General features: G+C 75.0%; 52 protein-coding genes, 1 tRNA gene and 1 pseudogene (1 of these 54 only partly in view). 36 read left to right on the top strand and 18 right to left on the bottom strand.

The window, feature by feature from the left end:
• Positions 1-290: 290 nt before the first annotated feature.
• Positions 291-1,637, bottom strand: coding sequence for an IS110 family transposase (locus HJG43_11835; protein UER55113.1), 1,347 nt, complete (start codon positions 1,635-1,637; stop codon positions 291-293).
• A 333-nt stretch (positions 1,638-1,970) separates the two neighbouring features.
• On the opposite strand from HJG43_11835, the gene HJG43_11830 reads away from it, so the two are divergent.
• From HJG43_11830 to HJG43_11810, 5 genes are all read left to right on the top strand, one after another.
• Positions 1,971-2,636, top strand: a complete 666-nt coding sequence (locus HJG43_11830) for a 50S ribosomal protein L25/general stress protein Ctc (GenBank protein UER55112.1) — start codon at positions 1,971-1,973, stop codon at positions 2,634-2,636.
• A 76-nt stretch (positions 2,637-2,712) separates the two neighbouring features.
• Positions 2,713-3,309 (top strand): aminoacyl-tRNA hydrolase, encoded by a 597-nt coding sequence (locus HJG43_11825; protein ID UER55111.1) that lies wholly within the window; start codon positions 2,713-2,715, stop codon positions 3,307-3,309.
• A gap of 132 nt (positions 3,310-3,441) precedes the next feature.
• Positions 3,442-4,974, top strand: coding sequence for a sugar transferase (locus HJG43_11820; protein ID UER55110.1), 1,533 nt, complete (start codon positions 3,442-3,444; stop codon positions 4,972-4,974).
• Positions 4,967-6,457, top strand: coding sequence for an oligosaccharide flippase family protein (locus HJG43_11815; GenBank protein ID UER55109.1), 1,491 nt, complete (start codon positions 4,967-4,969; stop codon positions 6,455-6,457). The genes HJG43_11820 and HJG43_11815 overlap by 8 nt, the downstream gene beginning before the upstream one ends.
• Positions 6,454-7,692 carry a hypothetical protein gene (locus HJG43_11810; protein UER55108.1) on the top strand — a complete coding sequence of 413 codons (1,239 nt, stop codon included), beginning with the start codon at positions 6,454-6,456 and terminating at the stop codon, positions 7,690-7,692. The genes HJG43_11815 and HJG43_11810 overlap by 4 nt, the downstream gene beginning before the upstream one ends.
• Here HJG43_11810 and HJG43_11805 read toward each other — a convergent pair.
• Positions 7,664-8,905: a hypothetical protein gene (locus HJG43_11805; GenBank protein UER55107.1), complete on the bottom strand. Its 1,242-nt coding sequence runs from the start codon at positions 8,903-8,905 to the stop codon at positions 7,664-7,666. The genes HJG43_11810 and HJG43_11805 overlap by 29 nt on opposite strands.
• Before the next feature lie 10 nt (positions 8,906-8,915).
• Positions 8,916-9,647, bottom strand: coding sequence for an RraA family protein (locus HJG43_11800; protein UER55106.1), 732 nt, complete (start codon positions 9,645-9,647; stop codon positions 8,916-8,918).
• A gap of 80 nt (positions 9,648-9,727) precedes the next feature.
• Between HJG43_11800 and HJG43_11795 the strand changes: the two genes are divergently transcribed.
• Positions 9,728-10,813 carry an isocitrate/isopropylmalate dehydrogenase family protein gene (locus HJG43_11795; protein UER55105.1) on the top strand — a complete coding sequence of 362 codons (1,086 nt, stop codon included), beginning with the start codon at positions 9,728-9,730 and terminating at the stop codon, positions 10,811-10,813.
• Here HJG43_11795 and HJG43_11790 read toward each other — a convergent pair.
• The 3 genes from HJG43_11790 to HJG43_11780 are packed head-to-tail and all read right to left on the bottom strand — an operon-like array spanning position 10,728 to position 14,702.
• Positions 10,728-12,728 (bottom strand): O-antigen ligase family protein, encoded by a 2,001-nt coding sequence (locus HJG43_11790; protein ID UER55104.1) that lies wholly within the window; start codon positions 12,726-12,728, stop codon positions 10,728-10,730. The two genes, HJG43_11795 and HJG43_11790, sit on opposite strands and share 86 nt — an antisense overlap.
• The gene (locus HJG43_11785) at positions 12,721-13,401 is read right to left on the bottom strand and encodes a hypothetical protein (GenBank protein ID UER55103.1); all 681 of its coding nucleotides are present in this window, start codon (positions 13,399-13,401) and stop codon (positions 12,721-12,723) included. The genes HJG43_11790 and HJG43_11785 overlap by 8 nt, the downstream gene beginning before the upstream one ends.
• On the bottom strand, positions 13,401-14,702 hold the full coding sequence (locus HJG43_11780) for a glycosyltransferase (GenBank protein UER55102.1): 1,302 nt from the start codon (positions 14,700-14,702) through the stop codon (positions 13,401-13,403). The genes HJG43_11785 and HJG43_11780 overlap by 1 nt, the downstream gene beginning before the upstream one ends.
• A gap of 53 nt (positions 14,703-14,755) precedes the next feature.
• On the opposite strand from HJG43_11780, the gene HJG43_11775 reads away from it, so the two are divergent.
• Positions 14,756-15,958 carry a glycosyltransferase family 4 protein gene (locus HJG43_11775; protein ID UER55101.1) on the top strand — a complete coding sequence of 401 codons (1,203 nt, stop codon included), beginning with the start codon at positions 14,756-14,758 and terminating at the stop codon, positions 15,956-15,958.
• On the top strand, positions 15,955-17,151 hold the full coding sequence (locus HJG43_11770; GenBank protein ID UER55100.1) for a glycosyltransferase: 1,197 nt from the start codon (positions 15,955-15,957) through the stop codon (positions 17,149-17,151). Before HJG43_11775 ends, HJG43_11770 begins: the two co-directional genes overlap by 4 nt.
• Here the strand turns inward: HJG43_11770 and HJG43_11765 are convergent.
• Positions 17,064-18,101 (bottom strand): hypothetical protein, encoded by a 1,038-nt coding sequence (locus HJG43_11765; protein UER55099.1) that lies wholly within the window; start codon positions 18,099-18,101, stop codon positions 17,064-17,066. The two genes, HJG43_11770 and HJG43_11765, sit on opposite strands and share 88 nt — an antisense overlap.
• Positions 18,102-18,211: 110 nt before the next feature.
• Between HJG43_11765 and HJG43_11760 the strand changes: the two genes are divergently transcribed.
• Both HJG43_11760 and HJG43_11755 read left to right on the top strand, forming a co-directional pair.
• Entirely contained in the window at positions 18,212-19,135 is a 924-nt protein-coding gene (locus HJG43_11760; protein ID UER55098.1) for a polysaccharide deacetylase family protein, read from the top strand.
• Positions 19,132-20,250, top strand: a complete 1,119-nt coding sequence (locus HJG43_11755) for a glycosyltransferase family 4 protein (protein UER55097.1) — start codon at positions 19,132-19,134, stop codon at positions 20,248-20,250. The genes HJG43_11760 and HJG43_11755 overlap by 4 nt, the downstream gene beginning before the upstream one ends.
• A gap of 9 nt (positions 20,251-20,259) precedes the next feature.
• Here HJG43_11755 and HJG43_11750 read toward each other — a convergent pair whose 3' ends face one another.
• Positions 20,260-21,852 (bottom strand): S-layer homology domain-containing protein, encoded by a 1,593-nt coding sequence (locus HJG43_11750; protein ID UER55096.1) that lies wholly within the window; start codon positions 21,850-21,852, stop codon positions 20,260-20,262.
• 440 nt (positions 21,853-22,292) lie between these two features.
• Here HJG43_11750 and mfd point away from each other — a divergent pair, with 440 nt between their 5' ends.
• Both mfd and HJG43_11740 read left to right on the top strand, forming a co-directional pair.
• Positions 22,293-25,895 (top strand): transcription-repair coupling factor, encoded by a 3,603-nt coding sequence (gene mfd, locus HJG43_11745; GenBank protein ID UER55095.1) that lies wholly within the window; start codon positions 22,293-22,295, stop codon positions 25,893-25,895.
• On the top strand, positions 25,820-26,833 hold the full coding sequence (locus HJG43_11740; protein UER55935.1) for a MazG family protein: 1,014 nt from the start codon (positions 25,820-25,822) through the stop codon (positions 26,831-26,833). Before mfd ends, HJG43_11740 begins: the two co-directional genes overlap by 76 nt.
• Before the next feature lie 71 nt (positions 26,834-26,904).
• Here HJG43_11740 and HJG43_11735 read toward each other — a convergent pair whose 3' ends face one another.
• Positions 26,905-27,108 carry a cold-shock protein gene (locus HJG43_11735; GenBank protein UER55094.1) on the bottom strand — a complete coding sequence of 68 codons (204 nt, stop codon included), beginning with the start codon at positions 27,106-27,108 and terminating at the stop codon, positions 26,905-26,907.
• Between the two features lie 363 nt (positions 27,109-27,471).
• On the opposite strand from HJG43_11735, the gene HJG43_11730 reads away from it, so the two are divergent.
• The 4 genes from HJG43_11730 (at position 27,472) to HJG43_11715 (ending at position 30,619) form a co-directional block, all read left to right on the top strand.
• Positions 27,472-27,684, top strand: a complete 213-nt coding sequence (locus tag HJG43_11730; protein ID UER55093.1) for a DUF2905 domain-containing protein — start codon at positions 27,472-27,474, stop codon at positions 27,682-27,684.
• A gap of 386 nt (positions 27,685-28,070) precedes the next feature.
• Positions 28,071-29,354, top strand: a complete 1,284-nt coding sequence (gene eno / locus HJG43_11725; GenBank protein ID UER55092.1) for a phosphopyruvate hydratase — start codon at positions 28,071-28,073, stop codon at positions 29,352-29,354.
• 171 nt (positions 29,355-29,525) lie between these two features.
• Positions 29,526-29,996, top strand: coding sequence for a septum formation initiator family protein (locus HJG43_11720; protein UER55091.1), 471 nt, complete (start codon positions 29,526-29,528; stop codon positions 29,994-29,996).
• Positions 29,993-30,619, top strand: a complete 627-nt coding sequence (locus tag HJG43_11715) for a DUF501 domain-containing protein (GenBank protein UER55090.1) — start codon at positions 29,993-29,995, stop codon at positions 30,617-30,619. Before HJG43_11720 ends, HJG43_11715 begins: the two co-directional genes overlap by 4 nt.
• On the opposite strand, the gene HJG43_11710 is transcribed toward HJG43_11715, so the two are convergent.
• A complete protein-coding gene (locus HJG43_11710) occupies positions 30,597-32,066 on the bottom strand; it encodes an NAD(P)/FAD-dependent oxidoreductase (GenBank protein UER55933.1) in 1,470 nt (489 codons plus the stop codon). The two genes, HJG43_11715 and HJG43_11710, sit on opposite strands and share 23 nt — an antisense overlap.
• 48 nt (positions 32,067-32,114) lie before the next feature.
• Between HJG43_11710 and HJG43_11705 the strand changes: the two genes are divergently transcribed.
• The 6 genes from HJG43_11705 (at position 32,115) to HJG43_11680 (ending at position 36,051) form a co-directional block, all read left to right on the top strand.
• Positions 32,115-33,059: a Ppx/GppA family phosphatase gene (locus HJG43_11705; protein UER55089.1), complete on the top strand. Its 945-nt coding sequence runs from the start codon at positions 32,115-32,117 to the stop codon at positions 33,057-33,059.
• A gap of 32 nt (positions 33,060-33,091) precedes the next feature.
• Entirely contained in the window at positions 33,092-33,919 is an 828-nt protein-coding gene (locus HJG43_11700) for a uracil-DNA glycosylase (GenBank protein ID UER55934.1), read from the top strand.
• Positions 33,920-33,934: 15 nt separating this feature from the next.
• Positions 33,935-34,007, top strand: a tRNA-Leu gene (locus HJG43_11695).
• A gap of 8 nt (positions 34,008-34,015) precedes the next feature.
• Complete coding sequence (locus HJG43_11690) at positions 34,016-34,456, top strand: hypothetical protein (protein ID UER55088.1); 441 nt, start codon at positions 34,016-34,018, stop codon at positions 34,454-34,456.
• Positions 34,457-34,879: 423 nt separating this feature from the next.
• On the top strand, positions 34,880-35,710 hold the full coding sequence (locus HJG43_11685) for a Bax inhibitor-1/YccA family protein (protein UER55087.1): 831 nt from the start codon (positions 34,880-34,882) through the stop codon (positions 35,708-35,710).
• Between the two features lie 119 nt (positions 35,711-35,829).
• Positions 35,830-36,051, top strand: coding sequence for a hypothetical protein (locus HJG43_11680; protein UER55086.1), 222 nt, complete (start codon positions 35,830-35,832; stop codon positions 36,049-36,051).
• 28 nt (positions 36,052-36,079) lie between these two features.
• Here the strand turns inward: HJG43_11680 and HJG43_11675 are convergent, their stop codons facing one another.
• Both HJG43_11675 and HJG43_11670 read right to left on the bottom strand, forming a co-directional pair.
• Positions 36,080-37,303: an acetyl-CoA C-acetyltransferase gene (locus HJG43_11675; GenBank protein UER55085.1), complete on the bottom strand. Its 1,224-nt coding sequence runs from the start codon at positions 37,301-37,303 to the stop codon at positions 36,080-36,082.
• Positions 37,304-37,351: 48 nt separating this feature from the next.
• The gene (locus tag HJG43_11670) at positions 37,352-38,350 is read right to left on the bottom strand and encodes an SGNH/GDSL hydrolase family protein (protein ID UER55084.1); all 999 of its coding nucleotides are present in this window, start codon (positions 38,348-38,350) and stop codon (positions 37,352-37,354) included.
• 125 nt (positions 38,351-38,475) lie between these two features.
• Here HJG43_11670 and HJG43_11665 point away from each other — a divergent pair, with 125 nt between their 5' ends.
• Positions 38,476-39,849 (top strand): cystathionine beta-synthase, encoded by a 1,374-nt coding sequence (locus HJG43_11665; GenBank protein UER55083.1) that lies wholly within the window; start codon positions 38,476-38,478, stop codon positions 39,847-39,849.
• 15 nt (positions 39,850-39,864) lie between these two features.
• Here the strand turns inward: HJG43_11665 and HJG43_11660 are convergent, their stop codons facing one another.
• From HJG43_11660 to msrA, 4 genes are all read right to left on the bottom strand, one after another.
• Positions 39,865-41,415: a methyltransferase domain-containing protein gene (locus tag HJG43_11660; GenBank protein ID UER55082.1), complete on the bottom strand. Its 1,551-nt coding sequence runs from the start codon at positions 41,413-41,415 to the stop codon at positions 39,865-39,867.
• Complete coding sequence (locus HJG43_11655) at positions 41,412-42,650, bottom strand: cupin (GenBank protein ID UER55932.1); 1,239 nt, start codon at positions 42,648-42,650, stop codon at positions 41,412-41,414. The genes HJG43_11660 and HJG43_11655 overlap by 4 nt, the downstream gene beginning before the upstream one ends.
• Before the next feature lie 49 nt (positions 42,651-42,699).
• Positions 42,700-42,945: a hypothetical protein gene (locus HJG43_11650; protein UER55931.1), complete on the bottom strand. Its 246-nt coding sequence runs from the start codon at positions 42,943-42,945 to the stop codon at positions 42,700-42,702.
• Between the two features lie 120 nt (positions 42,946-43,065).
• The gene (msrA, locus tag HJG43_11645; protein ID UER55081.1) at positions 43,066-43,731 is read right to left on the bottom strand and encodes a peptide-methionine (S)-S-oxide reductase MsrA; all 666 of its coding nucleotides are present in this window, start codon (positions 43,729-43,731) and stop codon (positions 43,066-43,068) included.
• A gap of 140 nt (positions 43,732-43,871) precedes the next feature.
• On the opposite strand from msrA, the gene HJG43_11640 reads away from it, so the two are divergent.
• From HJG43_11640 to HJG43_11605, 8 genes and pseudogenes are all read left to right on the top strand, one after another.
• The gene (locus HJG43_11640; protein UER55930.1) at positions 43,872-45,047 is read left to right on the top strand and encodes a cystathionine gamma-synthase; all 1,176 of its coding nucleotides are present in this window, start codon (positions 43,872-43,874) and stop codon (positions 45,045-45,047) included.
• A gap of 142 nt (positions 45,048-45,189) precedes the next feature.
• Positions 45,190-45,864, top strand: coding sequence for a hypothetical protein (locus tag HJG43_11635; GenBank protein UER55080.1), 675 nt, complete (start codon positions 45,190-45,192; stop codon positions 45,862-45,864).
• 31 nt (positions 45,865-45,895) lie between these two features.
• Positions 45,896-46,312: pseudogene (locus tag HJG43_11630) on the top strand (copper resistance protein CopC).
• 182 nt (positions 46,313-46,494) lie between these two features.
• Positions 46,495-47,058, top strand: coding sequence for a copper chaperone PCu(A)C (locus tag HJG43_11625; GenBank protein UER55079.1), 564 nt, complete (start codon positions 46,495-46,497; stop codon positions 47,056-47,058).
• Positions 47,058-48,317 (top strand): Dyp-type peroxidase, encoded by a 1,260-nt coding sequence (locus HJG43_11620; GenBank protein ID UER55078.1) that lies wholly within the window; start codon positions 47,058-47,060, stop codon positions 48,315-48,317. Before HJG43_11625 ends, HJG43_11620 begins: the two co-directional genes overlap by 1 nt.
• A 78-nt stretch (positions 48,318-48,395) precedes the next feature.
• Positions 48,396-49,772, top strand: coding sequence for a glutamate mutase (locus HJG43_11615; protein ID UER55929.1), 1,377 nt, complete (start codon positions 48,396-48,398; stop codon positions 49,770-49,772).
• The gene (locus HJG43_11610) at positions 49,769-51,091 is read left to right on the top strand and encodes an AI-2E family transporter (GenBank protein UER55077.1); all 1,323 of its coding nucleotides are present in this window, start codon (positions 49,769-49,771) and stop codon (positions 51,089-51,091) included. Before HJG43_11615 ends, HJG43_11610 begins: the two co-directional genes overlap by 4 nt.
• An 18-nt stretch (positions 51,092-51,109) precedes the next feature.
• On the top strand, positions 51,110-52,315 hold the full coding sequence (locus HJG43_11605) for a threonine ammonia-lyase (protein UER55928.1): 1,206 nt from the start codon (positions 51,110-51,112) through the stop codon (positions 52,313-52,315).
• A gap of 6 nt (positions 52,316-52,321) precedes the next feature.
• Here the strand turns inward: HJG43_11605 and greA are convergent, their stop codons facing one another.
• A complete protein-coding gene (greA, locus tag HJG43_11600; protein UER55076.1) occupies positions 52,322-52,828 on the bottom strand; it encodes a transcription elongation factor GreA in 507 nt (168 codons plus the stop codon).
• A gap of 180 nt (positions 52,829-53,008) precedes the next feature.
• A complete protein-coding gene (locus HJG43_11595) occupies positions 53,009-53,401 on the bottom strand; it encodes a DUF4307 domain-containing protein (GenBank protein UER55075.1) in 393 nt (130 codons plus the stop codon).
• A 132-nt stretch (positions 53,402-53,533) separates the two neighbouring features.
• Here HJG43_11595 and mca point away from each other — a divergent pair, with 132 nt between their 5' ends.
• The 5 genes in view from mca to HJG43_11570 are tightly spaced (at most 44 nt apart) and all read left to right on the top strand, a layout consistent with a single transcriptional unit that may run on beyond the window.
• Complete coding sequence (gene mca / locus HJG43_11590) at positions 53,534-54,394, top strand: mycothiol conjugate amidase Mca (GenBank protein UER55927.1); 861 nt, start codon at positions 53,534-53,536, stop codon at positions 54,392-54,394.
• Positions 54,391-54,753: a hypothetical protein gene (locus HJG43_11585; protein ID UER55074.1), complete on the top strand. Its 363-nt coding sequence runs from the start codon at positions 54,391-54,393 to the stop codon at positions 54,751-54,753. The genes mca and HJG43_11585 overlap by 4 nt, the downstream gene beginning before the upstream one ends.
• Positions 54,754-54,768: 15 nt before the next feature.
• On the top strand, positions 54,769-55,215 hold the full coding sequence (locus HJG43_11580) for a rhodanese-like domain-containing protein (protein UER55073.1): 447 nt from the start codon (positions 54,769-54,771) through the stop codon (positions 55,213-55,215).
• A 44-nt stretch (positions 55,216-55,259) separates the two neighbouring features.
• Complete coding sequence (locus HJG43_11575) at positions 55,260-57,344, top strand: thioredoxin domain-containing protein (protein ID UER55072.1); 2,085 nt, start codon at positions 55,260-55,262, stop codon at positions 57,342-57,344.
• Between the two features lie 29 nt (positions 57,345-57,373).
• On the top strand, positions 57,374-57,397 hold the 5' portion of the coding sequence (locus tag HJG43_11570; protein ID UER55071.1) for a universal stress protein. It continues 444 nt past the right edge of the window; the window shows 24 of its 468 coding nt (coding positions 1-24); it begins with the start codon at positions 57,374-57,376; its stop codon lies beyond the right edge, outside the window.

The following is a 57,397-nucleotide window of genomic DNA, read 5'->3' as shown; positions in this document are numbered from 1 at the left end:
CGGTGGGTGGCGGGACTGCATGATCACCAGCGTAAGAGGTTTCACGTCAAGGTCTTGGGTCGTGTTGATCTTGTTGGTGGTGTGTGGGGTCCCCGCCGGGGGGGTGGCCGGGGTCGGGTTCCTCGTCTCTACGTAGCTGGCAAGTGGGCTTGGGGTCCCAACAGCGTTCAAGCGAGCTTGTGAGGTTCCCTGGCGGCCTGGCGGGGCTGCTCATGGTGATCATCGAGGTGGAAGGGTTTCCCCTCTACGAAGGTGCGAGCTCGCCCCGCCGGGGTCGGCGGGTGTGCTGGTCAGGCGGCCATGGGGGCCTCGGTGGTGGGGCCGGCGGCGATCCGGGGGTCCCAGCGCTGCCCGGTGGTGGTGACGGCGTAGATCCAGCGCAGCAGGGTCGTGGCGCAGGCCACGTGGGCCTGTGCGCGGGTGAGCCGGTTGTGCTGGCGGCTGGTCAGGTGGGCGTGGCGGGCGGCCAGGACCGGGTTGTGCCGGATCACCGTCCAGGTGGCACGCCAGGCGGCCAGCCGCAGCCCGGGGCGGCCGCGTTTGGAGGTGCGGGTGCGGCCGCGGAAGGTGGCCGAGGTGTTCTCCACCGGGTTCAGCCCGGCGTGCTTGACCAGGGACCGTGCGCTGTCGAAGCGGGTCGGGTCACCGGCCTCGGCGAGGATCTGCGCGGCAGCCGGCAGGGACAGCCCGGGGATCGAGGCCAGCGGGTCACTCAGGCCCAGGGCGTCCACGGCGGTGAGCATCTCCTGCTCGACGGTCTGCTGCTGGGCGCGGGCGGCGCGCAGGTCATCCACCGCCCAGGCGGCGCGTTTGAGCGCCCCGGCGCGCTGGCGGGCCACCGCGCCGGTGGTGTCGTTGAGGGCGGCGAACACGCCCTCGACGATCCGGCGGCGGATCTTGCGCCCACCCCAACGAGGCAGCTCACGGCGCACCGCGTCGGTGAACCGGGCCAGGCCCATCCGCCGCAGCCGGGCCGGGTCACCGTTGCAGCGGTCCAGCACCACCGCCACCGACGCCTGCCAGGTCATCGACTCGAACGGCTTGCTCGCCGCCGTCAGGACCGTGGGCCAGCCCACCGCGAGCAGGTCACGCAGCTGCAGCACCGCCCGGGTCGACCGGGTGATCAGCTCACCACGACGGCGACCGAGGTGCCGCAGCACCGCCCACTGCTCCTCCACACGTTCGGGGACGTAGCAGCGCAGCTCACCGGCCAACCGGGCGATCAGCACCGCATCCTTGTAGTCGGACTTGTCCCGGGTGTAGTCCTCCTCCTCCCGGGCCCGGGCCGCGGCCAGCGGCTGCACACACACCACCAGCAGGTCCCGCTCGAAGGCGGCGTCCTGCACCGCCATCCACCGTGACCCGGTCGGCTCACACGCCAACGTCACCGCCGTGAACCCGGCCCGCGCAGCCTGCTGCACCGCCCAGTCCAGGACCGGCCCCAGCTCCCACGCCTTGCCCTTGAACACCCGCCGGGCCAGCACCCGGCAGTCCCGGTCAGTGACCACCACCATCTGGGTGTCCTCCCCCAGATCAACCCCCACCACCGCAGCCGACGCCGGCACCGCCGCACGCAGCCGGGCCCGCCGCTCGTTACGCCGCCGATCACCCCGAGTCAAACCCGTACCATTACCCATGGACGTCCTCCTGTTCATCGCGTTGGGACACCAAGCCCGAGACGTGTACACAGGAGGACGTTCTATGCGAACCCCCTCCCAGAACGCCATTACTACGAAGAGGGGCTCGGCTGGTCGCGGGGGAGGGTGGGGCGAGTTGGGCGAGTTGGGCCAGCGGAGGGGCGCTGGCTAGACTCGCCCGGTTGCCTCGGCGAGGGACGCCGCACGGCTGGCCAGCCGTCCGTCCGTGATCGACGCGGTGGTCCTGCGACCGTGCCGCGCCCCGCGTCGAGGCCACCGCCCGAACGACACCGTCCCAGCCCAGACACCATCCCAGCCCAGGAGCGATGCGCCGTGTCCGAGAACAAGATCACCGCCGAGGTCCGCACCCAGTTCGGCAAGGGTGCCGCCCGCCGCATCCGCCGCGCGGACAAGATCCCCGCCGTCGTCTACGGCCACGGTGAGCAGCCCACGCACATCACCCTGCCGGGCCACGAGACGATGCTGGCGCTCAAGCACTCCAACGCCCTGCTCGACCTGCAGATCGAGGGAGGGCGCTCGACGCTGGCCCTGGTCAAGGACGTCCAGCGGGACCCGGTGAAGCGGTTCATCGAGCACGTCGACCTCGTCGTCGTGCGCCGCGGGGAGAAGGTCGAGGTCGAGATCGCCGTCCACGTGACCGGCGAGGCCGCGCCGGAGACGTTCGTCACCGTGGAGCACCAGACGCTGCTCGTCGAGGCCGAGGCCACCCACATCCCGGAGAGCGTCGAGGTCTCCGTCGAGGGCCTCCGGGCCGGCACCCAGATCCACGCCGGTGACATCGAGCTGCCCCCCGGCACGACGCTGGTCACGGACCCCGAGGCGCTCGTCGTCAACGTGTCCCAGGCGATGACCTCGGCCGCGCTGGAGGCCGAGCTGGCCGAGGCCGAGGCGGAGGTCGGTATCGCGCACGAGACCTCTGAGCAGGCCGCCGCGGCGCCCGCCGAGGGTTCGCCGGCCGGGGACACCGAGCAGGAGTGACCCGTCGTCGGGGCCGCCGTCACGGCGGCCCCGACGCACCTCGCCGTCCCCTCGCCCGCACACCAGGAGCGCCCCCGTGACCGACCTGTGGATCGTCGTCGGGCTCGGCAACCCCGGTGCCGGCTACGCGGGCAACCGGCACAACGTCGGCCACATGGTCCTCGACGAGCTGGCCGGCCGCACCGGGGCAGTCTTCCGCGCCCACCGCAGCCGGGCCGCCGTCGCCGAGGCCCGACTGGGCACGCTGCCGGGCGGGGCCCCCGGCCCCCGGGTGGTCCTCGCCAAGCCGGCCACGTACATGAACGTCTCCGGCGGCCCGGTCGCGGCCCTGGTCCGGTTCTTCTCCGTCGAGCCCACCGACGTCCTCGTCGTGCACGACGAGCTCGACCTGCCGTTCGGGACGCTGCGGCTCAAGCGAGGGGGCGGTGAGGGCGGCCACAACGGGCTGCGAGACATCAGCAAGGCCCTCGGCACCCGGGACTACGTGCGCCTTCGGTGCGGGATCGGTCGCCCACCCGGGCGGATGGACCCGGCGGACTACGTCCTGCGGGACTTCTCCCCGGCGGAGCGTGCGGACCTGCCGTTCCTGCTCGCCGACGCCGCGGACGCCGTGGAGCTCGTGGTGACCGAAGGGCTCGAACGTGCCCAGCTCACCGTGCACACCTCCCAGTGAGCGTGACGCCGCGTCACGTCCTCGTGACGCTCCCGCGACATCGTCGCGGATAAGGGTCAAGCGGAGGTAAAGCACCTGGGCCTGCCCCCGGCTCCTCCCGTGTCATCAGGACACGACGAGGAGGCCGGGTTGATGGAGAGCACCACGGGGCCGGGGCATGACCTCCCGGTACAGCAGGCGGACGTCGAGCAGGCGGGCGTCCCGGACGTCGCCACCCCCCGGACGACGCAGGTGCCCGCGCCTCGCCGGTCCCCGGCGCCGACGTCGGCACCGGCCACCGGGAGCCGTCCCGGCTGGTTCACCCGCCGACCGCTGGCCCCTCGCCCGCCCTGGCAGGGGCACTTCACCCCGTGGTGGCCCGCGCTGCTCGTCGCCGTGGACGTGCTGGCGGTCGCCGGGGCGGCGGTCGTCGTCGAGGAGGTCTCCCGTCGGGTGCTGACGATGGGCGCCCTGACGATCGCCCTGTTCGCCGTCGGTGGGCTCTACCGCAACCGGCTCACCCCGTCCGTCCTCGACGACGTCGCCGGTCTCGTCGGCCGGGCCCTCATCGCCGGCGCGGTGGTCACCGGCCTCGGCGCCTTCCTCGACGGGTGGGCCGGCCGGGCCACGCTGCTCGCCGCGGGGGCGATGGCGGCCCTCGCCACCCTCGGGCGAGCCGTCGTCTACGCGTTCCTGCGGGCGGCGCGGCGTCGCGGCCGGGTCACCCACCGCACCCTCGTGCTCGGCGGCGGCGAGCTCGCCGGGCAGCTCGCCACCACGTTCCTCGAGCACCCCGAGACCGGCCTGCTGCCGGTCGGGTTCCTCGACGACGACCCGCTGCTGCCGGCCGAGCGACGTCCGGTCCCGCACCTGGGACGCAGCAGTGACCTCGTCGACGTCATCATCGACCAGCGGATCGACGAGGTCGTGGTCGCCTACGCGTCCATCCGCGAGGCCCAGCTGGTGGACCTGCTGCGCGCCTGCGACCGGCTCGCCTGCGAGATCCTCCTCGTCCCCCGGCTCTACGAGCTGAGCCCCACCACCCGCGACATGGAGACAGTCTGGGGCACTCCGCTGGTGCGCATCCGGCGGGCGCCGTTCCGCACCCAGATGTGGCGCCTCAAGCGGGTCCTCGACGTCGCCGCCTCGGCGGCAGCGCTCGTCGTCCTGGCGCCGCTGCTCGCCGCCGTCGCGCTCGCCGTCCGGGTCGGGATCGGGTCCCCCGTGCTGTTCCGCCAGGAGCGGGTAGGGCTGGACGGCCGCTGCTTCGTGCTGCTGAAGTTCTGCTCCCTGCGTCCGGCCGGCCAGACCGAGTCGGCCCAGCGCTGGAACATCAGCCACGACGACCGGCTGACGCCCGTCGGCCGGTTCATCCGGCGCACCAGCCTCGACGAGCTGCCCCAGCTGTGGAACGTGCTGCGCGGTGACATGAGCCTGGTCGGGCCACGGCCCGAACGGCCGTACTTCGTCGAGGAGTTCGCCCGCCGCTTCCCGCTCTACATGGCCCGCCACCGGGTGCCGGCGGGCCTGACCGGGGCGGCGCAGGTGGCCGGTCTGCGCGGTGACACCTCGATCATGGACCGGGCCCGGTTCGACAACTACTACGTGGAGAACTGGTCGCTCTGGAACGACTGCAAGCTCCTGCTGCGCACCGCCGGCCAGGTGGTCCGCGGTGCCGGTGGCTGACACCGCCGCGCCGCCGGCCGGGCAGACGTCGCTCAGCGCCGGGCGGGCCGCTCGCACCGTCGGCTGGGCGGTGGTGTCCCTGGCCGGCAGCAAGCTCGTCGTCTTCGTCACCACGCTGGCGATGGCCCGGCTGCTCGTGCCCGAGCAGTTCGGGGTGGTGGCCGCCGGACTGACCCTCATCGCCCTGGTCGAGACCGGTCTCGACCTCGGGGTCGGTGCGGCCGTCGTCTACGAGCAGGAGACCGGGGTCAGCGAGCGGATCCGGACGGCGTTCACCCTCAACCTTCTGGTCGCGGCCGTGCTCACCGTCACCGCGGTCACCTCGGCCCCGCTCGTCGCCGCGCTGTTCGGCGTCCCGGACGACGTGCTGCTCCTGCAGGTGCTGTTCGGCTACCTGCTGCTGCGCGGCGCCGGACAGGTGCCCGACGCCGTGCTGCGCCGGGACCTGCGGTTCAAGCGCCGGGCGGTCGTCGAGATCTCCCGGGCCGGGGTGCGGGCCGTCGTGTCGATCGGGCTCGCGGTGGGCGGGGCGGGGGCGTGGTCGCTGGTGGGTGGTCTGCTCGCCGGGGAGCTCGTCGGCACGGTGGCGACGTGGTGGGCCATCCGGTTCGTGCCGCGGCTCAGGATCGACCGGTCCGTGGCGGCCACCCTGCTTCGGTTCGGCGGCGCCGTCCTGGCCATCCGGCTGCTGACCGCGGTCGGCGAGAACGCCGACTACGTGGTCGTCGGCAACCGCCTGGGTCCCGAGGACCTCGGGCTGTACCTGCTCGCCGTCCGCGTCCCCGAGCTCTTCCTCGCGAACATCTACTGGATCGTCTCCAGCGTGGCGTTCTCGCTGTTCTCCCGGGTGCGTGCGGTGCACGCCGAGGAGTTCGGCTCCGTCGTCCTGCGCGCCCTGCGGCTCATCACCGTGCCGGCGTTCGCCGCGGCGGCCGGCCTGGTCGTCGTCGCCGAGGACCTCACCGGCGTGCTGCTCGGCGACACCTGGGCCGGCGCGGCCGGGCCGATGGCGCTGATCGCCCTCGCGATGGGCGTGTCTGCGATCGCCTACGCCTCCGGCGACGTGTTCCCCGCCATCGGCCGGCCCGGTGTGCTGGCCCGGGTGCTCGTGCCGGTGGTGCTGCTGCGCGTCCTGGCCCTGCTCGCCGCGGCCCCCCACGGCCTGGTGGCGATCGCGGGCGCCCAGCTCGTCGTGAGCGTGGTCAACGCGGTGGTCCGGCTCGTCCTCGTGCACCGGCTCGTCCGGCTCTCCGGCCGGGCGCTGCTGGGCGCGCTGGTCCCCGGAGCCGTCACGGCGACCGGTGCCCTGCTCGGGGCGGTACCGGTCACCAGCCTGATGGCACCCGGGCCGGGCCGGCTCGCGGCCACCGTGGTCGCCGGCGCGGGCACGGCGGTGCTGCTGCTGCGCCTGCTCGCACCGGCCGCGCTGGACGACATCGTCGGGGTGGTCCGGTCGGCGACGTCCCGGCAGGCGGTCCGGTGAGGGCAGCGACGAGCCGGTGGGTGCACCGGTGGCTCGTCCGGCTCGCCCTGGCCGGCGACCCGGTGGACGGTCCCCGGCACCGGCTGCTGTGGCCCGCCACCGTGCTCGACCCGCGCACCGTCGGGGTGCTGCTGGGCATGCGCCGGTCCGCGCGGCTCACCACCCCGCTGCTCGACACCGCCCGTACCGGCGCCTACGCCGCCGTGTGGCGGGACGCCGCCCAGGCCGCCGGCGCCCGGGTGGAGCTGGGCCCGGGCGGGACCCTGCGGCTGGACCGCGACGGCCACTGCGTCGAGCTCGGTTCGAACCTCGTGCCGCTGGACGGTCAGGAGGCGCTGGCCACGGCGGGGGACAAGTGGGCGACCCGCCGGCTGCTGCGGGACAGCGGGGTCCCGACCCCGCGGGCGGTGCGCGTCGGCCCGCACGCCACCGGGCCGGCCTTCGACCTGCTCGCCGCGACCGGGCGCTGCGTCGTCAAGCCGGCCCGGGACACCGGCGGCGGGCTGGGCGTCGTGTGCGACGTGCGCACCCCCGGCGAGCTCGTCCGCGCGCTGGTGGCCGCGGGCCGGTGGTCACGCGACGTCCTCGTCGAGGAGCAGCTCGACGGCGCGGAGCTTCGGGTGCTGGTCCTCGACGGCCGCGTGGTCGGCGCGGTCCGGCGGTACCGGCCCGTCGTCGTCGGGGACGGGGTCTCGAGCGTCGCGGCGCTCGTCGTGGCGGAGAACTGGCGCCGGGTCCTCGCGCACGGGGCGGACGGGCAGTGGGGGATCGCGCCGGACCTCGACACCCAGCTCGCGGTACGGCACGCCGGGCTGCGGCTCACCTCGGTGCCGGCTGCCGGGTGCCGGGTGACGGTCAAGGGGGCGGCCAGTGCGACCGCCGGCCACGACCACGAGACGGTGACGGTGGGCGGGCCGCTGGAGGCCGACGTCCTGCGGTCGGTCGACGCCCTGGGCCTGCGGTGGGCCGCCGTCGAGCTCATCACCCCGGACCCGTCCCGGTCGCTGTGCTCCGCCGGCGGCGCGGTGATCGAGGTGAACTCGACGCCAGGGCTGCTCTACCACTACCAGGTCCGCGAGGTGGCCACGCGGGTGCCGGTCGCCCGGGCCGTCGTGGAGACGCTGATGCGGGAGAGCCCGTGCCAGCCGTTGGCGACCCCGCGCCGTCCCGTCGACGACGCCGTGCCCGGCGCGTCCCCCGGCGAGCTCAGGCCCGGGGCCGGGCCGCAGCGGTGACCGCGCGCCGCGCTCGGCGGGCGGCGCCCCGGCCCTTGCCGAGGAGGAAGCGCGCGTCGTGCACGAGCGTCGGTGCGGGGTCGTCGCGGTCGAACACCGGGAGGTGCTGGCGCCGGGCCAGGGACCGAACCCAGTCGCCGGTGGACAGCTGTCCGGCCGACCGGTACGCCCAGAACGCCTGGGCGTCCTCCCACGGGTGCCACTGCCGGACGCCGGTGGCGAAGTCGGCCACCGGCGGGACGTCGAGGCCGACCGCCCGGCGGTAGGCGACACCCGCAAGGTCCACGCCGGCGTTCTGCACGAGCCTGTCCGCGGCGGTGAACCGCGGGTTGCACTCGATGAGGGTCAGGCCGCCGTCCCGGGCGTCCACCTTGAACTCCACGTTGCCGATCCAGGCGAGCCCGACGCCGCGGAAGAAGCGAAGCCCCTCGCGGGCCGCCTCGGGCACCCAGTCGCTCTCGTGCAGCGTGCCGAGCCCGAACCCGGGCGGGTTCTGCCGCGGCTTGCGCTTGGTGAAGTGCAGCAGCGCCTCGCCGTCCGGGGTGAGGTAGGTGTAGTAGCTGCAGTAGGCGTCGTCCCGGCCCGGCACGATCTCGGTGAGCAGCACCGACAGACCGGCCTCGTCGATCGCGGTGAGCGTGCGCCGCAGCTCGTCGACGTCCCGGACGACGACGGCCTTGACACCGAACACCTGGGCGAACCGGTGGGAGTGACGCGGCTTGACCGCGCAGGGGAAGGTGAAGTTCGCGGCCACCCGGTCGAGGTCCTCCCCGGCCTCCAGGGTGGCGGTGTGCGGGGCTCGGACCCCGACCGCCCGGGCCAGCTGGTAGGTCTGCTGCTTGTCGAGCATCGCCAGGGTGACGTCGTCGTCGGACTCCGGCGGCCGCAGCCCGCGGGCAGTCAGCGCGGGCCTGCGGGTGACCAGGTACTCCAGCGCGATGTCGCTGCACGGCAGCAGCACCGCGCCGTCCGGGGCACGGTCCAGCCAGTCGTCCCAGACCTGGGGTGCCCGGGACGCCGACGTCGCCTCGACGAACCCGGCGACGTGCCGGGAGTACCGCAGCAGCGAGCCGCCCGCCCCGTCGGACAGGCCGTGCACCCGGACCCCTTGCCGGGACAGGGACCGGGCCACGGCGAGGGAGTTCGAGCTGCCGCCCAGGACGACGGCGTCCGGGCCCCCGGCCAGCGCCGGCCGTGCCGGTCCGCCGGCCATCGGACGCCGGTCAGAGCGCATCGACGGTGAGCCCACCGGCGTCCAGCACGTCGTCGACCCAGCCGTTCGAGAACGCGCCCCGGGCCACCGAGGCCGCGTACGCCGCGTCGTCCCGGCGCCGGCCCTCGAGCCGGTCGTGCACCTCCTTGACGTTCTCCAGCGGGACGACGACCACGCCGTTGGCGTCCGCGACGACGAGGTCGCCCGGGTGCACGACGATCCCGCCGCAGCTCACCGGGTAGTTGATCTCCCCGGGGCCGCGGTGCAGCGGCCCGATCGGGGTCACCCCGCGAGCGAAGACCGGGAAGTCGCCGAGCGCGGCGATGCCGGGCAGGTCCCGGATCAGCCCGTCGACCACGACGCCCGCGATCCCACGGTGGCGGGCCTTCGTGCACACCAGGTCGCCCAGGACGGCGGTCATGGTCGACCCGCTGGCGTCGACGACGAGGACGTCGCCCGGGCGGGCGACGTCGAGCGCCTTGTGCACCATGAGGTTGTCGCCGGGGAAGACCTTGACCGTGCACGCCGGTCCCACCACGGACAGTCGGGGGTCGGTCATCGGCTGGATCGCCACGCACATCGTGTACAGGCGGTTCATCATGTCCGACACGTCGGGGGTGGGGTAGGCGCGGAACGCGTCGACGAACACCTCCCCGGGGCGGTCGTCGGACCGGCGCAACCGAAACCCCGGACCTGGGTTCATCTCCGCCGAACGGGGCCTGCGCGCTGCTGTCTGGGCCACCGGAGCCTCCTGCCGTCGTGCCGTCTCCAGCAACGTAACAACGGCCGGTGCGGCGCGCGGGGCAAACGTAGGATTCGGGCATGGGCCACCTCGTCACCCTCGTCCCCGGCGACGGGATCGGCCCCGAGGTGACCGCTGCCGCCCTTCTCGTCCTGGACGCCGTCGGCGCCGACATCGACTGGGACACAAGGCATCTCGGCAGCAGTGCTCTGGACCGTGGCGAGACCTCCGCCGTCCCGGCCGGCACCGTGGAGTCGGCTCGGCGGACGGGCTGCGTGCTGAAGGGGCCGGTGTCGACTCCCCGTGACGGCGGCTTCCGCTCACCGAACACGGGTCTGCGCCGCGAGCTCGGGCTGTTCGTCCAGCTCCGCCCGGTACGGGCGGTGCCGGTCGCCGGCGGAAGCGCCCCACCGCTCGACGTCGTCGTCGTCCGGCAGACCGGTGAGGACCTCTACGCCGGCTGGGAGCTGGCGCCCGGCTCACCCGCCGCGGTCGAGGCGCTGCGCGCCGCCGGCGCCGACGACGTCTCGGCGTCCGGAGTGTCGCTCAAGGCGTTCAGCCCGGCCGCCGTCCGTCGCACCGCTGAGTTCGCTCTGCGGTGGGCGCAGGCGCACGGGCGGCGCCGGGTCACGGTCGTCCACAAGGCGACGGTGATGCGGGAGACCGACGGGCTGTTCCTGCGGGTGTGCCGGCAGGTCGCCGCGGAACGGCCCGGCGCCGGGACCACTGGCGGGGTCGAGCTCGACGACGCCCTCGTCGACAACGCGTGCGCCCAGCTGGTCCGCCGACCGGCCGCCTTCGACGTCCTGCTCACCGGGATGCTGTACGGGGACGTGCTCAGCGACCTGGCGGCCGCCGTCGCCGGGGGGGTGGGCCTGGCCCCCGGAGCCGCCTACGGCCCGGACGCCGCGGTGTTCGAGGCCGCGCACGGCTCGGCACCCCGCCACGCGGGCCAGGACCGGGCGAACCCGGTGGGTCTGATCCGTTCGGCCGCCCTCATGCTGCGTCACCTGGGGGACGGCGAGCGCGCGGCCCGGGTCGAGTCCGCGGTCGACGCCGTGCTCGCCGAGGGCCGCGACCTCACGTACGACCTGGCGCCGGGGACGCCGGTGGGGACGCGCAGGTGCGCCGAGGCGATCGCCGAGCGAGCGGCCTCGTCAGGGTGAGCAGCCGGCGCCCACCGAGGCCGGCGGCCAGCACGCTGGCGGCGCAGGCCACGGCGAGGCCCACCGGACGGGTCGTCGTGCGCTGCAGCTCCGGCTCGCTGGTGCGTATCGCGTACCGGTAGAGGTCCTGGCTGAACGCCACGTCCTGCAGCAGCTGGCGACCCGCCGCCGAGGCGAGCCGGCTCGCGGTCACCGGGTCCTGGTGCGTCGTCGTCAGCTCGATGACGTCGCTGCCGAAGCGGTGGCGCGCGGACACCGTGGCCTGAGCCGCCAGGGCCGGGTCGATCCCGGTCCGTTCGGCCGCCTGGTGCAGCAGCCCGGGGCGGGACGCCAGCGCGTTGAACGTCGCGATCACCTGCGGGCGGGACAGCACGTCCCGGGTGTACGCGGTCTCACCCGCGGGACCGCCGACGATGACCCCGGTCGTCGTCGCGGCCCACCGTTCGCCGCTGGCCACGACGAGCACGGTGGCGGCGACCGCGGCCGCGAGCACGCCGACGCCCGAGGCCCGCGCGACTCGCCGGGTGAGGACGGCCAGCCCCGGGCCGCGGACCACGCGGAAGCCGGAGGCGTCGAGCTCCCGCGTCCGCACGTCGGCGGCGACGACCATCGCCACGACGAGCAGCAGCACGGAGAACCCGGCCAGGTGCAGGAACAGCGAGGACACCGCCCACCCGAACAGCCCCGCGGTGACGCCCCGGGCGAGGTGGTCCGGCGCCCGGGGCGCCGGCAACCCGAGGCGCCGGCGCCGCCGGGCGGTGTCGGCCGAGACGACCAGGGTCCCGCCGATGAGGACGAGCCAGCCGGCGAGCCCGGCCACCCCGCTCTCGGCCAGCATCTCGAGGTAGATGTTGTGCGGGGCCAGCGGCTGGGACAGCGGCGTCTCTGTCAGTCGGCGGTACTCCGGCTGCGCTGCCACGAACCCGCCAACCCCGACGCCGGTCGCCGGGTGGTCCGCCGCCATCCGCAGCGCGATCTGCTGCACGGTCGCCCGGTCCACCAGCGACTGGTCGGTGCGACTCGGCGTACCCGGCTCGACCATGGTCAGGGTCGCCAGCCGGGTGCTCGTGCCGGGGAAGGCGACGACGAGCACGACGGCGGTCAGCGCCCCGACCATGAGTCGCCGGGACGACGCCCCGGACAGGACCAGCCACACCGCGGCAGCCAGCATCGTGGCCAGCAGGCCGCCGCGGGACTGGGTCAGGTACTGCCCGCCCGCCATCAGCAGCGCGGCCACCCACCAGGCGTGCCGCCACGCGCCGAGGCGCCGGTCGGTGGCCAGCGCCAGCGCCACCGGCAGCAGCAGGACGAGGTGCCGGGACCAGAAGTTGGGGTCCGACTCCGGGCCGGAGTGCCGCTCGGTGGCCGAGCCGACGTCCGCGCCGACCGGGACGTTGACGAATCCGCCGAAGTCCGCCCCCGGCAGCAGCGTCTCCCGCAGCAGGCTGAGACCGGCCAGCAGCGCCGCGGCCCCGACCGCGGCCATCGCGGTCGTGCGGATCGTGGCTGACGCGCGCCCGGTGGAGGACATCAGCACGGCGGCGGCCAGGAACGGCACGACGTGCTTGAGCTCCTCGACCAGCGCCGCCGTCGACACCGCGGTGTCGAGCGCCGAGACCAGGGACAGCAGCCGGACCGCGGCGTAGACGACGAGCAGCAGGTAGACCACCGACCAGCGGGGTCGCAGTCGGCCGCGCAACCAGCCGACGAGGACGGCCGCCAGCAGCAGCCCGATGAGCAGGACCTGGATGCTCAGCGGACCGAGCGGGCCGACGACCGTGCTGGCGTTTGTCACGACCGCCACCGCGTAGCCGGCGAGCAGGACGCGCGGGCGCAGCACGGCGACCGTCGCAGCCGCGGTCAGCAGGAGCAGAACCAGCACGGCCAGCACGGGGCTGGTGAGGAGGTCAGCCACCGTCGTCCGGGCCGCCGGTGACGGCGACCCGGTCGGTGCGGCGGGAGGCCGGGGTCTGCGGGACGGGCCCGACGAGGTGTCCGACCACGTCCGGGGCCACCCGTCGACGCAGCAGCCGGTAGGCGACCTGCTGGGCGACGACCCCGGCCGCCAGGGCGACCAGGGCCATGACGGTCACCATCGAGCCGGTCGCGATCGACGACAGGCTCGCCGTGCCCTCCGCCGTCCCGACGACCCGCCCCTGGTACGGCGAACCCATCTCCGCGATGGACTCCTGCGCCCACCGGGCGGCGGCGTCGGCGGTCTCCTCGGCGTCCTCGGGGCTGGCCGCGGTGGCCGCCACGTCGATGACGCTGGTGTCGGTGACCACCTGGAACGCCAGCGAGCGCCCCTCCAGCTCACCGCCGGCCAGGTCCAGCTCCGTGTCCAGGAACGGTGCCGGGTCGCCGGCGTCCAGCAGGGCCACGTAGGTGGCCGGGACGTTGCCACGGCTCAGCGTGTCGTAGTAGCCGGCGAGCGCGTCCGGGTTCGCCCCCGGGGTCACCGGCAGGATCAGGACGGTCGCGTGCGCCGTCCAGGACGCCGGCTGGCCCAGGGCCACCGGGACGCCGAGCGCGAGCCCGGTCACCGTGGCGAGGCTCCCGACGACGACGGAGGTCCGCAGTGCGTGCACTAGGCCACCAGCTCTCTCGTGCGCTCCTCCGGGGGCTCCTGCAGTGGCTTCCCTGAGGTTGCCGGCGCAGGAGCCGCCGGTACCCAGGGACCGCGCGCGGCCCGGCGCCACACCGTCGGCTGCCGCCGAGCAGCCAGCCGGACCGCGCCGCGGACGGCGGCCGCGTTCGTCAGCAGGAACTGCGTCGGAGCGCCGAGGGCGGGCCGACCGGTGACCCAGCCGGCCGCCCCGGCCCCGTACCCGAGCACCTGCGCGGCCAGCAACCAGCGGGCGGTGCGGTGCCGGGACGCCGCCGCCGCGGACGTCGCCAGCAGCCCGGGCAGCAGGAGCGGGACGACGTGGTTGCGCAGCAGCCGGTGGGACCCGAACGCGAGCGCCGTCATCCCGCGCCGGGGGTCGGCCAGGCCCAGGTGCCGCAGCGAGGTCTGCCAGGTGCCGGCGGCGATCCGGGTGCGCCGCTCCATCTCGTCGGCCGCGCTGGCCGAGACCGTCTCGACCGCCCGGGCCGCGGGGGCGTAGGCCACCCGGTGACCGTGCAGCAGGGCGTCGCAGACCAGGTGGTAGTCGTCGTTGAGGACCCCGGGGGGAATTGGCCGGAACGTCGAGCGCCGCACCGCGCACACCTCGCCGGGGGCGCCCATGACGCATCCGAACCGGGACTCGCCGGCCTTGACCACCGACTCCAGCCGCCAGTACAGGCCTTCCCCGGAGCCGTGGGACCCGGCACCGACGACGACCTTGGCGCCGCTCACCACCGCCACCCGCGGGTCCGCTGCCGCGACGGCCAGCGCGCGCAGGGCACCGGGGGCCAGGGAGCAGTTCGCGTCGGTGAGGCAGACGAGCTCCCCGGTGGCTGCGAGCACCCCCCGGTTGACCGCGGCGCTCTTGCCGGCCGGCACCGGGGCGGTGAGCACCCGGGCACCCGCGGCCCGGGCCAGCTCAGCGGTGCGGTCGGTGGACCCGTCCGCGACGACGAGCACCTCGAGCAGCGCGGGCGGGTAGTCCTGCGCCAGGCAGTCGCGCACCTTCTCGCCGATGACCTGCTCCTCGTCGAGTGCGGCCACGAGCACCGTGACGGCCGGCAGCGTGTCGTCGGGTCGACCGCCGGCGACCGCCGGGCCGGTGGCGCCCGCCGCGGCGCGGCGCATCAGCAGGGGGTAGCCGAGGTGCGTCCAGGCCGCCGCTGCCGCAGCGGCCCAGGTGAGCGCCGCGGCGCGGTCCGCCAGGTCCATGACGACCACGCTCGCAGCCGGTCGGGGCGCCGCGCAGCCGATTCGGCGGAAGTCGTCACCGCGGGTCACGGGTTCAGTCGAAACGGCCGCCTCCCACGCCGGAGGTGCCTAGCCTCGGCACGGTGAGGTTCCTGCTCGTCGAGCACAGTCCGGCCGGCGGCCTGTTCCAGTGGACGCTGCAGCTGGCCGACGCCTTGGCACGCCTCGGCCACGAGGTCGAGCTCCTCACCGGTCGCGGGCCGGAGCTGGCCGCTCGTCATCCCGGCGTCCGGATGCTGCCCGTGCTCCCGACCTGGCACCCGAGCGCGGGTGCCGCGCTCCCGGCGCCGCTGCGCCGGGTGCGCCGGGTCTGGCGCGCTGTGCGGCACGTCGAGGCGTGGCGGCGCGTCGTCCGGCACGTCCGGCGGACCCGGCCGGACGTCGTCCAGCTCTCCGAGTGGCGCTTTCCCGTCGACGCGTGGGCGGCGCTGGCCGTGGGGCGGGCGGTGCGCGCCGGCGGCCGACCGGGCCTGCTCGGCGACGTGGCGCACACCCCGGTCCCGTTCACCGAGGACGGTGACGGCGGGCTGTACAAGTCCGGGGGGCTGCTGCTGCGGTCGCTGCGGCGCGCCTACGCGGGCACCGACGTCGTCCTCGTCCTCGGCGAGCGCTCGCGGGAGGGGTTCGTCGCCGCCTTCCCCGACGCCGGGCAGCCCGTCGTCGTGCCGCACGGCGACGAGGGCATCTACGCCGGGGAGGACCCCGGCCCGGCGGCGACCGGGGAGTACCTGCTGTTCTTCGGCGCCCTGGCCAGGTACAAGGGGCTGGACCTGCTGCTGGACGCCGTCGACCTCGTCGTCGCCCGGCGTCCGGGCACGCGGGTCGTCGTCGCCGGGCCGTGCGTCGACGTCGACCTCGACGCGCTGCGTCGCCGGTGCGCCACGGTTCCCGGTGTCGAGCTGCGGGCCGGGTACGTGCCCGTCGCGGACGTGCCCGCGCTCGTGGCCGGCGCCCGGGCCCTGGTCACTCCCTACCTCGTCGCGAACGCCAGCGGGGTGGTGCACCTGGCGCACACCCTGCGGCGTCCGGTGGTGACCACGGACGTCGGGGACCTGGCCGCCGCCGTCGGCCACGGACGCTCCGGCGTGGTCTGCCCGCCGGGAGACTCGGCCGCCCTGGCCGCCGGGATGCTGCGGCTGCTCGAGGACCCGGCCACGGCGACCGACCTCGGGGACGCCGGGTACGCCGCCACCGGGGACGGGTCGGCCTGGGACGACGTCGCCGGCCGGGTCGCCGCCGCCTACCTGGCCCGGCAGCGGCCCGGCGCCGTGGACGTGGCTCGGTGAGGGTGCTCGTCGTCATCGACTCGCTGCGGGTCGGCGGTGCCGAGAACCTGCTCGTGCACCTGGCCGGGCCGGCCCGCCAGGCCGGGCTGGACGTCGACGTGGTGTCCCTGGGGCCGCCGGACGGGCCTCAGGCGTCCCTGGCCGGTGCGCTGTCGCGGGCCGGTCTGCCGCCACGGTTCCTCGGGGCACGCAGGCTCGCCGACCCCGCCGCCGCGTACCGGCTCGCCGTCGAGGTGCGTCGGTCCGGCTGCGACGTCGTGCACGCCCACCTCGAGCACGCGTCCGTGCTCGCGCCGGTAGCCGGGCGGCTCGCCGGTCGTCCCGTCGTGTGCACCTTTCACCAGCTCGCCGGAGGACTCACCGGCTCCGAGGCGGTCAAGGAGCGGCTCGCCGTCGCCTGCGCCGGGACGACGCGAGCCACCGTGTTCGTGTCCGAGGCGTGCCGCCGGTCCTTCGCCCAGCGGTACCGGCCCCGGGCCAACTGGACGGTGCTGCCCAACGGTGTCGACCTGGGCGTGTTCGCCGACCCGGCACCGCGGCCGCTGCCGGCGGGCCTGGGTGTGCCGGCCCGGGCCCGGGTGGTGACCGTCGTCGCGGCGCTGCGACCACCCAAGGGGCACCGGGTCCTGCTCGAGGCGTGGCCGGCGGTGCGCCGCCGGGCCCCGGACGCGCACCTGCTCGTCGTCGGGGACGGGGACGCCGGGCCCGCGCTGCGCCGGCAGGCCGGCGAGCTCGGCCTGCGCGACGCGGTGACGTTCGCCGGTGCCCGCGACGACGTCCCCGCGCTGCTCGCCGGCAGTGACCTCGTCGTCCTGCCCACGTTCACCGAGGCCCTGCCGACGGTCCTGGCCGAGGCCGGCGCCGCCGGCCGGGCGGTGGTGGCCAGCGCGGTGGGCGGCGTGCCAGAGGTGGTGCTCGACGGGGTGACCGGCGTCCTCGTCCCGCCCGGCGACCCGGTCGCGCTCGCCGCGGCCGTCAGCGACCTGCTGACGGACCCTGCGCGGGCCGCGGCGATGGGGGCCGCCGCGCGCCGGCGGGTGCAGGAGCGGTTCGGGACCGGGACGTGGCTGGCCGGCCTGCTGCAGCTGTACCAGGAGGCCGCAGGTCACCGGCCCGCGGACGCCGGAGGGCCGCCGTCCCACGACGCCAGCACGCGCAGCCGGTCCCACGGCAGCCGGGCGAGCCGGTCGTAGTCCGCGGCCAGGCCCGCCCGCGCGAGCCGGTCGTCGTCCGCGGCCGGGGTCTGGAAGATGAGGGCGACCGGCGTGCCGCCGTTGTCCCGCGCGTACGCGCCGTACTGCTGCAGGGCACGACCGACCGCGAGCTCGGCCGGTGACAGCCCGTCGATCGCGCTGAGGTCGACCGCCGGGTCCAGCTGGACGCGCGCGCCCTGCGGGATGCAGTCGTCTCGGTCGCTGGTGCCGTCCGTCTTCGTCGCCGGGGCCCGAAAGTCCCCGGCGCAGGCGTTGTCGGTGGAGAACACCAGGGCGTGGCGGATCGTCCCGGAGGCGATCTCCTGCGGGGTGACCAGGCCGTCGACGAGGCCGAGTCCGGCGCCGGTCGCCGAGCTGACCGACGGGACGTCGGGGGACAGGTCGACGACGTCGCCCCACGACGTCACCCACGTGGACGGTCCGTCCCGACGGACCTGCCAGAACTCGTAGCTCGTGCCCGTCCGGCGGTCGACGACGGCCATCGCCGCGTCCGTGCCGGTGCTGGGGGCCGCGTCGTCCGGCACGGGGACCGGGGCCGCCTCCAGCCGGCAGTGCCCCCAGTCGCGCAGGCACTCGACGTCCCGCAGCGGAGCGCCCTCGGCGTCGTACACCGGGACGCCGTACTGGGTGACGTTGGCCGACCACGGACCGGCGCCGAGGTGGGCGGCGATCCGGTCCGAGCGCTGGTCGAGAACCGGGTCGGCGGGGACGGGCTCCAGGAACGCCTGGCGCCGCGTCGGCGACGCCGCCGGCGCCGCGCTGCCTGTCGTCCCCGGCTCACCGGCGCGGACCGACTCGGCTGTCTGTTCCGCGACGGACGTGCCGGTCGGTGTGCAGGCCGCCGCCAGGACCAGGGCGGTGGTGGTCACGAGCAGCCTGCGGACGGCGGCCACCACCTCGCGGCTCGTCCTCGACCGGTCCTGGCTCACCTGTCTCCCGACATCCGTCGTTCCGCCTCCGCCGGTGCTCCGACCCGCCTAACGTAAGCGACGCCGGCGGTGTCCCGCGGGCGAAGTGCGGGATCGACGAGGGGGCGTGTGTGGCGCAGCAGCTGCTCGTCCTGGGGTGGCACAACGTGCACCCGACGTTCGGGTTCCCGGCCTCGCCGCGGCGCGGTGAACGCGGCCTGGCCAGCCAGCTGCGCACCCTCGCCCGGTGCGCGAACGTCGTCGACCTCGGGCAGGCGCTCACCGCGCTGGAGGCCGGTCGTGAGCTCCCGCCGCGCGCCGTCGCGCTGACCTTCGACGACGGCTACCGGGACAACCACGACGTCGTCGCCCCGATGCTGCGCGCCGCGGGCCTGCCGGCGACGTTCTTCCTCGTCCCGGAGTTCCTCTCCGGAACCACCGACGTGTGGTGGGAGCGGCTCGGCTGGGCCGTCGCCCGCCGCTCGGCGACGACGCTGTCGTGGGAGGGGACGACCTACCGGCTGCCCGACCAGGGGACGGCCCGCCGCGTCGCCGCGGTCCTCGCCGAGCGGCTCAAGGCCCGCACCGGCGTCGCCCGGGCCCACGCCGTCGAGGAGGTGGTCGAGCGGTTGCGGCCGGTCGGCCCGGACCCGACGCGGCGGCTCCTCATGACCTGGGACCAGGCCCGGTCGCTGGTGCGGCAGGGCTTCTCGGTCGGGTCGCACACCAGCCGGCACGACATCCTCAGCCGGGAGCCGGCCGGACACCAGGTCGAGGACCTGCGCAGCGCCCGCGCCCTGCTGCAGGACCGGCTGCAGGTGGAGGCCTCCCTGCTCGCCTACCCCAACGGCCGGGACGTCGACTACGACGACACCTCGCTCGCCGCCGTCCAGGCCGCCGGCCACACCCACGCGGTGACCACCGTGGACGGCGTCAACGGCCCCGAGGTCCCGCGGTACGAGGTCCGGCGGACCGTGGTCTTCCCCGAGCGGGGCGTCCCGGACCTGCTCAAGGCCCTCCTGCACAGCGGCCGCGCGCCGCGTCCCGGGCGATGAACCGGCCCCCGGGCGAGGTGCACGTCTGCCACGTCATCCACGCGCTGGGACCGGGTGGCGCCGAGCAGTCCCTGCTCGAGCTCGCCGCCGCCGGGCCGTCCGCGGGACTGCGCACCTCCGTGCTGTGCCTCACCGGGGACGGCCGGCCCTACGCCCAGCGACTCCGGGACGCCGGGGCCAGGGTGGCCGTCCTGGGCGGCAGGACCCGCTGGGACCCGACGCTGCTGCCACGCGCGGTCGCGGCGGTCGGGGCGAGCGGCGCGGACGTCGTGCACAGCCACCTCAAGCACGCCGACCTCGTCGGGGCGTTGGCCGCGACCCGCTACGACCTGCCGCTGGTGTCCTCCCTGCACCTCATCGAGGACGGCGTGGGCCCGGGCGGGCGGGCCCGGCGCTGGCTCGGCCACCAGGCGCGCCGGTACCGGGCCGACCGGGTGGTCGCCGTGTCCGACGCCGTCCGGAGCTGGTACCGCGCCACGTTCGACGTCGAGGACGACCGGGTGGTCACGGTCCGCAACGGCGTCGCCCCCGGGGAGGCGGCGACGCCGCAGCGGCGCCGCGCGACGCGGGCCGCGCTGGGACTGGGCGACACCGACGTCGTCGCGGTGATGGTCGGGGTGATGCGTCCGGGCAAGGGGCACGCCGAGCTGCTCGAGGCCGCCCGGCTGCTCGGTGGGGACGGCGGCGTCCGGTTCGTGCTGCTCGGGGACGGACCGCTGCGGCCGGCGCTGGAGCAGCGGGCCCGGCAGCTGGCGCTCGACGTCGTCTTCGCCGGCTTCCGGCCGGACGTGCGCCAGGTGCTGGCCGGCGCCGACCTCGTCGTGCACCCGACGCTGTTCGACGCCCTCCCGACCGCCCTCATCGAGGCGCTCGCGGCAGGGCTGCCCGTCGTGGCCTCCGACGTCGGCGGGGTGCCAGAGATCGTCGACGGTACGTGCGGGGTGCTGGTCCCCCCTGGCGACCCGCGCCGGCTCGCGGACGCCGTGCGCGCCCTCGCCACCGACGAGGCGGCGAGGGCGCGCGGGGGCGAGGCGGCCCGACGGCGGTTCGACGCCGAGTTCACCGCCGAAGGATGGGCCCGCCGGCTGCGCGCCACCTACGACGCCGTGCTGTGAGGCCGCCCGTCAGCTGCCGTTCCAGGTGGCGAGGACGCGTAGGTGGTCCCAGGGCAGGGTGATGTTGTGGTAGTCGGTCCAGCCAGCGGCGGTGTAGGGGTCGGTGCCGTCGGTGGGGGTCTGGAAGATGAAGGCCACGGTGGTCCCGCCGTTGTCGATGGCGTAGGCGCCGTAGGTCTGCAGGGCGGCGGCGACGGCGCGGTCCTTGGCGGGCAGGGTGGAGATGTCGACGTCGGGGTCGAGCTGGATGCGGGCGCCTTCGGGGATGCAGTCGGTGGTGGTCTTGGCGCCGTCGGTCTTGGCGGCGGGGTAGCGGTAGTCGCCGGCGCAGGCGTTGTCGGTGGAGAAGACCAGGGCGTGGTCGATGCGGCCGGCGGTGAACTCCTCGGTGGTGACGACGCCGGCGAGGCGGGAGATGCCGGCGCCGGTGGGGGCGTTGGGGCCGGTGCCGTCGCCGTCGAGGTCCATGACCGTGCCCCAGGAGGCGGTGGGGTTGCCGCCGTTCCAGGAGTACCGCCAGAACTCGTGGCTGGTGCCGGTCTGGGGGTCCAGGACGACCATGGCGGCGTCGCTGCCGGCAGAGGTGGTGTGCTCGGCGGTCAGCGGGGTGGGGTTGGTGGTGAAGACGTTGGGGCCCCAGTCCTCGGTGAGCCGGACGCTGCGGCGGGGGGTGCCGGGGGCGGGGCGGTGGATGGGCACGCCGTACTGGTGGACGTTGGCGACGTGCTTGCCGTCGGCGAGGTGGCCGGCGATCGCCGCCGAGCGGGGGTCCAGGCGCGGGGACGCCGGGACGGGCTCGGTCAGCCAGTCCGCCTGCGCGAACGGGGAGGACCCCATCGGCGCCACCTGCTCCGGCGCAGGGTCCGGCGCGGGCGGCGGCGTGGGCCGGCCGTCGGGCAGGTCGGCGAGGCCCTCCTCGACGGTCAGGGCGAGCAGCCGGGCCAGGAAGACGGCCATGTGGTCGCGCCGGACGGCGGCGTCCGGACGGTAGCTGCCGTCGGTGTAGCCGGCCGCCACGCCGGCCGAGGCGACCGCGTTGACTGCCGGCTCGTGCGGTGAACCGGCGTCGTCGGGGAAGTAGTCCGCGTGCGCGCTGAGCCGGACGCCGCCGTCCTGGCCGGCGCGGTACTCGGCGGCCCGCAGGAGGTAGCTCGCCATCTGCGCCCGGGTCACCGGGTGGTCAGGCCGGTAGTGGCCGCTGGCTTCGCCGCGCACGATCCCGGCGGCGGCGAGCCGGTTGATGTCGGTGTGGAACGCCGACATCCCGTCGTCGGGAAAGGCGTCGGCGGGCCGGTCCGGCAGCGTCCCGCCGGACTCGGTGACGTACCGGGCGATGAAGGCCGCCATCTGACCGCGGGTCACCGTCTCCGCCGGGGAGTACCGGTACGTCGTCTCCCCGTTGGCGACCTGCCAGTGCCACACGCAGGTCACGGCCTCGGCGACAGCGCCGCTGACGTCGGTGAAGCCGGCGCCGGAGGTCAGGTCCGCCGGGCAGGCAGTGGAGATCGGGCGCGGCTCGGGACTCGGTGCCGCCGCGGCGGGGGCCGCGACGGCGGACAGGCCGAGACCCACCGACACGGCGGTGGTGACGAGAGCTCTCATGGTGGTGGGGCGGTCCAGGGGGGAGGCTGCGGGGGACGGGTGACGGGACGTCGGGGGACGGGACATCGGAGTGCTCCTTCTGGTCATCGGTTCGTCGACGGGGCGAGTTGAGCCGGGGGCGCCGGTGCGTCACCGGTCAGGCGCGGTGGGTCAGCTGCCGTTCCAGGTGCGGGACATCTGGCTTCGCTTCCGTTGGGGGACGGACGGGACATATCGCTCGCGGGTGGAGCGACGCCGCGGGACCGTACCCGAGTGCGCAGAGTGTCCGGTTGCGTCCACGGTGCGTGATGGTGTATGTGGCAGAGAGTGAGGGCCGTGGGACGCTGCACCACGGCGTCCGAGGGCCCGACGTACCCTGGTCCCGGACCCCGGCCGGACCCCGGTGCGGGGCCTGTGCGCTGCCCGCCGGCGCGCACCCGCCTGCGATCAGGAGTGCCCGAATGGCTGTGTCCGGAGTCCTCACCGCGCTGCGCGAGGACCCCGCGCTGAGCCGTGCGGTGGAGGCGGCCCGGGCCGGGGACGTCCCCCTTCTCGACGTCGCTGCGCCGTCCGGCGCCCGCCCCGCGACGATCGCCGGGCTCGCCGCGCAACCCCCCCTGGGGGCCGGTCGGCCGGTCCTCGCGGTAACCGCCACCGAGCGCGCCGCCCAGGACCTGGCCGCGGCGCTGCGCTGCTACCTCGACCCGGTCTCCGTGGTGGAGTTCCCGGCCTGGGAGACCCTGCCGCACGAGCGGCTCAGCCCCCGCAGCGACACCGTCGGACGCCGTCTCGCCGTCCTGCGCCGGCTCGCGCACCCGGGTGCCGCCGGCGCCGAGGACGGGCCGGTGCAGGTCGTCGTCGCCCCCGTCCGTGCCGTCCTGCAGCCACTGGTCAAGGGGCTCGGAGACCTGGAACCGGTGCGACTGCGGGCGGGGGACGAGGCCGAGCTCGACGACGTCGTGCGGGCGCTCTCCGGTGCCGCCTACACCCGCGTCGACATGGTGGAGCGGCGCGGCGAGTTCGCCGTCCGCGGTGGCCTGCTCGACGTCTTCCCGCCGACCGTCGACCACCCGGTGCGGGTGGAGTTCTTCGGCGACACCGTCGAGGAGGTCCGCTCGTTCGCCGTCGCCGACCAACGGTCCCTCGGCGCGGTGGACGGACTGTGGGCGCCGCCGTGCCGGGAGATCCTGCTCACCGACGACGTGCGGCGGCGCGCCGCGCAGCTCACGGAGCGGCTGCCCGGGGCGGCGGACATGCTCGACAAGCTCGCCGCCGGCATCGCGGTCGAGGGCATGGAGTCCCTCGCCCCGGCCCTGGTCGACGGGATGCAGCCGCTGCTCGACCTGCTGCCGGCCGGCACCAACGTCGTCGTCGTCGACCCCGAGAAGGTGCGGGCCCGGGCCCACGACCTCACCGCGACGAGCGAGGAGTTCCTGGCGGCGGCGTGGGCCAACGCCGCCGCCGGCGGGCAGACCCCGGTGGACCTGTCCGAGGCGTCGTTCGCGACGCTGGCGCAGACCCGGGCGCACGCCCTGCGCACAGGGCGACCCTGGTGGTCGCTGACCTCCTTCGCCGCCGACGCGGAGCTCGCCGACCTGCGTGAGCCCGCGGACGGCGACGCCGAGCCGGTCACGGTCACGGTCGCCGCCCGCGACGTCGAGGGCTACGCCGGCGACGTCCCGAAGGTGCTCGAGGACCTGCGGGCCCTGGTGTCCGACGGGTGGCGGATCGTCGTCACCACCGAGGGGCACGGGCCTGCCGAGCGGCTCGTCGAGGTGCTATCCGACGGCGACGTCGCCGCCCGCCTGGTGCCGTCGGTGGACGACGTCCCGGAGCCCTCCGTCGTCCACGTCACGACCGCCACCGTCGGGCAGGGCTTCGTCAGCGAGCCGCTGCGGCTCGCCCTGCTGACCGAGACCGACGTGCTGGGGCGCGCCGGCGCGGCGTCCACCCGGGACATGCGCCGGATGCCGAGCCGCCGGCGCAACGTCGTGGACCCGTTGCAGCTCAAGGCCGGCGACTACGTCGTGCACGAGCAGCACGGCGTCGGCCGCTACGTCGAGATGGTGCAGCGAACGATGGGCGGCGCCCAGCGCGAGTACCTCGTCATCGAGTACGCGCCGTCCAAGCGCGGCCAGCCCGGCGACCGGCTGTTCGTGCCCACCGACAGCCTCGACCAGGTCACTCGGTACACCGGGGGCGAGGCGCCCACGCTCAACAAGCTGGGCGGCGGGGACTGGGCGAAGACCAAGAGCCGGGCGCGGCGCGCCGTCCGTGAGATCGCCGGGGAGCTCATCCGGCTCTACTCCGCCCGGATGGCCACCGAGGGTCACGCCTTCGGACCGGACACCCCGTGGCAGCGTGAGCTCGAGGACGCCTTCCCCTACGTGGAGACACCCGACCAGCTCGTCACCATCGACGAGGTCAAGGCGGACATGGAGCGCCCCCTGCCGATGGACCGGCTGATCTGCGGCGACGTCGGCTACGGCAAGACCGAGATCGCCGTCCGGGCGGCGTTCAAGGCCGTCCAGGACGGCAAGCAGGTCGCCGTCCTCGTCCCGACCACCCTGCTCGTCCAGCAGCACCTGGAGACCTTCTCGGAGCGGTTCGCGTCCTTCCCCGTCACGGTGCGGGCACTGTCGCGGTTCCAGAGCGACAAGGAGGCCGAGGCCGTCAAGGCCGGGGCCGCCGACGGCAGCATCGACGTCGTCATCGGCACCCACCGGCTCATCACCGGGGAGGTCCGGTTCAAGGACCTGGGACTCGTGATCGTCGACGAGGAGCAGCGTTTCGGCGTCGAGCACAAGGAGACGCTCAAGCAGCTGCGCACGAACGTCGACGTGCTCGCGATGAGCGCCACCCCGATCCCGCGGACGCTGGAGATGGCCGTCACCGGGATCCGGGAGATGTCGACCCTGGCGACCCCGCCGGAGGAGCGGCACCCCGTGCTGACCTACGTCGGCGGCTACGACGAGAAGACCGTCTCGGCCGCGATCCGCCGCGAGCTGCTGCGGGAGGGTCAGGTCTTCTACATCCACAACAAGGTCGACTCCATCGAGCGGGCCGCCGCCCGGGTCGCCGAGCTCGTCCCCGAGGCCCGGGTCGCGGTGGCGCACGGCAGGATGAATGAGCACCGGCTCGAGCAGGTCATCGTCGACTTCTGGGAGAAGCGGTTCGACGTCCTGGTCTGCACGACCATCATCGAGACCGGGCTGGACATCTCCAACGCGAACACCCTCGTCGTCGAACGCGCGGACCTGCTCGGGCTCTCCCAGCTGCACCAGCTGCGCGGCCGGGTGGGGCGCGGACGGGAACGGGCCTACGCGTACTTCATGTACCCACCGGAGCGGCCGATGACCGAGACGGCGCACGACCGGCTCGCCACCATCGCGCAGCACACCGACCTCGGCTCGGGGATGCAGGTGGCGATGAAGGACCTGGAGATCCGCGGGGCCGGCAACCTGCTCGGCGGGGAGCAGTCCGGCCACATCGCGGGAGTCGGCTTCGACCTCTACGTCCGGCTCGTCGGGGAGGCGGTGGCCGAGTTCCGCGGCGAGACCGAGAAGGAGAACGCCGAGGTCAAGATCGAGCTCCCGGTCGACGCGCACATCCCCCACGACTACGTCGCCCACGAGCGGCTGCGGCTCGAGGCCTACCGCAAGCTCGCCTCCGTCGAGACCGAGGACGCCGTCGCGGAGATCCACGACGAGCTCACCGACCGCTACGGCGAGCCTCCGGAGCCGGTCCTCAACCTGCTCGAGGTGGCCCGCTTCCGGGTGCACGCCCGGCAGGCCGGCCTCACCGAGGTCACCGTGCAGGGAAACCACGTCCGGTTCGCCCCGGTGGAGCTGCGGGAGTCCCAGCAGCTGCGGCTCAAGCGGCTCTACCCCGGCACGCTGCTCAAGCCGGCGGTGCGCACGGTGCTCGTCCCCAAGCCGGCCACCGCCCGGATCGGGGGCCGCCCCCTGCGCGACCGGGAGCTGCTCGACTGGGCCCGGGACCTCATCGACGCCGTCCTGCTCGACGACGTCGCGGCCGCGGCGACGGCGGGAGCGCGGCGGTGAGCCGCGCCGTCCTCGTCCAGGCCACCCCGCGCACGCCGGCCGGCCTGCTCACCGCCGCCGGGTGGGACGCGCTGCGCTCCGCCGGGACCGTCCGGGTGCACGTCCCTGCGGGGGGCACTGAGCCCGACCCCGGGTGGTGGCAGGCGCTCGCGGACGCCGGCGTCGACGTCGTCCGGGAGACCTCCCTGGCGGACGTGCCGGGGACGTGGTTCGACCCGGCCGGTGACGACGCGCTCGCCGGCGCGCTCGCCCGGGCAGCGGTCGCCGCCGGCGTGGAGCTCGAGGTCGTCCTGGGCGCCTACGACCTGCCGGGTGCCCGGCTCCTCGACCTCGTCGCCGTGATGGACCGGCTCCGCTCGCCCGGCGGGTGCCCGTGGGACGCGCAGCAGACCCACGAGTCGCTGCTGCGCTACCTCGTGGAGGAGGCCTACGAGGTGGTGGAGGCGGTGGAGACCGGTGACCGCGACCACCTCGTCGAGGAGCTCGGGGACCTGCTGCTCCAGGTGGTGTTCCACGCTCGAGTCGGCGCCGAGCACGCCGAGGCCCCGTTCACCGTCGACGACGTCGCGGCCGGCATCGTGGCCAAGCTGGTCCGCCGGCACCCGCACGTGTTCGCCGGCGCCAGCGCGCCGACCGCCGAGCACGTCGACGCCCGCTGGGAGGAGCTCAAGGCGCAGGAGAAGCAGCGGGACTCCGCCCTCGACGGCGTGCCGCCGGCGCTGCCCGCCCTGGCCCGGGCCGACAAGCTCGTGGACCGCGCCACCCGCGCCGGCCTGCCGGCGCCGCAGCCGGCCGCGCTCGGTGGCGAAGGCGTCGGCGAGCACCTGCTCGCCGTGGTCGTGGCCGCGCGGCAGCACGGCGTCGAGCCCGAGGGCGCACTGCGCGAGGCGCTGCGCCGCTACGAGGCCGAGGTGCGCGCCGCCGAGCGCGCCGGCTGACGCCGGACAGCAGGACGCCCCGGTCGCGATGACCGGGGCGCCCTGGTGAGTCGGTGACTCGGGTCAGGCTCTCAGAGAGCCTGGATGTTGTCGGCCTGCGGGCCCTTCTGACCCTGCACGGCCTCGTACTGAACCTTCTGGCCCTCGTCGAGCGAGCGGTAGCCGTTGCCCTGGATGGCGGAGAAGTGCGCGAACAGGTCCGCACCGCCGTCGTCCGGGGTGATGAAGCCGTAGCCCTTGTCGGCGTTGAACCACTTCACGGTTCCAGTAGCCATGGTGTTCCTCCTTCGAGTGGGGTGGGCGGACCCGGTTGGCCCGTCCGGTGTGTCACGGTGATCCAGCTTGTTCCCCACGAGGAAGAAAAAAGCCCGAGACCGGTGGTCGCGGGCGTCAAGACCTGATGCACTGCAACTACGGGAGCAACCTTAGCAGGTCTCCGGTCGTCGTCCACCCGGACGGCAGTGGAGTGACGTGTTCTGCCTCACGCGCGCAAACCGGCCGGAGGGCCCGGCGTCGTCCGGCCGACGTCACGGCGGCGAGGTTCCCCCGGCCCCGTCGTCGTCTCGGGTAGGAAGATGTCGGTGCCACGCAGTGCCGGTGAAGGGCCGCTGCTGCGCCGCACTCGGGAGGGAGCGTCGATGGGTCGTGACGTCGGCCCGATCCTCATCGTCGTCGGACTTGTCGCCGTCCTCGTCGGTGTCCTGGCGTGGAGTGGCGGGCTGTCCTGGTTCGGCCGGCTCCCGGGGGATGTCCGGATCGAGCGCGACAACGTCCGCGTCTACGTCCCGTGGGTCTCGATGCTGCTGGTATCCGTCGTGGTGAGCATCCTGATGTCCCTCTTCCGCCGGTGACCCCGCCACCCCTCATCCCCCTCGGTGATCATGCAATCCCGCCAGCTCCGCCCCCACAACCCCTCGGTGATCATGCAATCCCGCCAGCTCCGCCCCCACAACCCCTCGGTGATCATGCAATCCCGCCACCCCGCCGTCTCTCCGCAGAATGCTGGATCCGCGACGGCTACACCGGCGTGTCGCGGCGCCAACCCAGCACTTTGCGACTGGCTGGCCCCCCGCTGGGGTGGCGGGATTGCATGATCACGAGGAGGGGGTTTCGGACGGATCGCGGCGGGGGGCGGGAGGGATGTGGGGTGGTCCCGGAGTGGCACCGGGGCGGCGCCGCCGGCCCCGACTAGGCTCGCCCGCGTCGAGTCCTGCCCTCCACCGTGAAGGAGCTCTCCGTGGCCAGCATCGAGGCCGTCGGCGCCCGCGAGATCCTCGACTCGCGCGGCAACCCCACCGTCGAGGTCGAGGTCGCCCTGGACGACGGCACGATCGCGCGGGCCGCCGTCCCCTCCGGCGCCTCGACCGGTGCGTTCGAGGCGGTGGAGCTGCGTGACGGCGACGACGCCCGCTACGGCGGCAAGGGGGTCCAGAAGGCCGTCGACGCGGTGCTGGACCGGATCGGCCCTGCGCTCCTCGGCATGGAGGCGTCCGAGCAGCGGCTCGTCGACGCCGCGATGATCGACCTCGACGGCACCGACAACAAGGGCGAGCTGGGTGCCAACGCCGTGCTCGGCGTGTCCCTGGCGGTGGCCCGCGCCGCGGCCGAGTCGGCCGACCTGCCACTGTTCCGCTACCTCGGCGGGCCCAACGCGCACACCCTGCCGGTGCCGATGATGAACATCCTCAACGGCGGCGCCCACGCCGACACCGGCGTCGACATCCAGGAGTTCATGATCGCCCCCGTCGGGGCGGAGTCCTTCCGCGAGGCGCTGCGCTGGGGCGCGGAGGTCTACCACGCGCTGAAGTCAGTGCTCAAGGCAGAGGGCCTGGCAACGGGGCTCGGTGACGAGGGCGGCTTCGCCCCCGACCTGCCGAGCAACCGGCACGCCCTGGACCTCATCTCCCGCGCGGTCGACACGGCCGGCTACACGCTCGGCACCGACATCGCCCTGGCCCTTGACGTCGCCGCGACCGAGTTCTTCGCCGACGGCGCCTACACCTTCGAGGGTCAGCGGCGCACCGCGGAGCAGATGACGGACTACTACCGCGAGCTCGTCGACGCCTACCCGCTGGTCAGCATCGAGGACCCGCTGGCCGAGGACGACTGGGACGGCTGGACGGCGCTCACCTCCTCCCTCGGCAGCCGGGTCCAGATCGTTGGCGACGACCTGTTCGTCACCAACCCGCAGCGGCTGCAGCGGGGTATCGACTCCCGGGCGGCGAACGCCCTGCTGGTGAAGGTCAACCAGATCGGCACCCTCACCGAGACCCTCGACGCGGTGTCCCTCGCCCACCGCAACGGGTTCCGCTGCATGCTCAGCCACCGCTCCGGGGAGACCGAGGACACGACCATCGCCGACCTCGCCGTCGCCACCGACAGCGGCCAGATCAAGACCGGCGCCCCTGCGCGCTCGGAGCGGGTGGCCAAGTACAACCAGCTGCTCCGGATCGAGGAGGAGCTGGACGACGCCGCCCGGTACGCCGGCCGGCTCGCCTTCCCCCGCGCCGCGCGCGACTGATCGGTACAGGGCGCGACGACGGGACGGACGATGGCGAGCAGACGGCCCACGGCTCCCCGCGGCCGGGACCGTGCTCGCCCCGGTGCCGCCACGTCGTCGGCCCCGGGCGCGTCCCGCCGTCCTGCTGCAGCACCGCGGCCCCGGACGACGCCGGCCCCACCGGTGGTCGAGGTGCCCCGCGGCCTGACCCGCCGGGCAGCCGTGCTCGCGGTGCTGCTGCTGGCCGCTGCTGTGGTGCTTGCGCCGTACCTGCGGATGCTGGCCGAGCAGCAGGCCACGATCTCGGCCCTGCAGACCCGGGTGACCGAGCAGGAGGCGGACGTCGAGCGGCTGCAGGGTGAGCTGGCCCGGTGGGAGGACCCGGCGTTCGTCCAGGCCCAGGCCCGGGAGCGGCTGTTCATGGTGATGCCGGGGGAGACCGGTTACGTCGTGCTCGACCCGCCCCAGGCCGAGGAGCCCGCACCCCAGGCGGCAGCCGCCGCCGAGCAGGCGGTCGAGGCGCTGGGGGAGGACCGGCCCTGGTTCGGCACCCTGTGGGAGTCCGTCCAGCTCGCCGGCGAGCAGGCGCCGGAGCCGGTCCCGGCGCCGGACGGCGGTGCGTCGTCCGGGCCGACCCGCAGCGTCCCGGCCCCCCAGCCGTGAGCGGCGACGGTGCAGACGCCCCCGGTGGCGCAGACGGCGCCGACCGCGCCGACCGCGCCGACCGCGCCGACCGCGCCGACCGCGCCGACCGCGCCGACCGCGCCGACCGCGGGGTCGACCCGCGCGACGTCGACGCCGTCGGTCGCCAGCTCGGCCGACCTGCCCGGGGCGTCGTCGCGGTGGCGCACCGGTGCCCGTGCGGCCTGCCGGACGTCGTCGAGACGGCGCCGCGTCTGGACGACGGCACCCCGTTCCCGACCACGTACTACCTGACCTGCCCGCGCGCCGTCGCCGCGGTGAGCACCCTCGAGGCCAGCGGGCTGATGCGGGAGATGACCCAGCGGCTGCGCCAGGACGCCGACCTGGCCGCGCGCTACCGCGCCGCCCACGAGGACTACCTGCGCCGCCGGGCCGCGCTCGGTGACGTCCCGGAGATCGGAGGCGTGTCCGCGGGGGGCATGCCGACGCGGGTGAAGTGCCTGCACGTGCTCGTCGCCCACGCCCTCGCCGCCGGGCCGGGGACCAACCCGCTCGGTGACGAGGCGCTGGCCGCCCTGGAGGAGCGGGGACTGGGCCACTGGTGGCGAGCAGGGCCCTGCGTCAGCCCGGCCGCATCGACCTGACCAGGTCGAGCGGGTCGGTCCGGACGCCGAACCGCTGGCGCAGCACCCGCCGCGCGGCGTGCACTCCGGCCATCCCGTGCACGCCCGGCCCCGGCGGGGTGGCGGCCGAGGCCAGGTAGACGCCCGGCAGTGGCGTGCGGAACGGGTCCCACCGAGGCGCCGGCCGGGCCAGCACCTGCCACAGCGTCATCGCCCCGGTGGAGATGTCGCCGCCGACGTAGTTGGCGTTGTAGGCCTCCTGCTCCGCGGCCGTCCGCACCGAGCGGTGCAGGACCAGCTCGGAGAACCCGGGCGCGAACCGCTCCACCTGAGCCTGCACGGCGTCCCCCATGTCGACCGTCGAGCCGTTCGGCACGTGGGCGTAGGTGGACAGCTGGTGCTGCCCCGCGGGGGTGCGGCCGGGGTCCACGACCCCGGCCTGGACGGCGAGGACGTACGGGCGCAGCGGGTGCCGGCCGGCGGCCACCTCCTGCTCGGTGGCGAGCATCTCCGCGCGCGTGCCGCCGAGGTGCACCGTGCCGGCGGTCTGCACCCCCGGAGCCCGCCACGGCACCGGGCCGCTGAGGGCGAAGTCGACCCGGCACGCCGCCGACCCGTACCGGTAGTGCTGCAGCCACCACCGGTACGCACCCGTCAGCCGGTCGCCGGCGACGTCGAGGACGCCGGCCGGGCCGAGGTTGAGCACGACCGCCCTGGCCCGTGGCAGCTCGCCCAGGGCCCGCACCCGGTGCCCGGTGACGACCCGGCCGCCCAGGCGCTCCAGGGCGCTGACCATGGCGTCGACGATCACCTGGGAGCCGCCGCGGACGAGCGGCCAGCCACCTCCGTGCGCCAGCGTGGCCAGCAGCAGGCCGGCCCCGGCCGGTCCGAGAGCGCGGGCCGGCGCGATCGCGTGCGTGCTGACGCCGGTGAGCATCGCCGGGGCGACGTCGTCGGCGAACCGCAGGCTCCACGCCCGGGACCCCTGCTCGACCACGCGTCCCCCGAACCGCAGCGCGAGCACCGGGTCCGGCGGCACGGTGCGGTAGTCGCTGAGCACGAGGTCGGCCAGGGCCGGCCACCGCCGGACCAGCGGGCCCAGCAGGCTCCGCCACGCGTCGGCGTCCGGGCCGAGGGCCTGCGCCGTGCGCTCGAGGTCCCGGTACGCCAGGCCGGCCCGGCCGTCGTCCAGGGGATGGGCGTAGGCGACGTCGGGCTGGAGGGTCTCCACCCCGCGGGCGGCGAGGTCGAACGCCCGGAAGAAGGGCGAGGCGACGCCGAGCGGGTGCACCGAGGAGCACACGTCGTGGCGGTGACCGGGCAGAGTCGTCTCGGCGGTGCGCGCACCGCCGCCGGCGGTGTCGGCCGCCTCGTACACCTCGACCTCGAGCCCGGCGGCGGCGAGCACCACGGCCGCCGCGAGGCCGTTCGGGCCGGAGCCGACGACGACGACGTCGGTGGAGGCCACCATGCCCTGGACCGTAACGACGCGCGGGCCGTGCGGCACGATGAGCGGGTGACCCGCGTGGCAGCCGTGGACTGCGGCACGAACTCCATCCGACTGCTCGTCGCCGACGTGGACCCCACGACCGGCCGGCTGGTCGACCTGGACCGGCGGATGGAGGTGGTCCGGCTCGGTGAAGGGGTCGACCGCACCGGCCGGATCGCCCCTCCAGCGATGGCCAGGACGCTGGAGGCCACCGCCCGGTACGCCGACGTCATCCACCGGCTCGGCGCCGAACGAGTCCGGTTCGTCGCCACCTCCGCCAGCCGGGACGCGCAGAACGCGGCCGAGTTCGTCGCCGGGGTGCGCGAGGTGCTCGGTGTCGAGCCGGAGGTCGTCCAGGGTGACGAGGAGGCGCAGCTGTCGTTCACCGGCGCGACGGCCGGCCTGGCTGCGGTGCACGAGGCGCCGTTCCTCGTCGTCGACATCGGCGGCGGGTCCACCGAGCTCGTGCTCGGCACGGACGCCGTGGAGGCGGCCCGGTCGGTGGACGTCGGGTGCGTACGAATGTTCGAGCGGCACCTGCAGGGGGACCCGCCGACGCCCGAGCAGGTCGCCGCCGCCACCCGGGACGTCGAGGCCGCCCTCGACCTCGCCGCCGAGCGGGTGCCACTGGCCCGGGCGCGGACCCTCGTCGGGCTCGCCGGCACCGTGACCACGGTGACCGCGCACGCCCTGCGGCTGGACGCGTACCGGCCCGAGCGGATCCACCGGAGCGTGCTGCCGGTCGCTGAGGTCCTGGCGGCCTGCGACGACCTGCTCGCCATGCCGCGGGACAAGCGGGCAGCGCTGCCGTACATGCACCCGGGGCGCGTCGACGTCATCGGGGCCGGGGCGCTCGTCTGGGGTCTGGTGGTGCGTCGGGTCGCCGACGTGGCCGGGATCACCGAGGTCGTCACCAGCGAGCACGACATCCTCGACGGCATCGCGCTCAGCGCGGCGCGCGCCGGCTCCTGAGCCCTACCCTGCGGCGGGTGCCGACCGAGCCGCTGCCGCACCCCGCGACGGGCCGGCCGTTCCCGTCTCCGGTGCCGCCCGGGACCGGCTGGCCCGGGGACCCCGCCAGTCCGGGCACTCCTGCAGCGCAGGACCCGGACGACGTCGCCCGGCTGGCCGCGGACAGCCGCGACCTCGACGTCCTGGGAGCCCGGATGTCGGTGTGCCGGGCCTGCCCCCGGCTCGTCGCCTGGCGGGAGGACGTCGCCGCGACCAAGCGTCGCGCGTTCGCCACCGAGCCCTACTGGGGCCGGCCGGTCACCGGGTTCGGCGACCCGCGGGGCCCGGTGCTCGTCGTCGGCCTGGCTCCGGCCGCCCACGGCGGCAACCGCACCGGCCGGGTGTTCACCGGCGACCGGTCGGGGGACTGGATCGTCGCCGCCCTGCACCGCACCGGCTTTGCCAACCAGCCCACCAGCGTCCACGCCGCCGACGGGCTGCGGCTCACCGGTGCCCGGATCGCCGCCGCGGTGCGCTGCGCCCCACCTGCGAACAAGCCGCTGCCCACCGAGCGCGACACCTGCTCCCCGTGGCTGGAGCACGAGCTGCGGCTGGTCGGGCCTCGGGTGCTCGTCGCCCTCGGCGCGTTCGGCTGGGAGGCGACTCTCACGGTCGTCCGCCGGCTCGGCTGGGCGGTGCCCCGGCCCCGTCCCCGGTTCGGCCACGGCGCCGAGGCCGTTCTCGGCGGCCCGGACGGCGACGTCCCGCTGCTCGGCAGCTACCACGTCAGCCAGCAGAACACCTTCACCGGGCGGCTCACCGAGCCGATGCTGGACGCGGTGCTGCTGCGCGCCCGCGAGCTCGCCGGACCGGCTCGCTAGCCTCGGCGGCACCTCGCCCCCGTAGCCCAACGGCAGAGGCAGGCGCCTTAAAAGCGCTTCAGTGCGGGTTCGACTCCCGCCGGGGGTACGCACCGGGTGGCACCGCCCGTGGTGCGCGGTCATCCGTGGCACATCGCACGTGCGTTCGGCCTCGCCGGGCTGGTCGCGCCGATGCGCTTCGAGCAGGTGCCCCCGTCGACTCCTGGCCGTGTCGCTGTGGTGATGGTCCTCGTGGGCAGCGAACTGCTCGGTGAAGGCGCCGTCGACCTCATCGCCAGTTTCGGGCTGTCCCAGGCCCTGATCGCCATGACCGTCGTCGCGCTGGCGCTCAGCGTCGAGGAGCTGGCTCGAACGGTGCCCGCCGCGGTCGCTGGGCGGCCCGATGTCAGCGTCGGCACCGTTGTCGGATCCGTTCTCGGCTCCGTCAAATCCAGCGATTCTGCTACGTCGCTGCAACGCCGTCAGCGGGACCCCGGGGGTGGGGTGGCGGGAGTGCATGAACGCCTCATGGCCGCTGGCGGCCAGCCCGAAAGATGAAAACGGGCCGTGGTGGCGATGGCAGCCCAGGCCGGCTCAGGCGCCTCGACCACAGAATGCCTCGACCACAGAATGCCTCGACCACAGAATGCCTCGACCACAGAATGCTGCGCTCGGCCCAGTTTGGCCGGCGTGTCGCGCCACCAACCCAGCATTCTGGGAGCGGGTGGTGGCGACTGGGGTGGCGGGACTGCATGATCACGAGTGGGTCGTGCGGGGTGGCGGGACTGCATGATCACGAGTGGGTCGTGCGGGGTGGCGGGACTGCATGATCACGAAGAGGGGATTTTTGACTGATCACGAACGGGAGCGCGGGAAGAAGGACCGCCGCGCACGGTGGGGAACTTTCGGGGGCGGGCACGCATTACGGTAGGTGCGGGCTCCCGCGTGGGGGCCCACCCGAGCCCTCGACGGAGGACACAGATGCAGAGCAACAACCCGGTGTTCAACCGGATGCCGGAGTTCACCCGTGACGGGTACGCCACGTTCGACAGCCGGCCCGCACAGCAGGCGCAGGCGGGAGCCGCCGGCACCGCGACGACCGACGCCGCCTCGGCCCAGCGGCTCGAGGAGATGTACGCCCAGCCGCCGGCGGGTCCGCTCGAGACCGGGCGGATGACCTACGACGACGTCGTCATCCGCACGGCCAGCGTGTTCGCGGTGCTGCTCGTCGGCGCCGCGGTGGGGTACTTCGTGGCCCCGGGCCTGCTGATGGTCGGGCTCGTCGGCGGCCTCGTCCTCGGCCTGGTCAACGCGTTCAAGAAGGAGCCGTCGCCGGCGCTCATCCTGGGCTACGCGGCCCTCGAGGGCCTTTTCCTCGGCGGGATCAGCCGGGCCTTCGAGACCCAGTGGAACGGCATCGTCTTCCAGGCGGTGCTGGCCACGCTCGGCACGTTCGGCGTCATGCTCGCCCTCTACAAGAGCGGCCGGATCCGGGTCACGCCGAAGTTCCAGCGGATCATGCTGTTCGCGGTCGGCGGCTACGCCGTGTTCGTCCTGGTCAACCTCGTCCTGGTGCTGTTCACCGACCTCAACATGCGCGGGTTCGGCCCGTGGGGCCTGCTGGTCGGTGCCGTCGGCGCCGTGCTCGCGGCTCTGTCCCTGACGCTCGACTTCGACTTCATCGACCGCGGGGTCCGCTCCGGCATCCCGGCCCGGTACGCGTGGACCGCCGCCTTCGGCCTGACCGTGACCCTGGTCTGGCTGTACATCGAGTTCCTGCGGATCCTGGCCATCCTGCGCGGTAGCGACTGACCGGAGCGTCGGTCATCGGCAGCGAAGCCGTCGAGCGGGCCGAGCGTGAGCTGTGGCGGGTCACCACCCGCCTGGCCGCGCTCGGCCCGTCGCGTTGCCGGCGCCGGGGACCGGACGGCGTGAGCTCGGCCGACCGGGTCCGCCCGGTCCTGCAGTGGGCCGCCGACACCGCCGCCGTCCGGGAGGGTCGTCCCCGGCGGGTGGTCCCCGTCCTCGGCGAGCACGCCCTCGGTGACCAGCTCGTCGTCCTGGTCGGTGACCTCCTGGCCGCCGCAGGCGACGACGAGGCGGTCGTGGAGCAGCTCCACGACCGCCTCGTCGCACTACGCAGGGGTTTGTGACCCGGCCACTACGTCGCCGGCGGCGGGCTCAGCTGAGCCGCTCGTAGATGATGGCCATCCCCTGGCCGCCGCCGACGCACATCGTCTCCAGGCCGAGCTGCTTGTCACGGCTCTGCAGCCCGTTGAGCAGCGTCGCGGTGATCCGGGCCCCGGTCATCCCGAAGGGGTGGCCCAGGGCGATGGCCCCGCCGTGCACGTTCAGCCGGTCGAGGTCGATGCCCAGGTCGTCGGCGCTCGGCAGCACCTGCGCCGCGAACGCCTCGTTGATCTCCACGAGGTCGATGTCGTCGATGCTCATCCCGGCCCGGGCCAGCGCCTGGCGCGACGCGTCCACCGGGCCCAGGCCCATGATCTCGGGGGAGAGTGCCGAGACCCCGGTGGACACCACCCGGGCGAGCGGGGTGAGGCCGAGGTCGCGGGCCTTGGTGTCGCTCATGACCACCAGGGCGGCGGCCCCGTCGTTGAGGGGGGTGCAGTTGCCGGCCGTCACCGTCCCGTTCTCCCGGAACACCGGCTTGAGCGCCTGTACCCCGTCGAGCGTGACTCCGGCGCGGGGGGAGTCGTCCGCGTCGACGACGGTGCCGTCCGGCGTCGTCACCGGGGTGATCTCGCGGGCGTAGAACCCGTCCGCGATGGCCTTCTCGGCCCGGTTCTGGCTCTCCACCGCCCACTCGTCCTGCCGCTGGCGACTGACCCCGCGCAGGGTGGCGACGTTCTCGGCGGTCTGCCCCATCGCGATGTAGATGTCGGGCAGGGCGCCGTCCTCCCGGGGGTCGTGCCAGGTCTCGTTCGACTCGGCCATCCGGGCCGTCCGCGCCTGGGCCTCGGCGAAGCGCGGATTCACCCAGTCCTGCGGGGTCTGGCCTGCTCCGGCGAAGTTCTGGTAGCGCGACACCATCTCGACGCCGCCGGAGACGAACACCTCCCCCTCGCCGGCCTTGATCGCGTGGAAGGCCATCCGGGTGGTCTGCACGCTGGAGGCGCAGAACCGGTTCACCGTGACCCCGGGCAGGTGGTCGTACCCGGCGAGCACGGCAACCACGCGGGCGAGGTTGTTGCCGTGCTCGGCCCACGGCTCGGCGCAGCCCAGGTACAGGTCGTCGACGTCCTTGGGGTCCAGGCCCGGCACCTTCTCCAGGGCGGCGGAGACGATGGTGGCAGCCAGGTCGTCGGGGCGGATGTCCTTGAGCGAGCCCTTGAACGCTCGGCCGATCGGGCTGCGGGCGGTGCTGACGATGACGGCCTCGGCCATGGTGTCCTCCTCGTGCGCCCAGGGCGCGTGCGGGTCTTCCCGGAGATGCTACCTGTGGGTAGCGGCAGCGGGCAGGCGTCGGCGCCGCAGCAGGGTCGCCCAGCGGCCGAGCGGGCCGCGGTCGCTGCCGCCCACCTCGGCGCCCGAGACCTCGGTACCCGGCTGCTCCACCGCCGCGGCGGCCGCGTCGGCGACGGGTGCGATGCCCTCGCCGCGGCGCAGGTCCGGTGCCCGCTCGGCACCGCCGTCCGGCCAGTACCCCGCGGCGGCGCAGACGCTCGGCAGCAGGGCGGCAGCCGCGCGCGCGTACCCGGCGGCGGAGGGATGGAACCGGTCGGCGCTGAACAGCTCCCGCGGCGAGGTGGAGAACTCCGGGCCGAGGATGTCGCCGAGGGAGACGGTCCGGCCGCCCGCCTCGACGACGGCGACCGTCTGCGCCGCGGCGAGCTCGCGGCTCCACCGCCGCGCCAGCGCGCGCAGCGGCTGCGGGATCGGCTCTATCGTGCCGAGGTCGGGGCAGGTGCCGACGACGACCTCGCACCCCGTCGCCCGCAGCCGGCGGACGGCGTTCGCGAGCGCCGAGACGGCCACCGGCACCTGGACCCGGTGGGTGACGTCGTTGCCGCCGACGAGGATGACCGCCACGTCCGGGGCGGGCACCCGGGACAGCAGCTCACTGACCTGGTCGTCGAGGTCGGTCGACTCCGCCCCGACAACGGCCTCGTTCGTCAGCCGGACCCGACGGCCGGAGACGGCGGCCAGCCCTCCGGCGATGAGCGCGCCCGGGGTCTGCTCGGGCCGCTCGACGCCCAGACCGTCGGCGCTGGAGTCACCGAGGACCGCGAGATCGATCGGCTCACCGGCGCCGAACCCGTAGACGCCCTCGGCGTTCGGCGCGGACAACCCGAACGGCGTGCCGATCCAGCGGCGGGCCAGTCGTGCCTCGGCTGCGATCACGGCCAGCCCGAGGGCACCGACGAACGTCAGGCCGCCTCCGCCCAGGGCGGCGGCGGTGGCCACCCGGCGTGCTCGTTGCGCCCGTGTCACCCGTCTCCCCTCCTGCGGCGCGTGGTTGTGCCTCCCGCCGTAGAGTCCACTGTCATCGACGCCCCCGGACCCCGGGATGTTCCCGGCTGGCCTGCTAGGACGTCCGTTCTGCGAGGATGCGATCTGTGAAGTACGCCAACCATGTCATGGATCTCGTCGGGCACACGCCTCTGGTCCGGCTGAACCGGGTGACCGAGGGTGTCGCTCCCACGGTTCTCGCCAAGGTCGAGTACCTCAACCCCGGTGGCTCCGTGAAGGACCGGATCGCACTGCCGATGGTGGAGGCCGCTGAGCGGTCCGGGGCACTGCGCCCCGGCGGGACGATCGTGGAGCCGACCTCGGGCAACACCGGGGTCGGGCTGGCCCTGGTGGCTCAGCAGCGGGGGTACGACTGCGTCTTCGTCTGCCCGGACAAGGTCAGCGAGGACAAGCGGAACGTGCTGCGCGCCTACGGCGCGCGGGTCGTCGTCTGTCCGACCGCGGTCCCTCCGGACCACCCGGACTCGTACTACTCGGTCTCCGACCGCCTGGTCCGTGAGATCGAGGGCGGCTGGAAGCCGGACCAGTACTCCAACCCGGAGGGACCGGCGTCCCACTACGCCACTACCGGCCCGGAGATCTGGGCGGACACCGGCGGTCGGGTCACTCACTTCGTCGCCGGCATCGGCACGGGGGGCACGATCACGGGCACGGGTCGCTACCTCAAGGAGATCAGCGGCGGCCGGGTCCGCGTGGTAGGGGCCGACCCTGAGGGGTCGGTGTACTCCGGCGGCACCGGACGGCCGTACCTCGTCGAGGGGGTGGGGGAGGACTTCTGGCCGCGCGCCTACGACCCGTCCGTGCCCGACGAGGTGCTCGCCGTCAGCGACGCCGAGTCCTTCGCGATGACCCGCCGGCTGGCCCGCGAGGAGGGACTGCTCGTCGGTGGCTCGTGCGGGATGGCGGTCGTCGCCGCCCTGCGGGTCGCCCGACGGCTCGGCCCGGAGGCCACCGACCAGGTCGTCGTCGTCCTGCTGCCGGACGGCGGCCGCGGCTACCTCACCAAGGTCTTCGACGACCGGTGGATGGCCTCCTACGGGTTCGTTCCCGCGGGGGAGCACGCCACCGTCGCGGACGTGCTGGAGCGCAAGGACGGTAGGCTGCCCGAGCTGGTGCACACTCACCCGACGGAGACCGTCCGTGACGCGGTGCACGTCCTGCGCGAGTACGGCATCAGCCAGATGCCGGTCGTGGGGGCCGAGCCCCCGGTGACCGCGGGCGAGGTGCTCGGCGCGGTGAGCGAGCGCGACCTGCTGGAGGCGGTGTTCTCCGGACGGGCGGCGATGTCCGACCCGGTGCGCGACCACATGGGCCCTCCGCTGCCGCAGGTCGGCGGGGGCGAGTCGGTCGACGCCGCTCGTCGAGTCCTGGAGGAGCACGACGCCGTCCTCGTCCACGTCGACGGCCGACCCGCCGGCGTGCTGACCCGCCACGACCTGCTCGCCTTCGTCGCCGGCTGAACAGGTGCGCTGAGCTCAGTGCCGGCGTGCGACCAGGACGACGTCAACACCGCGGCCGCCCTCGGGGCGGCGGTCCACCTCCTCGCAGCGTTCGACCTCGAGGTCCCCGGCGAGCCGGCGCAGCGAGTCCGGGTCGTGCAGGAGCCGAGGGTCCCGGGGGCCAGGGGCGTCGGCTATGGCCAGGTTCGCCCTGGAGTGCCCGACGACGACCAGCCGGCCGCCGGGGGCGAGCCAGTCACCGGCCCGGGCCACGACGTCCGGCAGGGCGGCCCGGACGACGAGGACCAGGTCGAAGCCCGGTGAGCCCGCCGGCGGCTGCCAGACGCGGGCGTCGGCCACCACCCAGTCGACGTCCACCCCTGCCTGCGCGTCCGCCCGGCGGGCGAGCGCAACCGCCTCGGCGGAGAAGTCCACGGCGGTGACCTGCCAGCCGTGGGCCGCCAGCCAGCGCGCCGCCGGCCCCGTGCCCGCGGCCACGTCGAGCGCCCGCCCGGGTGGCAGGTCGGCGAGCAGGCCGACGAGCAGCGGGTCGAGGTCCCCCACCTGCCGGCCGGCCGCCGCTCGAGCGGCGTAGGCGGCGTCCCACCCCTGCATCCCGCGCCCGGGTGCGTCTGTGGCGGCCAGCTCGACGACCGTGTGCACGGGGGGCCGGGACGCCTCACCGGTGCAGGTCAGCGGCCGTGACGGCCCCGGGTGGGCGGTCTCGACGACGACCCGCCAGGTGGCCGGGGCCGCTCCGGTGTTCACCGACCAGGTCGTCGTCGTCCGTTGCACCGTGGGCACCGAGTGCCCGGAGCGCACGGCGTGCTCGGACTGCTCCACCTCCAGCACGCGGACGGCGTCCGCCTGCTCGAGGCCGAGGTGGCGGCGCACGGCGATCTCGGCCGCCTGTGCGGCGAACGGCAACGACGAGCGACCGCGCAGCAGCCGGGTGAGCAGCCGTCCGCTGCGACGGGCGGCGACGAGGTCGGCAGCGTCGGCTGGGGTGACGTGGCCGTAGTACAGGCCCTCGGGCAGGGCTAGCACGTTGCCGGCGAACCGGTCGCCGCCGACGTGGGACACCTCCCACGCCGAGTCCCCGACCAGGTCGTGCAGGGCGCGCGCGACCGGGCGGCCGTACTCGGCGCAGCAGGCGTCGTGGCGGCCGTGGGTGCACGTGCCGAGGAAGTTCTCGACCCCGGTCCACCCGGCCGGCACCCGGCCGGCGCGCAGCTCGGCGAGCAGCGAGGCCAGCGGTAGAGCGGCGACGTCCGTCACGTCGTCGAGGCGCCGCTCGGCCGCGACGCCGCCGTCCGGGCTGGTGACGGACAGCACCACCCGGGGCCGCTCCGGTACGCCTGGGCCGCTGCCGGGACGACGCATGAGCATGCCGCGGACGCCGTGCCGGGCACACAGGTCCCGCATCCCCTCGCGGACCCCGTCGGGGAACGTGGCGTGCTGCAGCACGCTGCGTCCCCACGGGCCACCGTGCTCCAGGAGCAGGAACGCGCGGACCGTGCTCGCCGTCCCGGCGAGGGGCTCGTGGATCTCCCGGCTCGTCGCGGCGCAGTACGCGCGCCCCGTCACCGACCCGCCCCGGGGCCCACCGTCGGGTCGGCGACACGCAGCAGCCCCTCGCGCACCAGTCGCCGGCACAGCACGAGCCGGCTCTCGGCGTCCAGGACGCCGGCCAGGTCGGCCGGGGTCAGCCGGTCGCGCCGGGCGACGGTCTCGACGGCCAGGGCCAGGCGGGCCGGGACGTCCAGCGCCCGGTCCCCCAGGAGCAGCCGGATCCGGTCGGCGTCCGGGCCCGAGACCACCCGCAGCACCGCGCCGGGGCGGCGCTCCAGGACCGTCGCGTCGTCGAGGCCAGGGAGTCGGGTGCGGTCCACCAGCGCGCCGGCCAGCAGGGCAGGGCGGCGCCGCAGGAACGTCTCGGCCCGCTGCCGCAGCACCGGTCCCGCAGGACGGTCGCGCAGGGCGTCGGCGACGCGGTGCAGGCGGTCGGCGAGGGCGTCCGCGGCTGCGTCCGGGTCCTCGTGCCAGCCCACCGGCAGCGGCCCGGTGAGACCGGTGCCGTCGGTCAGCGTGCCGTCATCGAGCGTGGCGTCGTCGAGCACCGCCCGCACCACGTCCTGGACGACGTCCGCCCAGGAGGTGGTGAGGATCCCGACGGTGACGTGGCCGCTCAGCACGTCCTGGGAGCGGGCTGCGTGCGGCGTCCCGGCCGGCAGGTACTGCACGTCCCCGGGGACGAGCAGCTGCTCGACGACGCCGGCGTCCGGCTCGTGACGGGACTGCCAGGGGGTGGGGTGCACCTCCCACGTCTTGGTCCCGAACGCCTGCAGCACGAGGACGTCGTGCGGGTCGGCGTGCACCTCGAGCCCGCGGGCGGCCGGCGGGGTCACGTAGGCGTTGACCTGGCAGCGGTGACCCAGGGCCACCTCGAGGTCGCGGGCGAGGCGCGCCAGCGGCGGGTGGTACCGCTGAGCCCCCTGCAGCACCAGGGTCGCCCCGTCGTCCATCGCGGCCAGCACCTTCGCGGGTGCCGCGACGCCGTCGTAGCGCCGGCCGCCGATCGTGCCGTCGGTCGTGTACGACGCCACCGGCAGCGGCCGGCCGTCCTTGACCAGCCGGAACGTCGGCACCCGCAGCGCCGAGGACGTCACGAGGGCGTCGACGTCGTCGAGCGAGAGCAGGTCGTCGGCGGGCACCCCGGACGGGTGCACCTGGGAGCGGCGGCCCCACACGTCGGCGGCGAATGCAGCGACGTCACCGACGCAGCGGGCCAGGGTGCGGCTCGGTGCGTCGTCGGGGGGCAGTGGGGTCCTCGGGTCCGGTGGGGTCACGGTGCGACCCTAGGACGACGGCTCAGGCGCGGGAGTCGGTGGTGTCGCTGGCGTCCGCGTCCGTGGAGTCCGCGTCGGCGTCGGTGCTGTCCGCGTCGGCGTCCGTGGAGTCCGCGTCGGCGTCGGTGCTGTCGGCGTCGGCGTCGGTGCTGTCGGCGTCCGTGCCGTCCGTCGCGTCGATGGTGTCCGCGTCGACGGTGTCGGCGTCCGCGTCGACCGCGTCAGCGTCCCGCTCGGCGCGCGGGGTCGAGGCGCCGACCGTCGACATGTCGTCGTCGGCGAGCGGCCGCACGGGGGTCTGCGGGTCGGGGGTGGCGGGGTCCTGGCTCACGTCATTCTCCTGTGCTCGGGGTTCGTGTCGTTCATCCTGAACCTAGGTCACCGGACCTCAGGTGGCCAGCCCGACCGGGCAGCTCACCCCGGTCCCGCCCAGGCCGCAGTACCCGTTGGGCACCTTGTGCAGGTACTGCTGGTGGTACTCCTCGGCGTACCAGAACGGCCCGGCGTCGGCGGCGGGCCGCAGCTCGGTGGTCACGTCGCCGTAGCCGGCCGCGGCCAGCCGGCCGGCGTAGGCGTCCCGGGTGGCCCGGACCACCTGCGCCTGCTCCGCGGTCGTCCAGTACACCGCTGAGCGGTACTGGGTCCCCACGTCGTTGCCCTGCCGGTACCCCTGGGTCGGGTCGTGTGACTCCCAGAAGGTCCGCAGCACGGTCTCGGTGGACACCGCCGCCGGGTCGTACGCGACGAGCACCGTCTCGGCGTGCCCGGTCCGGCCGGTGCACACCTCCTCGTAGGTGGGGTTCTCGGTGTACCCGCCCTGGTACCCGACCGCGGTCGTGACCACGCCGGGCAGCTGCCAGAGCACCCGCTCGGCACCCCAGAAGCAGCCCATCGCCAGGGAGATCACCTCGGTGCCCTCGGGCCACGGCCCCTCCAGCGGGGTGCCGAGCACGGCGTGCCGGTCCGGCACGGTGAACGGCCGCGCCGGCCGGCCCCGCAGGGCGTCCTCGGGGCGGACGATCTCGGACCTCGTACGGCTGCCGAACAGGTTCATCGTGCACAGTCTCCTTCGCAGTCGGCGGCGAACGTCCCGGTGTGACACCGCGGCAGTCCCTGAGAGGGTCAACCGTGAGCGGGTACGCCGCGTTCCCGGCCGGACGCCGGCTGTGCTGCGACCCGTCTACCCTCGACCCGGTGACGAACCCCGACTGGACCGAGACCGGCTTCTCCACCCGCGCCGTCCACGCCGGCCAGGCTCCCGATCCCACCACCGGCGCCGTCGTGCCGCCGATCTACCAGGTCTCCACGTACAAGCAGGACGGAGTCGGCGGCCTGCGTGGCGGCTACGAGTACTCCCGGTCCGGCAACCCGACCCGGGCGGCGCTGGAGCAGGCACTGTGCGCGCTGGAGCGCGGGGCACGGGGACTCGCGTTCGCCTCGGGCCTGGCCGCCGAGGACGCGGTGCTGCGCACGGTCCTCGAGCCCGGGACCCACGTCGTCGTCCCCGACGACGCCTACGGTGGCACCTACCGGCTGTTCGCCCGGGTGCTGCGGCGCTGGGGGGTCGAGCACACCGCGGTCGACATCGCCGATCCCGCCGCCGTGGTGGCGGCGGTCCGTCCAGGCCGGACCCGGCTGGTGTGGGCGGAGACCCCGACGAACCCGCTGCTCGGCGTCGCCGACGTCGAGGCCCTGGCCGTCGCCGCGCACGCCGCTGATGCGCTGCTCGTCGTCGACAACACGTTCGCCACCCCGTACCTGCAGGCCCCGTTGCTGCTCGGCGCGGACGTCGTCGTGCACTCGACGACGAAGTACGTCGGCGGCCACTCCGACGTCGTCGGGGGCGCCGTCGTCGTCCGGGACGCCGAGCTGGCCGAGCGGATCGCGTTCCACCAGAACGCGATGGGCGGTGTCGCCGGTCCCTTCGACGCGTGGCTGACGCTGCGGGGGCTGCGCACCCTCGCCCTGCGGATGGAGCGGCACTGCGACAACGCCGAGCGCGTCGCCGCCTGGCTGCAGGACCACCCCGCGGTCACCGACGTCCTCTACCCAGGGCTGCCTTCCCACCCCGGGCACGCCACCGCCAGCCGCCAGATGCGCCGCTACGGCGGCATGGTGTCGTTCCGGGTGCGGGACGAGGCGGCCGCACTGCGGGTCTGCGAGCGGACCGAGGTGTTCACCCTCGGGGAGTCGCTCGGCGGGGTGGAGTCCCTCATCGAGCACCCGGCGCGGATGACCCACGCCAGCGTGGCCGGCTCCTCCCTCGAGGTGCCCGCCGACCTCGTCCGGCTCTCGGTCGGGATCGAGGACGTCGAGGACCTCATCGCAGACCTCGACCGGGCGCTGGGCACGGGGCGCCTCCCGGACTGACGTGCCGGCCGTCGCCTGAGGACGTGGGCTCCACGTTCACCAAGGGGGTCGCCGGGACCCGCCTGGCCGCCGAGCCCGTGGGGAGTGCAACCGCGAGCGGGGTTGCGGCCTTCCCCGGCGGAGGGCGTCCTACCCTGGCCGGGTGACCTCGCCGGCGGCCGGTGCCCTGCGCCTCGTGCGCGCACTCGTCGTCGCCCTCGTCGTCGTCGTCCTTGCCGCCGGCGGCCACGTCCTGGCCGGTGGAGCCTCCCCGTCGCCGCTGCTGCTCGGAGCCGGTGGCGTCGCGGTACTGCTCGTGGCGGCCGTGCTCGCCGGGCGGCGGCTGTCCGGCACCCGGATCGTCGCCGTGCTGGGCCTGGGGCAGGTCGGGCTGCACGCGCTCCTGGCACTGTCCCCGGGACCGGCGTGCGCGGACGCCGTCCACGCCGCGGCGTCCGGCCCCGCCGGCCACGCCGTCCATGCCGGCCAGGGGGTCGCCGACGCCGCCTCCGCGGCGGCCGGGCTGTGCGCCACCGCCGGCGGCCACGCCCACGCCGGGGACGCCCTGCTCACCGGTGGGACGGCGATGCTCGCCGCCCACGTCGCCGCGACCGCCCTGACCGCTGTGCTCCTGCTGCACGGAGAGCGGGCCCTGTGGTCGCTGTGGGGCTGGCTGCTGCCCGCCGTCCGGGTGGTCCGCGCGGCTCACCTGCCGGTCTCCCCACGGCTGCCGCGGCCCGAGGCCGCCCTGCGGGTGGCCCCGCGGCCGGTGCTGCTGGACGCGGCGTCGCGTCGAGGGCCGCCGGTGCGGCTGACGGTCCGCCCGACCTTCAGCTGACCCCTCCCGCCACCGACCCCCAGAGAGCCGTATGCCCACCCGCCTGCGGCCCGTCGGTGCTGTCCTGGCCACCGTGCTGCTCGTCGTCCTCGGGACGGCGCTGCTCACGGTGCCTGCGGCCGTACCCGGGCACGCCCACGACTACCTCGTCGACGCCGAGCCGGCCGACGGGGCAGCGCTGAACCGCCCGCCCGACGTCGTCCGGCTGACGTTCAGCGACCAGGTGCTGCCGACAGCGCCGGCGGTCCTGCTGCGCCGCGGCGACACCGTCCTGCTCGAGGCCGAGCCGGCCCTCGACGGCCGCGTCGCCGAGGCCGACCTGCCCGACGACCTGCCGGACGGTGAGTACACCGTCGCTTGGCGGGTCGTCTCCGCCGACGGCCACCCGGTCTCCGGTCTCATCACCTTCACCGTCGGCACCGTCACTGCCGGCGAGGCGGCCGCGCCGGCCGAGGCGCAGGACGCTGCGCCCCCGTCGGCCGGCCCGACCGAGCCGAGCGCCGCAGCCCCCGCCCCCGCCGCCCCCGCCGCGCTCGTCGCCGCGGGCGTGGTCCTGCTCGCCGCGACCGCCACCGCCCTGCTCGCCCTGCACCGCCGACGCCGGCGGTCCACCACCCGGGAGAACCCCTGATGCGACCCACCCGCACCTCGACCACCGGCACTGCCCGCGCCCCCGGCCGGGCTCTCGCCGCCGGTGCCCTGCTCCTGCTGACCGCCTGCGGCTCCGCCGACGGCGCCCCGCCGTACCCGGCCCCGGCTGCCTCGACGGCGTCCACCGCTGCTGCGGGGACCGCCTCGGCGCTGACCCTCACCGACGGGTGGGTGAAGGCAGCCGACGAGGGCATGACCGGCGTCTTCGGCACGCTCGTCAACGCCTCGGACGCCGACGTCCACGTCGTGGCGGCCGACAGCGACGTCGCCGGTCGCGCCGAGCTGCACGAGATGGTGTCGGCCGACGGCGGCCAGATGGTGATGGCCGAGAAGGAGGACGGCGTCGTCGTCCCTGCCGGCGGTCAGTACGTGCTCGCCCCCGGCGGGGACCACCTCATGCTCATGGACCTCACCGCGCCGCTGCTGCCCGGGGACGACGTCGTCGTCACCTTGGAGGCTGCCGACGGCAGCAGCGTCGACGTCACCGTCACCGCACGCACCTTCAGCGGCGCGGAGGAGTCCTACCAGGGAGGTGACTCCTGATGCCGGCCGAGCCACGCCCGAGGCACCCGCAGGACACCGGCCCAGGCGCCGGTCCGAGCCGGCGCAGCCTGTTGCGCTCCGGCGCCGCCGCGGTCGGCGGAGCCGTCGTGGCCCTCGGTGCCCGTGAGGTGGTCGCCGGCCCACCTGGCCGGGACCCGGTCCCCCCGGCGCCGGACGCCGTCGGGCGGGCCGTCGTGCCGTTCCACGGCGAGCGACAGGCCGGGGTCGCCACGCCGCCGCAGGCGTTCGCGACGTTCGTCGCCCTCGACCTGCTCGACGGCGTGGACCGGGAGGCGCTCGTCCGCCTGCTGCGGATCTGGACCGACGACGCAGCCCGGCTCACGGCAGGCCGCCCCGGTCTCACCGACACCGAGCCGGAGCTCGCCGCCGTCCCCGCCTCGCTCACCGTCACCGTCGGCCTGGGTCCCGAGGTGTTCACCGCCGCGGGCCTGCAGCACCGTCGCCCGTCCTGGCTCGCGCCCCTGCCGGCCTTCGGCGTCGACCGGCTGCAGGAGCGGTGGACCGGCGGGGACCTGCTGCTGCAGGTCGCCGCCGACGACCCGACGACGGTCGCGCACGCCGTCCGGGAGCTGCTGCGCCAGGCCCGGACGTTCGGCCAGGTCCGCTGGCTGCAGAAGGGCTTCCGGCGCGCTGCCGGCACCCAGCCGGCGGGCACCACCCACCGCAACCTCATGGGTCAGCTCGACGGCACCCGCAACCTCGTCCCCGGAGGGCCCGACGACCGGCTGATCTGGCACGGTGACGACGCCCCGGCATGGCTGCGCGGCGGCACGTCCGTCGTCGTCCGGCGGATCGCGATGCACCTGGACACGTGGGACCAGCTCGACCGGCCGGCCCGCGAGCAGGTGATCGGCCGACGTCTGGACACCGGCGCCCCGCTGACCGGCACCCGCGAGCACGACGAGCCGGACCTCGAGGCGCGCACCGCCCTCGGCTTCCCCGTCATCGAGACGTTCGCGCACCTGCGCCGGGCCCGCTCGGAGAACCCCGACGAGCGGTTCCTGCGCCGGCCGTACAGCTACGACGACCCGCCGGCGCCGGGGGAGCTGAGCAACAGCGGTCTGGTCTTCGTCACCTACCAGGCCGACGTCGTCCGCCAGTACGTCCCGATCCAGCGCCGGCTCGACGAGCTCGACCTGCTCAACGAGTGGACGACGCCGATCGGGTCGGCGGTGTTCCTCGTCCCGCCGGGGGCGCGGCAGGGGGAGTACCTCGCCGAGCGGCTGCTGGGCGGCTGAGAGCACCTGCCTACCGTTGGCCCGGTGGACCCGACCCCGGACTCGGCCGCACGCCGGCAGGGCGCCCCGCGCCCCGGCGTGCCCGCCGTCGCCTGCGTGGACGTCGGCTCCACGTTCACCAAGGGGGTCGCCGTCGACACCCGGACCGGTGCCGTGCTCGCCACCGCGTCGGTGCCGACGACGGCGCCCGGCGACGTCCTCGACGGTCTGCGCCGGGTGGTCGAGGACCTCGCCGGCCGGGCCGGGACGCCGCTGGCCGCCGAGCACGTGCTGGCCTGCTCCTCGGCCGGCGGGGGGCTGCGCCTCGCCGTCGTCGGCTACGAGCGGGCCGTCACCGCCGAGGCCGGGCACCGTGTCGGGCTGTCCGCCGGGGCGCGCGTCGTGCACGTGCACGCGGGGCGGCTCGCGCCGGCCGACGTGCGGGCCCTGCGCGCCGCCGCCCCGGACCTCGTGCTGCTCGTCGGCGGCACCGACGGCGGCAACGCCGAGGTCCTGCTGCACAACGCCGAGCGGCTCGCCCGGGCCAGGATCGGCGTCCCGGTCGTCCTCGCCGGCAACGCCGACGCCGCCCCCCGTGCGCAGGAGCTGCTGCGCGCCACCGGACGTCGTGTCGTGCCTGCCGCCAACGTGCTGCCCCGGATCGGGGTGCTCGAGCCGGCCGGCGCCCGGGCCGCGATCCGCGACGCGTTCCTCCAGCACGTCATCGGCGGCAAGGGCCTGTCCCGTGGGCCCACGTTCGCCCGGCTGGTCCGCGGCCCCACGCCGGACGTCGTCCTGGCGGGGGTCGAGGTGCTCGCCGACGGCGCGCCGGACCTGGGTGTGCCCGGCCTCGGCGACGTGCTCGTCGTCGACGTCGGCGGCGCCACCACCGACGTGTACTCCGTGCTCACCCCCGAGGGAGAGGACGCGGCCCTGCGCAAGGAGGTGGTCGCCCCCCTGTGGCGGGCCCGCACCGTCGAGGGCGACCTCGGCATGCGGTGGGGGGCACCGGGCGTCGTGGAGGCCGCCGTCGCGGAGCGGCTCGTCGGGGCGGGCGAGGCGGCCCGCCTGCACGACGCCGCGCAGCGCCGCGCCGAGGACGTCGCGATGGTCCCCGCCACTGCACAGGAGGCCGCCGAGGACGCCCGGCTCGCCGAGCTGGCGGTCACCGTCGCGCTGCGCCGGCACGCCCGGGCGGCCGGTCCGGGGAGTGCCGGGCGGGACCTGCGACGAGTCCGGGCCGTCGTCGGCTCGGGCGGCGTCCTGCGCCACGGCGGGGTGGCGGCGCGCCGTCAGGTGCTGCGGCCCGCGACGACCGACCACGCCGGCGGCTGGCGGGTGCCGGAGTCTCCGGCGGTCGTCGTCGACGGGCGGTACCTGCTGTTCGCCGTCGGCCTGCTCGCCGGTGACCACCCGCAGGCGGCCGCGCGCCTTGCCCGCCGGATCGTCACCGGCCGCGACACACTGACCCCATGATCCAGCGCAGCCGGCTGACCCGCCCCGGCCCGCGGCCGGTCGACCGGGAGGTGCACGTCCCCTACGGCGTCCGGCTGGTCTCGGACTGGACGTGGCGGCTGCTCGTGATCGCCGTCGGCATCGTCTGCGTCGGCTTTCTCGCCACCCAGGTCAGCGTCGTCTCCGTCGCGGTGGTCATCGCCCTGCTGCTCACCGCCCTGCTGGCGCCGCTGCAACGGACCTTCCGCCGCACGGGCATGCCGTCGCTGCTGGCGGCCGGCGTCACCATCGTCACCGCGGTCGCCGCGGTGGTGGCGATGTTCGCCCTCGTCGGGCAGCGGATTGCGGGCAGCTTCGCCGATCTGCGCGACCAGGCCGTCAGCGGGTTCGAGCAGGTGCAGACGTGGCTCGTCACCGGTCCGCTCGCCCTGGACGAGGCCCAGGTCAACGGGTACGTCGAGCAGGTCCGCCAGCAGCTGTCGGCGAACAGCGACGCCATCGTCAGCGGTGCGCTGACTGCGACCGTCACCCTGGGGAACGTCGTCACCGGGCTGTTCCTCGCCCTGTTCGCGACCCTGTTCTTTCTCGGCGACGGACGCCGGATCTGGGCCTGGCTGGTCGGCCTGGCCCCCCGCGGCGTCCGTGAGCGGATCGACGGCGCCGGCCGTCGCGCGTGGGTCACGCTCACCGCCTACATCCGAGCGACGATCCTCGTCGCCACCGTCGACGCCGTCGGGATCGGCCTCGGGGCCATCATCCTGCTCGGCCCCTCGCTCGCCGTCCCCATCGCCGTCCTCGTGTTCCTCACCGCGTTCGTCCCGATCGTGGGCGCGATCTTCTCCGGCGCCGTGGCCGTACTCGTCGCGCTGGTGACCGACGGGATCGTCGTGGCCCTGATCCTGCTCGCGGTCGTCGTCGGCGTGCAGCAGCTGGAGAGCAACGTCCTGCAGCCGGTGCTGCTCGGCCGGGCCGTCGCCCTGCACCCGCTCGCCGTGGCGCTGGCGGTGACCACCGGCATCCTCCTCGGTGGGATCGTCGGAGGGCTGTTCGCCGTCCCGCTGCTGGCCGTGGTCAACACGGTGGCGCTCTATCTCAGCGGCCGGGAGGAGTCCGAGTCCGAGCCCGAGCAGCTCGACGAGCTGGCGAGCCACGGGGGACCGCTCCCGCCGCCGACGGTCACCCCGGACGGTGACCCGGTCCGGGGCGACGACCCGGTCTCGGACGACGGGACCGACCGTGACGACGGGACCGACCGTGACGACGGGACCGACCGTGACGGCGCGGACGCCGACGTCGAGGCGGAGGACGCGACCGTCCGCGACCAGCGTCTGGGAGGATGACGCCCCGTGCCCCCGACGATGCCGGTCACCCTCGCCGACGTCGAGGCGGCCCGTGAGCTGCTGACCGGGGTGGTGCGCCCGACCCCGCTGGAGTACTCCCGGGCGCTGGCCGAGCTCGTCGGCGGACCGGTGCACCTCAAGTGCGAGAACCTGCAGCGTGCCGGGTCCTTCAAGATCCGTGGCGCGTACACCCGGATCGCCCGGCTGAGCGAGCAGGAGAAGGCCCGCGGCGTCGTCGCCGCCAGTGCCGGCAACCACGCCCAGGGGGTGGCGCTCGCCGCCCGGCTGCTGGGGCTGCGTGCCACCGTGTACATGCCAGTCGGCGCCGCGCTGCCGAAGATCCGGGCCACCGAGGGGTACGGCGCCCACGTCGTCCTGCAGGGCAGCACCGTCGACGAGGCGCTGGTCAGCGCCCGCGAGCACGCGGAGGCGACCGGGGCGGTCCTCATCCACCCCTTCGACCACGTCGACATCGTCGCCGGCCAGGGCACCGTCGGCCTGGAGATCCTCGAGGAGTGCCCGGACGTGCGGACCGTCGTGGTCTGCACCGGCGGCGGCGGGCTGCTCGCCGGGATCGCCACCGCGGTCCGGGCCCTCCGACCCGACGTCCGGGTCGTCGGCGTCCAGGCCGGTCAGGCGGCAGCCTGGCCGGCGTCCCTGGCGGCCGGGCACCCCGTGCCGCTGGAGCGGATGTCCACGATGGCCGACGGGATCGCGGTCGGCCGCCCCGGTGACGTGCCGTTCGCGGTGGTCCGCGAGCTCGTCGACGACATCCGGACGGTGGGGGAGGAGGCCATCTCCCAGGCCCTGCTGCACCTGCTCGAGCGCGCCAAGCTGGTGGTCGAGCCCGCAGGGGCGGTCGGCGTCGCGGCGCTGATGGCCGAGCCCGGGGCGTTCGAGCCGCCCGTCGTCGTCGTCCTGTCCGGTGGCAACATCGACCCGCTGCTGCTGCTGCGCGTCATCCGGCACGGGATGGCCTCAGCCGGGCGCTACCTGTCGCTGCGGGTGCGGGTCGCCGACCGCCCCGGCTCGCTGGCCGGCCTGCTCGCCGTCCTCGCCGACGCCGACGCCAACGTGCTCGAGGTCGAGCACGTGCGCACCGGTGCCGCGCTGTCCGTCGACGAGGTCGAGATCGGGCTGCAGCTCGAGACCCGGGGTCCGGAGCACTGCGATGCCGTGCTCGACCGGTTGCGGTCCGAGGGGTACCCGGTCACCTCCGCCTGAGCGGGATCAGCCGGAGAACGGCGTCGCCGAGAGGATCTCGACGTCCATCTCCTTGCCGTTGGGGGCCACGTAGGTGACGGTCTCGCCCGCCTTGCGGCCGTTGATGGCGACACCCAGTGGCGACTTCTCGCTGTAGACGTCGAGCTCGGTGTGCCCGGCGCTCTCCCGGCTGCCGAGCAGGAACTTCATCGTCGTCTGCCCGACCTTCGCCTCGACCACCATGCCCGGCTCGACGACGCCGTCGTCCGCGGGCGGCTCACCCACCTTGGCGTGCCGCAGCAGGTCCTCCAGCTGGCGGATCCGGGCCTCCTGCTTGCCCTGCTCCTCCTTCGCGGCGTGGTACCCGCCGTTCTCGCGAAGGTCCCCCTCCTGGCGGGCGGCCTCGATCCGCTTGGCGATCTCGGTCCGGCCCTCCCCGGTCAGGTGGTCGAGCTCGGCCTTGAGGCGGTCGTAGGCCTCCTGGGTCAGCCAGGTCTGGGTGCGCGTGGTCTGGGTGTGCGTGGTCTCGGTCACGGTGGTGTGGTCTCCTCGTGGTACGTAGTGCCGTCCCGGGCCGGGCCCTGGGTCGTCGTCCGAACGGTGTCGGCGGCACGCCGTCGCTCAGGGCCTCGGCTCTGCTGCGGAGGCCCCGGTGGTGCGGGAAGAGAACAGGATAACAGTCGGTCCGCGTGTACCGCTGGTGACGGCGGACGGTCACACGATCCGGCAGCTGTCGACGACGCCCGTCACCGCCGGCTCGGAGGTGCGAACGACGCCTGTGCTGCGGACCCCTGGCTCCTCGGCCGGCCCGACCTCGACGGTGGCCAGCCCGACGACGGCGAAGCGCTGGTCGAGCGCCTCCAGGGTGCACTCCGCGGTCGCCTCCGGGTCCTTGACTACCGAGAACGTCACCTCGACGGTGGTGGCGTCCACGATCCGGTAGCCGACGTCGCTCCACCGGACGTCCCGGTCCGCGGCGCCGACGCCGGCCCAGAGGACCCAGCCGACGAACACCGCGCCGAGCACGAGCAGGGCGACGACCGTGCCGGGACGGCGACCGGTGCGGTCGCCGTAGCGGTCGGCCGGACGGGTCGGTGGGTGTGACATCGTGCTCCCGGTGGCGTCGGCGCGGGGACGGGCGTGAATGATGGTTCCCGCCGATTGTCCCTCAGACCCGGACGTCGGCACCGACCGGACCGACGACGAGGAGGCCACGTGGGCGACGAGCCGCTGCGGCTGATGGCTGTGCACGCGCACCCGGACGACGAGTCGAGCAAGGGAGCGGCGACGATGGCCCGATACGTCGCCGAGGGCGTCGAGGTCATGGTCGTCACCTGCACAGGTGGGGAGCGCGGCGACATCCTCAACCCCGCGCTGGCCGACGACCCGGCGATCCTGCGGGACATGCCCGAGGTGCGTCGGCGGGAGATGGCCGAGGCGGTGCGGATCCTCGGCGTCCGGCACGAGTGGCTGGGGTTCGTCGACTCGGGGCTGCCGCAGGGCGACCCGCCGCCGCCGCTGCCCGAGGGCTGCTTCGCGCTGCAGCCGCTGCACGTCGCCGCCGAGCCGCTCGTCCGCCTGGTGCGTCGGTTCCGTCCGCACGTGATGACGACGTACGACGAGAACGGTGGCTACCCGCACCCCGACCACATCATGTGCCACAAGGTGTCGGTCGAGGCGTTCGAGGCCGCCGGGGACCCGGAGCGCTACCCAGGCGAGGAGCCCCCGTGGCAGCCGCTCAAGCTGTACTACAACCAGACCTTCCACCGGGCCCGGATGCAGGCCTACCACGAGGCGTTGCTGCACGAGGGACGCGAGTCGCCGTTCGCCGACTGGCTTGCGCGCTGGGAAGACCGGGAGGAGCGTCGGATCACCACGCGGGTGCCGTGCGCCGAGTACTTCCCGGTGCGGGACCGGGCGCTGCTGGCGCACGCCACCCAGGTGGACCCGAACGGCAGCTTCTTCGCCATCGACCACGAGCTGGCTGCGCGGGTGTGGCCGACGGAGGACTACGAGCTGGCCCGTTCGCTGGTGCCGACGGAGGAGCCCGAGGACGACCTGTTCGCCGGGATCCGTGACACGTCGGCGGCGGGTCGGTGAGCGCGCTCCCGGCGGCACTGGCCGTCGTCCCGGCGTCGTCGTTGCTCGCCGCCGGCACCGACGGCGAGGGCCTTGACCCGAACTCGATCAGCCCCGGCCTGATCGGGTTCCTCGCCACCTTCGCGGTGGTCATCGCCGCGGTGCTGCTGTTCATCAACATGTCACGGCGGCTGCGTCGGATGAAGTACCGCGAGGAGCGGGACGCCGCCGCCGAGCGTGCTGCGCAGGAGCAGGTGGACCAGCGGGCAGGTCTCGACGGGCCGGACCACGGTGACGAGCACCCGGGCGATGACCCGGGCGACGACCCGGGCGACGACCCTGGTGAGCCGGGTCGTCCCCCGGTCGCCCCGCCGTCCTGAGATACCCTGGGGGGTATGAAGCCGTCTTTCCGTCCGGCCGCCCTGGCCGCCGTTGCCCTCGCCGCCGTCCTGGCCACCGCCTCCTGCGGTGAGGCCGCGGACCCCCAGGCGCCGGCCGGCCCGGCTGCGGTGGCGTCCGCGGACGCCGGCGGCGTCCGGGTCGTCGACGCGCCGACCGCGGTCGAGCTCATCGCCTCCGGCGAGCCGCTGGTGATCGACGTCCGCACGCCGGAGGAGTTCGCCGCCGGCCACGTCGAGGGCGCCCGCAACATCGACGTGCAGTCCCCGGACTTCTCCGCGCAGGTGGCCGAGCTCGACCCGCAGGGCGGCTACGTCCTGTACTGCCGCACCGGCAACCGGTCCGCCGCCGCCGCGTCCATCCTGCGCGAGATGGGCTTCACCGACGTCGCCGACGCCGGTGCGTTCGACGCCCTGGTGGCCGCCGGAGCCCCCACGGCCTGACCGTCGTCCTCGGCTGTGTCGTGGGGGCGGGCTAGCGTGAGCGGGTGACGAATCGGCTCGCACGATCCATCAGCCCGTACCTCCTGCAGCACGCCGACAACCCGGTCGACTGGTGGCAGTGGGGTGAGGAGGCCTTCGCCGAGGCCCGCCGCCGCGACGTCCCGATCCTGCTGAGCGTCGGGTACGCCGCCTGCCACTGGTGCCACGTCATGGCGCACGAGTCCTTCGAGGACCACGAGACCGCCGCCCAGATGAACACCTCGTTCGTCAACGTCAAGGTCGACCGCGAGGAGCGGCCCGACGTCGACGCCGTCTACATGGCCGCCACCCAGGCCCTGACCGGGCAGGGCGGTTGGCCGATGACGGTGTTCCTCACCCCCGAGGGCCGCCCCTTCTACGCCGGCACGTACTACCCGCCGGAGCCCCGGCACGGGATGCCGTCCTTCCGCCAGGTGCTGACGGCGGTGGCCGAGGCCTGGCGGGACAGGCGCGACCAGATGGACGCCGCGGCCGACCGGATCGCTGTGACCCTGTCCCGGCGGAGCACGCCGGAGGGGTCCGCCCCGCCCACCGCGCAGGACCTCGAGCGAGCGGTCCGCCAGCTCGCCGCCCAGGAGGACCGCACCCACGGGGGGTTCGGCGGGGCACCCAAGTTCCCGCCGTCCGCCGTCCTGGAGTTCCTGCTCCGGCACGCCGCCACCGACGCTCGGACCGCTGCCGACGCCGCCGCGATCGCCGGACGCACCCTGCGGGCGATGGCCCGCTCCGGCATGTACGACCAGCTCGAGGGTGGGTTCGCCCGCTACGCCGTGGACCCCGGCTGGGTGGTGCCGCACTTCGAGAAGATGCTCTACGACAACGCCCAGCTCGTCCGGGTCTACCTGCACTGGTGGCGGCTGACCGGCGAGCGAACCGGGCGCCGGGTGGCCGAGGAGACCTGCGACTGGATGCTCGCCGCGCTCGGCACGCCGCACGGCGGGCTCGCCTCCAGCCTGGACGCCGACACGGTCGTCGACGGTCACGGCGTCGAGGGGGCCACGTACGTGTGGACCCCGCAGCAGCTGACGGAGGTGCTCGGCGAGCCGGACGCCGCGTGGGCGGCCGAGCTGCTCGGGGTGACCGACGGTGGCACCTTCGAGCACGGCGCGTCGACGCTGCGGATGCTCCGCGACGTCGCCGACGCGCCGGACGACGACCCCGAGGCCGCCCGCTGGCGGCGAGTCCGCGAGCGGCTCCGCCAGGCGCGCCGGCAGCGACCCCAGCCCGCCCGGGACGACAAGGTGGTCACCGCCTGGAACGGGCTGGCGGTCGCGGCTCTGGCAGAGACCGGCGTGCTGTGCGACCGACCCGACCTCGTCGCCGCCGCCGAGCGGATCGGCGACCTGCTGGTGGCCGTGCACCGCACCGACGACGGCCATCTCGTGCGCGCCTCCCGGGACGGCACGCCGGGCGCTGCCCCCGGGGTGCTCGAGGACTACGGCGACCTGGCCGAGGGCCTGTTCGCGCTGTCCGCGGCGACCGGGAAGACCTCCTGGGCCCAGGCCGCCGTCGGCCTGCTGGACGTCGTCCTCGCCGAGTTCCCGGACGGCGCCGGCGGGTTCCACGACACCTCCGTGGCGGGCACCGACGCCGCCGTCGCCGCCGTGGGCAGGCCCTCCGACCCCACCGACAACGCCGCTCCGTCCGGCTGGACCGCCGCCGCCGGCGCGCTGCTCACCGCCGCCGCGCTGACCGGGGAGGACCGCTACCGGCGCTCCGCCGAGGCTGCCCTCGCCGTCGTGACGGCCCTCGCCGGTCAGGCCCCGCGGTTCGCGGGCTGGGGTCTCGCGGTCGCGCAGGCGCTCCTCGACGGTCCGCGCGAGGTCGCCGTCGTCGGCCCGTCCGGCGACCCGGCGACCGACGCGCTGCACCGCACCGCGCTCGCCGGCACCGCCCCCGGGCTCGTCGTCGCCCGGGGGGAGCCGGAAGGCGGCGAGGCGGACGGCGACGACCGACTGCCGCTGCTGCGCCACCGCGGCCTCGTCGCGGGCCGGCCGGCCGCCTACGTCTGCCGCGGTTTCGTCTGCGACGCGCCCACCACCGACCCGGTCGAACTCGCCCGCGCCGTCGGGACCGAGGTCCGTGGCTGAGTGACGCCCCGACGTGCCAGGGTGACCCCATGAGTCCCTGGGAGCCGCCGCAG

Source organism: Kineosporiaceae bacterium SCSIO 59966, assembly GCA_020881835.1.
Classification (GTDB): Bacteria; Actinomycetota; Actinomycetes; order Actinomycetales; family SCSIO-59966; genus SCSIO-59966.
The sequence above is the reverse complement of the archived record's forward strand: the minus strand, read 5'-3'. Positions and strand labels throughout refer to the sequence as shown.

Bases quoted from the DNA above. Each gene is read 5' to 3' on its own strand.
- HJG43_11820 (UER55110.1), top strand. From the start codon at position 3,442: ATGGAGAGCACCACGGGGCCGGGGCATGACCTCCCGGTACAGCAGGCG.
- HJG43_11750 (UER55096.1), bottom strand. From the start codon at position 21,852: ATGAGAGCTCTCGTCACCACCGCCGTGTCGGTGGGTCTCGGCCTGTCC.
- HJG43_11735 (UER55094.1), bottom strand. From the start codon at position 27,108: ATGGCTACTGGAACCGTGAAGTGGTTCAACGCCGACAAGGGCTACGGC.
- HJG43_11755 (UER55097.1), top strand. From the start codon at position 19,132: ATGAACCGGCCCCCGGGCGAGGTGCACGTCTGCCACGTCATCCACGCG.
- HJG43_11595 (UER55075.1), bottom strand. From the start codon at position 53,401: ATGTCACACCCACCGACCCGTCCGGCCGACCGCTACGGCGACCGCACC.
- HJG43_11625 (UER55079.1), top strand. From the start codon at position 46,495: ATGCGACCCACCCGCACCTCGACCACCGGCACTGCCCGCGCCCCCGGC.
- HJG43_11580 (UER55073.1), top strand. From the start codon at position 54,769: ATGAAGCCGTCTTTCCGTCCGGCCGCCCTGGCCGCCGTTGCCCTCGCC.
- HJG43_11835 (UER55113.1), bottom strand. From the start codon at position 1,637: ATGGGTAATGGTACGGGTTTGACTCGGGGTGATCGGCGGCGTAACGAG.
- HJG43_11675 (UER55085.1), bottom strand. From the start codon at position 37,303: ATGGCCGAGGCCGTCATCGTCAGCACCGCCCGCAGCCCGATCGGCCGA.
- HJG43_11610 (UER55077.1), top strand. From the start codon at position 49,769: ATGATCCAGCGCAGCCGGCTGACCCGCCCCGGCCCGCGGCCGGTCGAC.
- HJG43_11605 (UER55928.1), top strand. From the start codon at position 51,110: ATGCCGGTCACCCTCGCCGACGTCGAGGCGGCCCGTGAGCTGCTGACC.
- HJG43_11795 (UER55105.1), top strand. From the start codon at position 9,728: ATGGGCCACCTCGTCACCCTCGTCCCCGGCGACGGGATCGGCCCCGAG.
- HJG43_11685 (UER55087.1), top strand. From the start codon at position 34,880: ATGCAGAGCAACAACCCGGTGTTCAACCGGATGCCGGAGTTCACCCGT.
- mfd (UER55095.1), top strand. From the start codon at position 22,293: ATGGCTGTGTCCGGAGTCCTCACCGCGCTGCGCGAGGACCCCGCGCTG.
- HJG43_11650 (UER55931.1), bottom strand. From the start codon at position 42,945: ATGTCGACGGTCGGCGCCTCGACCCCGCGCGCCGAGCGGGACGCTGAC.
- mca (UER55927.1), top strand. From the start codon at position 53,534: ATGGCTGTGCACGCGCACCCGGACGACGAGTCGAGCAAGGGAGCGGCG.
- HJG43_11805 (UER55107.1), bottom strand. From the start codon at position 8,905: ATGGCCGGCGGACCGGCACGGCCGGCGCTGGCCGGGGGCCCGGACGCC.
- HJG43_11730 (UER55093.1), top strand. From the start codon at position 27,472: ATGGGTCGTGACGTCGGCCCGATCCTCATCGTCGTCGGACTTGTCGCC.
- msrA (UER55081.1), bottom strand. From the start codon at position 43,731: ATGAACCTGTTCGGCAGCCGTACGAGGTCCGAGATCGTCCGCCCCGAG.
- HJG43_11620 (UER55078.1), top strand. From the start codon at position 47,058: ATGCCGGCCGAGCCACGCCCGAGGCACCCGCAGGACACCGGCCCAGGC.